The organism is Variovorax sp. FG153, from assembly GCF_057809595.1.
Genome location: NZ_JBMDKG010000029.1, coordinates 54899 through 108837, shown reverse-complemented (window position 1 = coordinate 108837; position 53939 = coordinate 54899). Strand labels below are relative to the sequence as shown.

Sequence of the window (53939 nt, the reverse complement as noted above, 5' to 3'; positions counted from 1 at the left end):
ATGAGGGTGTGCATCCCCTGACCTCGGCCGCCAGCCGCGCCGAAGTCGCCGGCCAAGCCGTCATCGCCGCCCGCAGCGCCGATCCCTATGCCGAAGGCGCCAATGCCGGCCCGGCCCAAGTGATCGTGTCGCAGACCAGCCGCGCCGCCGTCCGTGCCGAAGCGGTTGCCACGGCACACAGCGACAACCCCTACGCCGAAGGCGCTTCGTCGGGCGTGGCGCCGCTGGTCGCCAGCACCGTGGACCGCAACGCGGTTCGCGCACAAGCCCGCGCCGCTGCCCGCGGCGACTCGCTGCCGCTGTAATCGGCACCAAGAACTCGGTCGCATCGTGCGGGTCAGCCCCGCGATGAGGCTAGAGGTTCAGCCAACGAAGAAGCCGGCCCTTGCGAAAGCAGGGGCCGGCTTCTTTGTTGGCGCTGCGCCATCGCGCCGATCGACGGCGAAGAAGGTCCGACCGTCAGCCCGCCCGCTCCTCGACCCCATCCACCCGATCCACATAGAACGCCACGTGGTCCTTGATCCCCGCCACCGCGTCATACGGCGACTCGTAGGTCCACACCGCGTTGACCGAGCGCTCCCCGCCGGCCGGGATGCTGAAGTAGTTGCACTCGCCCTTGTACGGGCAGTAGGTCGTGTGCGTGCTGCGCTCGAGCAGCGACATGTCGACGTCGGCGCGCGGGATGTACTGCACGGCCGGGTACGAGGCCTCGCGCAGGGTGAGGGCGGCGCGGGTGTCGGCGATGGTGCGGCCGCCGAGCGTCACGACCACGCGCGCGGGGTTGGGCGCGACGGTGATCGGATGGTCGGGGCCGGGGATCTTGATGCTTCGGGGGCTGTTCATGGGGCGGGCTCCTGAGGATGGCCGTCCATCTTGCCGCCGGGCGGGTGGGGCCGCGCCGCCCGCGCGAATCCACCTGCCCGCGCCAAGGTCAAGGCGCGGGCCGCGAGCGCGCGCCGCTCAGGCTGCTGTTGCTGTCGCCGCGTTCGCGTAGCGCGCGGCCGGCACGCTGCGCGACAGGTTCGGGCCGAGCGCCTGCCGCGCGGCGTCGAAGCGCTTCCAGTCTTCCACGTCCGGCAGCGAGGGGATGGTGATCAGCTCGCCCGCGTCGAAGCCGGCCAGGGCGCTGTCGACCAGGTCCTCGGCCGACATCACGATCTCCTGCGGCAGGTGCTCCACCGGCACGCCCGCGATGCCCCAGAAGTCGGTGCGCGTGGCGCCCGGCAGCACGGCCTGCACCTTCACGCCCTTGGCGCCGAGCTCGTGGTGCAGCGACTGGCTCAGGTTGACCACATAGGCCTTGCTGCCGCTGTAGCTGCCGTTGAGCAGCTCGGGCGAGAGCGCGACGATCGAGGCGATGTTGATCAGCGCGCCGCCGCCGCGCGCGACGAAGCCCGGCGCCACGGCGCGCGTGAGGCGCGTGAGCGCGACCACGTTGAGCTGGATCATGGTGTCGATCTGGTCGGGGTCGGAATCGAGCAGGGTCGCGGTGGCGCCGAGGCCGGCGTTGTTGAGCAGCAGGGTGATGCGTTCGTCGCTGCGCAGCCGCTCCTCGACCCGGCGCAGGTCGGCGGTGGCCGTGAGGTCGGCCGCGAGCACCTCGACGCGGCGGCCGGTCTCCCTGACGAGCCGTTCGGCCAGGGCTTCGAGGCGCTCCTTGTTGCGCGCCACCAGCACGAGGTCGTAGCCGCGGCGCGCGAGGCGCTCGGCGTAGACGGCGCCGATGCCGGTGGAAGCGCCGGTGATCAGCGCGGTGCCCTTGCCGGGGGCGGAGATGGCGATGTCTTGCGAGCTCATGGGAAAGGTCCTTGGATGTCGAAGGGGATGAGGAAAGGTGGTTTGACAGCCAGGAGTTTGGGTCGGACACTTATGTCTCAAATGACATGTTTCCCTCATTTAAAGACATCATGACCCAGCGCATCGGACTCGTCGTCTTTCCCGGTTTCCAGATCCTCGACCTGGTGGCGCTCTCGGTTTTCGAGCTCGCGAACGCCGAGGCGGGGCGCACGGTCTACGAGCTCGAGGTGCTGTCGGAGCACGGCGGCCCGGTGGCCAGCACGGCCGGCGTCACGGTCGATTCGCGCGCCTTCGACCGGCGCCGCTTCGACACGCTGCTGGTCGCGGGCTCGACCACGGTGCCGCCGAGTTCGGGCGGCCTGCTCGATTTCCTGCGCCGCGCGCTGCCGCGCACGCGGCGCCTGGGCAGCATCTGCACTGGCGCCTTCGTGCTGGCCGAGGCCGGCCTGCTCGACGGTCGCCGCGCCACCACGCACTGGCACTTCGCGCGCGAACTGCAGCGCGGCTTTCCGGCGATCAAGGTGGAGGAGGACGGCATCTTCATCCAGGACGGCCCGGTCTGGACCTCGGCCGGCATGACCGCCTGCATCGACCTCGCGCTCGCGCTGGTCGAGGGCGACCTGGGCCTCGAGCTGTCGCGCTCGGTGGCGCGCAAGCTGGTCATCTACCACCGGCGCGCGGGCGGGCAGTCGCAGTTCTCGGCGCTGCTCGAGCTCGAACCGCGCACCGACCGCATCCAGCAGGCGCTCGACTATGCGAAGAAGAACCTGCACAAGAACCTCTCGGTCGACCAGCTCGCCGAGGTGGCGCACCTGAGCCCGCGCCAGTTCAGCCGCGCCTTCCTGGCCGAAACCGGCCAGTCGCCGGCGCGCGCGATCGAGAAGCTGCGCGTGGAGACCGCGCGCATCCTGATCGAGGAGGGCGGCCAGTCGGTCGACCGCATCGCGGCGCAGACCGGCTTCTCCGATCCCGAGCGCATGCGGCGCGCCTTCCACCGCGCCTTCGGCCAGCCGCCGCAGAGCCTGCGCCGCGCGGCGGCGCGCACGCACGTACCCGCGATGTAGATCGCGGCATCCGGATCGCCGCGGCGCGCGTACCTGTTGCCATGACCGCCGTTCGGATCGCCAATTTCGTCGTGTTCCAGCTCGCCTGGTTCGCGGCCGTGCTCGGCGCGGCGCATGGCCATCCGCTGTGGGGCACGGCCTGCGTCGCGGCGGCGATCGCCTGGCACCTGTGGGTGTCGGCCCGGCCCGCGCAGGAGGCCCGGCTGGTGGCCATCGCCTGCGCGCTGGGCGTGGTGATCGAGACCGGCCATGCGCTCGGCGGGCTGGTGCGCTACCCCTCGGGGCAGCCGGTCGCGCAGCTCGCGCCGTACTGGATGGTCGCGCTATGGGGCCTGTTCGCGATCGCGCTCAACGTCACCTTGCGCTGGCTGCGGCGGCGCTACCTGCTCGCGGCCGTGCTGGGCGCGGTCTGCGGGCCGGCGTCGTTCGTCGCGGGCGTGAAGCTCGGCGCGGCCCAGTTCGTCGACCGGGTACCGGCGCTCGCGGTGCTGGCCGTCGTCTGGGCCGTGGCGATGCCGCTGCTGGTGTGGCTCGCGCAGCGCTTCGACGGCGTAGGCGAGCCGACGCGTTAGAAGTCGCGCGCGAGCTCGTCGGCCCGCGCCCTGGCGCGCGCGAGGTTCGCGGCCACCGCCTCGGGCGGTGCCAGCGTCGGTGCCACGGCCAGCTCCACCACGTCGACGATGCCGAGGAACTCGAGCCAGGTGCGCATGTACGGCTTCTGGAAATCGCGCGCATGCGAGGGCAGGCCCACCGGGTAGTCGCTCGCGCTCGAATAGACCAGCGCCGCGCGCTTGCCATGCAGCAGGCCGGTGTAGCCCTCCTGCGCCGACCAGCGCCAGTTCTCGCCCGGCAGGGTCACGACGTCGATGTAGTGCTTCAGCCGGTAGGGCAGTCCGAAGTTCCACATCGGCAGGCTGAACACGTACTTGTCGGCCGCGTTGAACTCCTGCGCGAGGCGCACGGCGCGCTGCCAGTGCCGCCGCTGTTCGTCGGTGGCGGTTTGCGCGCGCAGCACCGCGAACTTGGCATCGATCATGGTGTCGTCGAAGGGCGGCAGGTCGAGCGCCCAGACGTCGAGGGTGCGGATCTCGGCCGCGGGGTCGCGCTCGCGCAGCCGCTGCAGGAAATGTTGCGCCGTGTCGATCGAGCGCGAGCGCCCGCCCGAGGGCGAGGCCTGGATGTGAAGGATCGTCGAAGCCATGCCGCTCAGCCCTCCAGCGTGCGCAGGCCGACGGTACCCGCCACCACCAGCGCGATGCAGGCCATGCGCGGACCCGACAGCGTCTCGCCGAAGGCGAGCACGCCCATCAGCACCACGCCGACCGAGCCGATGCCGGTCCACACCGCATAGGCCAGGCCCAACGGCAGATAGCGCAGCGACCTGGCGAGCAGGAAGATGCTCAGCAGCGCGCTCGCCACGCCGACGACCGAGGGCCAGAGCCGGGTCCAGTCCTCCGAGCGCTTGAGCGCCGCGGCCATCGCGATCTCGACCACGCCGGCCGCCAGCAGTAACAACCATCCCATGATCCGTTCCTCCGTTGTGTGCAGGGTTGATGTGGAGACGGATAATTCCGGCCCAGGCACCAAGCCACAAGTACGCACCTTCTGGTAACCATGGGAATCGCCATGCCCGCATCGAAGAAACCCGCCGCCGTGGCAGAGCCCGCGCCCGCCGACGTCTGGAGCGCCGGCTGTCCCTCGCGCCGCGTGCTCGAGCTCGTCGCCAACAAGTGGGCGCTGCTGATCATTCCGCTGCTGCGCGACGAGCCGCTGCGCAACAACGAACTGCTGCGCCGGGTCGGCGGCATCTCGCAGAAGATGCTCACGCAGACGCTGCGCGATCTCGAGATCAATGGCCTGGTGCTGCGCGAGGACCACCAGACCGTGCCGCCGCACGTCGAGTACCGGCTGAGCCCGCTGGGGCTGTCGCTGAGCCGCACGCTGATCGCGGTCGACCGCTGGGCCGAGGCCAATCACGCGGAGATCGACCGCGCGCGGCAGGCCGCGATCGCCGCGCTCTGAAGTCGCTGTTCAGTCGAGCGTGATGCCCACGCGCTTGATCACGCCGCCCCATTTCTCCGATTCGCTGCGCATCAGCCGCGCGAAGTCCTCGGGCGTGCCGGGCAGCACGTCGCCGCCCGCGCCGGCCAGGCGCTGCGCCACGTCGGGCGCGGCCAGCACCTTCTGCAGCGAGGCATTGAGCCGCTGCACCACAGGCTGCGGCGTGCCCTTGGGCGCGAGGATGCCGAACCAGCCGATGGCCTCGAAGCCCGGGTAGCCCGACTCGGCCACGGTCGGCAGTTCGGGCGCGATCGGCGAGCGCGTGGCGCTGGTGACCGCCAGCGCATGCAATCGGCCGGCCTTCACCAGCGGCATCGAGGTCACCATGGTGTCGAAGGCGAAGCTGACCTGGCCGCCCATGAGGTCGGTCAGCATCGGCCCCGCGCCCTGGTAGGGGATGTTCGAGACCTCGATGCCGGCCTGCGCCTTGAAGGCTTCCACCGCCAGGTGCGTGGTGCTCGCGCGCACGCCCGAGCCGTAGTTGATCTTGCCGGGCGCGGCCTTGGCGGCGGCCACCAGCTCCTTCATGTTCTTCGCCGCGAAGCGCGGATTGGCCACGACCATCAGCGGCGTGCGCGCGGCCGTGCCCACGGGCACCAGGTCGTTGAACACGTCGAAGCGCATGTCCTTGTAGAGGAAGTGGTTCACCACCACCGCGGTGCTGCCCATCAGCAGCGTGTAGCCGTCGGCCGTGCTCTTGGCCACGTAGTCGGCCGCGATGTTCTGCGAGGCGCCGGGCCGGTTCTCGACCAGCACCGGCTGGCGCAGGTCCTGCGCGAGCTTCTCGCCGACGATGCGCGCCGCGAGGTCGGCCGGCCCGCCGGGCGGGAAGCCCACCACGAGGTGGATCGGCTTCGAGGGATAGGCACCCTGCGCGATGGCGCACAGGGGCGCGGCCAGCGCGAGGCCGGCGGCGAGCAGCAGCGCGCGGCGCGGCGAGGAAGGGCGGTGGCGGAAAGTCATGGCATGTCTCCAGCAAGAGGGCGTGCGGATGCGCCCTCGGGTTCGTGTTCAGGGGAGGTGGCTCGGATGCGCGGTGCCCGGCGAAGGCCAGTGCGCGCGCAGGAAGGGCAGCAGCTCGGCGAGCACCGCCTCGGGCGCTTCTTCCATCATCAGGTGGCCGCAGTCGATCTCGCCGCCACCCACGGGCGTGCCTTCGGCGGTCGCGTCGCGCCAGATGTGGATCGGCGTGCGTTCGGCCGGGAAGCGCCCGCGCTCCCACAGCACATGCACCGGGCAGCGCACGCGCTCGCCGGCGGCACGGCCGTGTTCGTCGTGTTCGAGGTCGATCGACGCGGCGGCGCGGTAGTCCTCGATCATCGCGTGGCGCACGCTCTCGCGCGAGAAGGCGCGCAGGTACTCGGCATGGGCCTCGGGCGTCACGGCGTCGAAGCGCCGCACCATGTTGCGCAGCGTCCAGTCGAGGAAGAAGGCCGGGTCGGCCGCGAGCAGGCGCTCGGGCAGGTCGAAGGGCTGGGCCAGCATGAACCAGTGCCAGCTCTTGAGGCCGAAGTCCTTGTTCGCGCGCGCCCACATGTCGACGGTAGGAATCACGGTGATCGAGCCGAAGGCCGCGACGCGTTGCGGATGGTCGAGGCACAGCCGGTGCGCGACGCGCGCGCCGCGGTCGTGGCCGATCGCCGCGAAGCGCTCGAAGCCCAGCGCGCGCATCAGCGCCGCCTGGTCGGCCGCCACCGCGCGCTTGCTGTGCGCCGCGTGCAGCGGATCGCCGGGCGGGCCGAGGCTGTCGCCGTAGCCGCGCAGGTCGGCCGCCACCACCGTGTAGTGGCGCGCGAGCGCCGGCGCCACCCGGTGCCAGGCCGCATGCGTCTGCGGGTAGCCGTGGAGCAGCAGCAGGGGCGGGCCCGAGCCGCCGATCTCCGCGAAGATCCGCGCTTCGCCCACGTCGACGAGGCGCGCCTCGAAGCCGTCGATGAAGGCGCGCGTCATGCCGCCACCTCCAGCCGCTCGGGCGCGATCGCGAGGATCGCGGGTTCGAAGAAGTCGGTCATCAGCCCGAGCTGCCGCTCCATCATGTGGCGGCCTTCGTGCGCGATGCAGCCGCGCTCGCGCGCCACCTGCAGCAGCGGCGTGACGGCCGGCGCCATGATGACCTCGGCCACCCAGAGGCCGGCGCGCAGCGCGCTGGCGGGCACGGGCAGTGGATCGTCCGCGCGCATGCCGACCGGCGTGGCGTTCACCAGCAGTTCGGCCTCGCCGGGCTCGCGGCCGTTCCAGGTGCTGGCCTCGACGCCATGCAATTGCAACTGCCGTGCGAGTGCTTCGGCTTTCGCCGCGTCGATGTCGCACACGCGCACCGAGCGCGCGCCGGCATCGGCGAGTGCGAAGGCAATGGCCGAGGCCGCGCCGCCCGCGCCCGCGATGCAGGCCGCGCGTCCGCGCGGATCGAAGCCAGCGGCGCGCAGTCCCGCCACGAAGCCGCTGCCATCGAGCAGCTCGCCCTGCCAGCCGCCCTGCGCGGTGCGGCGCACCACGTTGGCGGCGTTGGCACGCTCGGCACCGGGCAGCAGGCCATCGCCGAGCAGGTCCGCCACGCGCTGCTTGTGCGGCACGGTGACGATGAAGCCCGCGAGGTTGTGCAGCGTGAGCAGCGCAGGCAGCAGGGCCGCCACGTCGTCGGCGCGCACATGCATCGGCACCAGCACGGCATTGAGGCCCGCCTGCTGCAGCCGGGCCGTGAGCGGCGCGGGCGCCTTCACCTGCGCGACCGGGTCGCCGAGGATGCCGAGCACCGCGGTGCGGCCGTCGAGCCGCAGCGCGGGTTGAAGAGAGACGTTCGTGTCAGTGAAGGGCATGTGCGTGTTCCTGCTGCGGTCGTGCGACGGCATCGAGCCAGCGCCTGGCCGTGGTGTACGCCAGTTCGGCGCGCCTTGCCATGCCGAGGTGATGGCGGCGCACGGCCGAGGGCGCCTCGATCGACAGCACGGCATCGGCCGCCACCGCATCGAGCACATCCGCCAGCGGCAGCGCGCCTTCGCTCGGCAGCAGGCGGTGCGCGCGTGCTTCCTCGCCGGGCGACAGGGCCGGATGGCGCCGCGCGGGTGCATCGCTGAACTGCGCCCAGCTGCGCGCGATTCCCGGCGTGCGCGCGATGCGATCGGCCGTCGCGCCGCTGCGAAAGAAGTGCAGCGTGTCGACCAGCACATGCACGTTCGATCGCCCGGTCTCGCGCACCAGCCGCAGCGCGGCATCGAGCGTGGGCACGGCCGTGTAGACCATGAACTCGAGCCCGAGCGAGAGGCCATGCGCACCCGCGATCTCGCCGAGCGCCGCGAGGTGGGCGGCGGCCCGCGCGTGATCGTCGTCGTCGCCATTCACCACCAGCCAGCGCGCCCCCAGCGACGCCGCCACCGCCAGCATCGGCTCGAAGCGCCGCGCCTCGAAGCCGGCCGACAGCCGCACCACCTCGACGTCGTGCACCTTCACGTCCAGCGCGCTCATCAGCGCGCGCGTCTCGGCCAGCATCGGCGAGCCTTCGTGCATCGGATGCGGCGCCTCGCCCGGCCGGGCCGGATGCAGGCGCAGGCCGACCGAGCGAAAGCCCGCCTCGCCGGCCGCGCGCACCAGCTCGGGCGGCGTGGCGTCGAGCAGGCTCAGGTGCGCGAGCGACAGCGTGCGGCCCACTACAGCGTCCCCTCGAGCACGGCGCCGTCGGCGATCAGCGTGCGGCGCAGTCGTGCGCGGTCCACGTCGCGCACATCGCCGCTCCAGCCGTCGTCGAGCGCGCACAGCGCCGCCGCGGTGCCGGCGGCCTGGCCCATCGCCATGCAGGTGCCCATCACGCGCACCGAGCTCTGCGCCTCGCGCGTGCTCGAGATGCAGCGCCCCGCCACAAGCAGCCGGCGCTGGCCGCGCGGCACCAGGCATTCGTAGGGGATGTCGTAGGAGCCGCCCTCGGCGATGGTCTCGTGCCGGTGGCCGTCGACCGCGAGGATGTCGAGCTCGTGGCCGCCCTTGGCGATGCCGTCGGCGCGCTTGCGGCCCTGCATGATGTCGGCCTCGTCGAGCACGTGCTCGCCGAGGATGCGCCGCGTCTCGCGCACGCCGATCTTCGGCGCCACCGCCGCCAGCGCCGCCTGCTCGAAGCCCGGCACGCGCCGGCGCAGGAAGGCCAGGCCCTGCGACACCTGCGCCATCAGCCGCGGCAGCGCCTCGCTCAGCGAGGCCGCGCGCGTGCCGTCCACGCCCGCGAGCTGGGTCGAGTTGATGCTGACCTCCTTGCGCGCGGTCGAGGTCGGCACGATCGCGAGCACCGAGGTCGGGTACATCTCGCCGGCATCGATCGCCTCCTTGAGCAGGCCCTGCGTGCCGCGCAGCAGCACCTTGGGCTGGCCCTGGGCGTACAGCGCCTCGGCGCACTGGCGCGCATCCATGCCCAGGCCCGGGTAGTCGCCGAGGCCGAAGTGCGCGGGGTTGTCGCGCACGAAGCGCAGCAGCGGCTCGGTCTCGACGCCGCACACGCGGTAGACCAGGCTCGGCGGCTGCAGCGCGCCGCTGCCGGGCGCGCCTTTCTCGCTCGGTGCGCCCGCGGCCACGGCCACATCGCCGTCGCCCGAGCAGTCGATCACCACGCGCGCCGCGTACCAGGCCTCGCCGCCCTTGTGCATCAGCCGCACGCGGGTTTCATCGCCATCGGTCTCGATGCCGCAGAAGAAGGCCTGCACGCGCAGGTGCACGCCGGCCTCGGCCACGGCCTGCATCACGGCGATCTTCATGAGCTCGGTGTCGAAGCACACCAGGTGCAGCGCGCGGTAATCGAACACCGGGCCGATGTAGCCGCCCAGCGGCTTGAGCCGGTCGAGCAGCTCTGTGACCACGCCGCCCACGATCCAGTCGCCACGCGTCGAGAGGCAGCCGAGCATCGAGATGCCGCTGATCAGCTCGCCGCCGATCATCGGCGCCGATTCGACCAGCAGGGTGCGCGCACCGCCGCGCGCGGCCGAGATCGCGGCCGCCACGCCGGCGCTGCCGCCGCCGATCACGATCACGTCGAAGCGGTTCTCGCCGGGGATGTCTTGTCTTTGCGTCATGCCTTCTTTCATTGCTTGGGAGCCGGCAGCGCCGGGAAGATCGTTTCCATGCCCATCGCGATCGCGAGCAGCGCGCGGTCGCTGTTCCACAGGCCGTCGATGGCCAGGCCGATCGGCAGGCCCTCGTCGGACAGCGCGATCGGCACCGTCACGCCCGGCAGCACGGCCGTGCTGGTGGGGCCGGTGTTCGCGATGTAGGCGGCCAGCGTGCTGGTGGTGCGGCCGTTGATCGTCACGCTCATCTCGGTGCCGCGGATCGGCAGCGCCGGCGCCAGCGTCACGGGGTAGAGCAGGGCGTCGAGCCGGTTGCTCTCGAACGCACCGCGCAGCAGCGCCTGCAGCTTCGGCCGCTCGACCTTGAGCGCGGTCTCGTAGGCCTCGCGCGTCGGCGCGCTGGCCGACACGATGCGGTTGCGAAAACCCGCCGCCACGTCGGGGCTCGCGATGTCGGCCACCAGCCGGTCGAGGCTCACGCCGGTCTTGTACTTCGCGAGAAAGGCGGCGATGCCCACGCGCGCTTCGTAGTCGGTGACCGGCGCGACCCTGGCCGCGACCTCGCGCAGCTGCGGGATCTCGATCTCGACGATCTGCGCGCCCGCGCCCTTGAGCTTGTCGAGCGCGGCATCGAAGGCGCGGCGCGTGGCCTCGTCGGCGTTGTCGTAGAAGGCCGCGCGCGCCACGCCCAGGCGCAGGCCCGCGGGCGGCCTGGGCTGCACCTGGCCGCGGCTGCCCGAGAGGACCTCGTCGAGCAGCGCCAGGTCGGCCACGCTGCGCGCCAGCGGGCCGATGGTGTCGCGCGCGGTCGAGACCGGCAGCACGCCTTCGCCCGAATAGCGCCCCGCGGTCGGCCGCAGCCCCACGATGCCGTTGAGCGCGGCCGGGATGCGCACCGAACCGCCGGTGTCGGTGCCGAGCGCGGCCGGCACGATGCGCGCGCCCACGGCCGCGCCCGAGCCGCCGCTCGAGCCGCCCGCGAAGCGGCTCGGGTCGTAGGCATTGCCCACCGCGCCATAGGCGAAGTTGTTGCCGGTGGCGCCGAAGGCCAGTTCGTGCAGGTTGAGCTTGCCGATCACGATCGCGCCCTCGGCGCGCAGCCGCGCCACGGCCGGCGCGTCCTGCGTCGCCACATAGCCCTGCAGCGCGCGCGTGCCGCCGGTGAAGGGCAGGCCCTTGACGAGGATGTTGTCCTTGATCGCGACCGGCACGCCATGCAGCCGTCCGAGCTTGCGGCCCTGCGCCACGGCGCGGTCGGCCTCGGCGCAGGCGCGGCGCGCGCCGATGCGGTCGATGGTGATGAAGGCATGCAGGTCCTGGTGCAGGTCGGCCGCGCGCAGCGAGCGCTCGACCAGTTCGCAGCTGGTGGTGGTGTGCGCGCGGATCGCGGTGGCGGCCTCGAGCAGCGTGGGCATGGGCGCGGGCTGCGCGTGCGCGACGCCGGCCAGCGCCAGGCATGCGATCGCGGCGGCGGGTTGGAGGATGAGCTTCATGGGAGCAAGAGGAGGTGGGATGAATCAGGCATGCGCATCGAGCAGCCGCGCGATCGTGTCGGCGTGGTCGACCATCGCGTCGTGGCCGCCCTGCACCTCGACGAAGGTCCAGGCCGGGTCGTTGCGCAGCCGTGCCTTGTGCGCGTCGAACACCGGCATGGCGGGCGCCGAGGCCGCGATGTAGAGCCGCTTGCGCGCGGCCGCGCCGGGCGCGGCGCGCAGCGAGATCGGCTGCAGGTAGGTGCCGTTCGGGTGGTCGGTCAGGCGCGCGTCGACCCAGGCGATGTCGGCCGGATTGCCGAGACCGAAGGCCTTGGCCGGCAGCTTGGGCCAGCGCGGATTGCCCGCGCGGTGCGCGGCCTGCAGCTCGGCCTTGCCGGTGGCGTCGAGGTAGTCGAGCATGCGTTCGCCGTCGTGCGGTGCGAAGGCATCGAGGTACACCACCGTATCGATGCGGCGCTCGGCGGCGAGCCGGTCGAGCGCGCCCGTGATCGGGTAGCCGCCATAGCTGTGGCCCACCAGCACCACCTGGCGCAGGTCCTGGCTGCGGATGAAGCCGGTCACGTCGGCGATGTGGGTCTCGAGGTCGATCGCGGTCGAGATCTCGCCGATGCGTTCGCCGACGCCCGCGAGCGTGAGCACGCGCACCTCGTGGCCCCGGGCGCGCAGCAGCGGGGTCAGCCGCTCCCACGACCAGGCGCCATGCCAGGCACCGTACACCAGCACGAAGGTCTTGCCCGAGGGGCGCGGTGCCGGCGCGGCGCTGCTGCAGCCGGGCAGGGCGGTCGCGGCCGCCGAGGCGACCGTGGCTGCCGCCGCGGCACCGAGCGCGCCGCCGCTTTCGAGGAATCGTCTGCGTTCCATTGGGTTGTCTCCAGGTTCGAAGGTCATGAAAAAAGGGATTCAGCGCAGCGGCGACCAGTCGGCCGGCCGCAGCACCAGGCCGGTGTGCGTGCGTTCGTGCTGCCGCGCGGCGCGGGCCCAGTCGGCCCAGCCGGGCACCGAGTCGGGCCGCGCCTGCAAGGCGGAGAGCGCGGCGAAGTCGTCGAAGGCCCACAGCACCAGCGCCTCGCTGCCGTTGCGCAGCGCGGTCTCGTAGGCGCCGAACAGGCGCGGCGCGCCCGGGCCCTCGATGCGCGCGGCGGCCTCGCCGAGCCGCGCGAGGTAGTCGGGTGCGCCGCCGGCCTCGAGGCCGATGGTCTGCTGCAGCACGACCGGCGCGCGCACGCCCCCGGCCAGCAGCCGCGCGCGGTCGATGCTGTAGTCGGCCGCCAGCAGCACGCGGTCGAAGCCGCCCGTGCGCTCGCCGTAGAAGCGCTCGAGCGGCTCGTGGAACAGGTCGGGCGTGGCGTCGAAGTGGCGCCCGAAGCCCTCCCAGCCGCCCTGCATCTCCCAGAAGGTCACGATCTCGGGCCAGCGGCCCGTGAGGAACACCGGCACCCAGGCCGCCATGCAGCCGTTGCTGGCCGAACCGCGCGCATTGCCCTCGGTGCGCACCAGGCGGCCCAGGGTCTCGAGATAGCGGGTGTGGGCGCCGGGCTGGCGCACGGGGTCGAGGATCTCGTGGAAATAGAGGCGCTGCATAAGACGGCGAGGTGTTTCGATGCTTGAACGCGAGGTGGTCTGGAATCGGTGTTTGTTCATGTATATGAACTGTTCCAGAATATAAACACGCAAACCGCGACTGTCAAACACCCGGCGCGTCGATCGGTGGGACGCGGGCCGCGCGCTTCCTAGAATCGGCGCACCTCACAGCACAGGCACCCATGGACGCAGCAGACAGCAAGCCCCCCGAATCGGCCGCCGTGAAGTCGGCGGACCGGGTGCTCGACATCCTCCAGCTCCTCGCGCGCCAGGGCGGGGCGCTGACCCATCACGAGATCGGCATCGCGCTCGGCATCCCCAAGAGCAGCCTCACCCACCTGCTGCGCAACCTGGTGGCGCGCGAGTTCCTCGGCTTCGACGGCGCGCAGAGCACCTATGCGCTGGGCCCGGCCGTGTTCGAGCTGGTGCGCGGCAGCGGCCTGCGCGAGCGGCTGATGGCGCAGGCCCGGCCCATCGTCGACTGGCTCGCGCGCACCGCGGGCGAGGCCACCTCGTTCTCGGTGCTGCGCGGCGACGAGGTCGAGCGCGCCTGCGTGGCAGAGTCGCGCGCGCCGCTGTCCTACCGCATGGCGGTGGGCGACAGCTTCCCGCTCTACTCGACCTCGGCCGGCAAGGCGATCCTCGCGGCCATGCCCGCGGCGCGGCGCCAGGCCTATCTCAAGAACGTGCGGCTGCAGGCCCAGACGCCCGCCACCGCCACCACGCTCGCGGTGCTCAAGCGCCAGCTCGAGGAGGTCGGCGAAAGCGGCATCGCCTATTCGCGCGGCGAGCACACGCCGGGCGTGGTGGGCATCGCCATCGCCATCGATTCGGGCGACCCGGCCGCGCCCGCGGCCTTCAACATCGTGGTGCCCGACGTGCGCTACACGCCGGCGTTCGATGCGCGCTGCGTCGAGCTGCTGGGGCAGGCGCGCGAGCGCTTCCACGCGGCGTCGCCGGCGCGTTGAGATGAAATACCAACAGCCGGACGCAGAGGACGCGAAGGTTTCGCAAAGGGCGCGAAAGAGAAATTCAAAATTTTTCTTGCCTTCCTTTCGCGTCCTTCGCGCAACCTTCGCGTCCTCTGCGTCCGGAAGTCCGCTCCCGTATTCGGCCTCATCCTTCCTTTCATGCGGAGCGTGCGACGTACAACGCGATCGTCCATCGACATGACCATGGCCCGTTTTCTCCACCGCATCGCCGCACTGCTGTGCGCCTGCACGCTGTCGCTGGGCGCCCAGGCCCAGGACTGGCCCACCAAACCCGTGCGCATCGTCGTGCCCGCGCCCGCGGGCAGCTCGCTCGACCTGATCGCGCGCACCCTGGCCGACCGCCTGCGCACCGCGTGGAAGCAGCCGGTGGTGGTCGAGACCAAGGCCGGCGCCGGCGGGCTCATCGGCATGGACGCGGTGGCGAAGGCGCCGCCCGACGGCCATGTGCTGGGCATCGGCTTCAACGGCCCGATCGCCTTCGGCCCCTACATGTACGCGCGCATGCCGTATGCGCCGGCGCGCGACCTGCTGCCGATCGTGTTGACCACCTCGCAGCCCAACGTGCTCGCGGTGCAGGCGAGCAATCCGGCCAACACGCTGCCCGAGTTCATCGCCTGGGTGAAGGGGCAGCGCGACCGCTTCAGCTATGCCTCGGTGGGCGCGGGCAGTTCCTCGCACCTCACGATGGAGCTGCTGCGCAGCGTCACGCACATCGAGGCGGTGCACGTGCCCTACGCGGGCTCGCCGCCGGCCGGGCTCTCGCTGGCCTCGGGCGACACGCAGGCCCTCTTCACCGTGGCGCCCGCGCTGCTGCCGCTGATCCAGGGCCAGCGCGTGAAGCTGATCGCGATCACCAGCGCGCAGCGCTTCGAGCTCATGAAGGAGCTGCCGACGGTCGCCGAATCGGGCTACCCGGGCTTCGAGTCGCTGGCCTGGAACGGCCTGTTCGCGCCCGCCGGCACGCCGGGCGAGGTGGTGCGCCGTATCAATGCCGACGTCAACGCCGTGCTGCGCGACCCCGCCGTGCGCGAGCTGCTCGCCAACCAGGGGCTGGCCGTGGGCGGCGGCTCGCCCGAGGAATTCAGGGCCTTCATCGACAGCGAAGGCCGCAAGTGGGGCGCGATCATCGCCAAGGTCGGCATCCGGCTCGACCAGTGAGCCCGGGCCTCATTTGCCTTTCCCACGAACTACAAACCAGAGGAGTACCCCATGGCCGAGTTTCCGCAAGACATCTACACCGAACCCGAGCCCGATCCGCACACGCTCGCCAACCTCGGCCCGCTGACCGGCCTGGCCGGCATCTGGATGGGCACCATGGGCCACGACCTGAGCCCGAAGGAGGACGGCCCCGAGGCCGAGGCCTTCATCGAGCATGCCGAGTTCCAGCCGATCGACGCGCAGACCAACGGCCCGCAGATCTTCTACGGCCTGCGCTACCACCTGCGCATCGTGAAGCCCGACGACGTCGAGACCTTCCACGACCAGGTCGGCTACTGGCTCTGGGAGCCCGCCACCGGCGCGCTGGTGCAGACCCTGTCGATCCCGCGCGGCCTCACGGCCATGGCCACCGGCCAGGCCACGCCCGACGCGCGCAGCTTCCGCCTCGAGGCCGTGCGCGGCGGCGACACCAACGGCATCGTTGCCAACCCCTTCCTCGAGCATGCGTTCAAGACCCTGCGCTACACCATCGACGTGACGATCCACGACGACGGCAGCTGGTCGTACGAGCAGACCACGCTGCTCGACGTGCGCGGCAAGCCCGAGCCTTTCGCGCACACCGACCGCAACACGCTGCGCAAGATCGGCGAGCCGACGCCGAACCCGACCGCGCAGGCGGCGTTGGCCGAGGCCGCGGGATCGGTGGCTTCGGCGGTCGCTGCTGCCGAAGCAGGGGACACGGTGATTCCGATTCCGCCCGCCGACGACAGCGTGAAGCCCGCGGTGCCGGGCGTGCCCGACGCGCTGGCTTAAGCCGTCGGCATCCGTTCGAAGGCCTGCAGCGCGGGATCGAGCGCATCCCACGCCAGCCCGCGCACGCGGTACGTGAGCACCTGCGGCGCGAAGCGTTCGGGCTCGTCGAGGCTGCCCGCATGCACCGCGATCAGCTCGGGCATGCCCGAGAAGCGCACGAACAGCGGCGTGCCGCAGACCGGACAGAAGGCATGGCTTTTCCGCTGGCCGCTGTCGGCCGCGATCGCCCATTCGCTGGCCGCGCCGGTGATCGCCATGTCGGCGCGCGCGGGAAAGGTCAGGTATGAGCCATGCCCGGTGCCGCTGCGCCGCCGGCAGTCGCTGCACTGGCAATGGTTCTGGAAGATCGGCGCATGCGGCGTGCTGTAGCGGATCGCGCCGCAGGCGCAACCGCCGGTGTAGGGCTGTGTCATGGCGTTGCTCCGGGTGCGCGGCCTCAGGCCGCCTTGGGTTTCGCGAAGACGTCGATGCCCTCACCGGTCTCGAGCAGCGACTTGAGGCTCGACAGCACGATCGGCCAGCCCTGCTGGATGCCCTTGGCCATGCCGCTGCCGGCCGTGAGTTCGTCGTGCGTGACGGTGAGCCGCACCATGTCCTCGTACGGCACGATGTCGAAGGTCACGCGGCTGTAGGCCTCGGGGTCGGCCGCCTGCGAGGCGCCGGCCCAGGTGATGACCAGCCGCGTCGGCGGCGCGATCTCGACCACCTGGCCCACCAGCTCGACCGGGCGCTCGTCGCTGGCGCGCACGTGCTGCCACGGCGAGCCGGGCTTCCAGTCGGAGACGTTCTCGTGGCCCCAGTAGCGCCGCGCGATCTCGGGCCGGGTGATGGCCTCGAACACCTTCGCGGGCGTCGAGCGGATGTAGGTCACGTAGACATAGCTGATCTTCTCTGGCTTCATCGTCACTCTCCTTCGAGTTCCTTCTTGAGGTCGTGCAGCAGCGTGAGCCGCTGATGTTCGAACTTGCGCACCCAACGCTCGTAGACCTCGTGCAGCGGCACCGGGTTGATGAAGTGCAGCTTCTCGCGGCCGCGCCAGACCGTGGTCACCAGGTTGGCCGCCTCGAGCAGCCCGAGGTGCTGCGTGACCGATTGCCGCGCCATGTCCAGGTGCTCGCAGAGTTCGCCGAGCGTCTGCCCGTTGTGGTCGTGCAGCAGATCGAGCAGCTTCCTGCGGGTCGGGTCGCCCAGTGCCTTGAAAACCTTGTCAGCGTCCATGCGTCGTTGTTCGTGCGTGAGCGGATGATATGCAGGCAAATACCTGCATGTCAAGCCGGCCCGTGCCGCGACCGCTGGCCGAGGGGGTGCTTCAGGAGAGCGCCGCTTCCACGTCCGCGTGGAACTTCGCCGAGCAGCACTCGGTCGCGCCCAGGTACAGCGAGGCCTGCGCGCCGCTCGCGAGCGTGGACTGCACCGACACGCCGAGCGCGAAGTCCTCGGCCAGCGCGCCCCAGTACGAGTCGAGGTTGCGGCGCCAGTGCCGCTGCGCCTTCTCGTTCGCGGGCAGCTCGGGGATCAGCATGGTCGCGATCACGCGCGAGCGCTCGGGGGCCTCGGGCAGCACGGTGAAGGCGTTCGCATGGTCGCCCTCGTGCAGGATGAAGGTGGCCGGAAAGAAGTAGTAGATGACGTTCGAATGCGGCCCGAGCTGCCACTGGTCCTCGGGCAACTCACTCAGCCGCTCGATGCCGCGCTTGGGCAGGAAGAGGCGCTGGTGCGCGCCCTCGTGGTCGGCGATCAGCAGGTTGTCGTGGAACATCTGCGCGATGCTGTCGCGGTGCGCGTACTGGAAGTGATAGGTCTCGAGGTTGGCCTCGAACGGGATCTTCCAGTTGGCGGCGTTCGCGAACTCGCGCTGGTCGAACGGCACCCAGCGGTCGTAGCCCCAGTGGCGCAGGTCGGCGCCGAAGCGGCCGAGCCAGCTTTCCATGTCGATGCGCGCATCGTCCTCGCCATCGGCCACGCGCGGAATCGCCCAGACGAAACCCAGCGCCTCGGCCACCGGCACGCGCGCGAGCTGGCAGTCGGCAGCCGGCGCATGCGGAAAATCGGCCTCGCCGGGCCGTCCGCGCAGGCTGCCGTCGAGCCCGTAGGTCCAGCTGTGGTACGGGCACACGAACACGCGCTGGTTCGACGCGCCGGCCGGCCGCAGCCGCGCGCCGCGATGGCGGCAGGCATTGACGAAGCCGCGCAGCTCGCCCTCGCGCGTGCGCACCAGCAACAGCGGCATGCCGGCCGCGTCGATGGCCAGCGTGTCGCCGGGCCGCGCGAGCGCGGCCGAGGGGCACAGCGCCAGCGGATGGCGGCGGAAGATGCGCTCGACCTCGCGCGCATGGCGCTCGGGGTCGAGGTAGCGCGACACCGGACTCAGCGAGGGTTCGCCGCGCTCGGTGCCGCCGCTGGCGATCAATGCCAGCGCGCGCCGGATCAGCGCCTTCTGTTCGTCATGCTGCATGCGCCTGTGCCATCGATGCGGCCTCCACGGGTGGGGGGCTTCATTGTGGCCAGCGGCGCACGACGCGGCTTGTCTCAACTGGTCGTGGATTCGCCGAAGCCGTCGAAGCGCGCGAAGTCCTCGACCGAGCGCCGCGGCATCGCCATCCGGTTGACCTCGGCCGACGGATCGCCCCAGCCCATCGACATGCCGCAGGCCGTGACCTCCTCGGGTGGCATGCCCAGCCGCTCGGCGATCAGCGCATGAAAGGGCGCGAACGACACCTGCGGGCAGGTGTCGATGCCGCGCGCCTGGGCCGCGATCATCACGTTCTGCACGAACAGGCCGAGGTCGAGCCAGCTGTGGCGCGCGAGCCGTGCGTCGATGCCGAAGATCAGCCCGACCGGCGCGCCGAAGAAGCCGTAGTTGCGCCGCGTCTGCCGCGCGCGGGCCGCGGCGTCCGCGCGGTCGATGCCCAGCGCGCCGTAGTAGCACGCCGCGAAGGCCGACTGGTGATCGCGGAAGGGACCGGGCAGCGGATCGGGAAAGTGCGAAGGCGCCTCGAAGTCGCCCGCCACGAAGGCCGCGTCGAGCGCATCGCCGAGCGCCTTCAGCGGCGCGCCGGCCAGCACGTGCACGCGCCAGGGCTGGGTGTTCGAATTGCTCGGCGCCGTGGCCGCCACCTGCAGGATCTCGCGCACCAGCGCCTGCGGCAGCGGCCGCGGCGCATAGGCGCGCACCGAGCGGCGCGCGCGCAGCACCGCGTCGACATGGCGTGCGCTGTCGGTGGGAGCGTCGTCCTGCCGCATCGCTCAGTCCCGTGGTGCCGGGTGGTAGGCGATGCGCCCCGCCGGCAGGAAGAACAGCGCGATCACCGCGCCGCCGCGCGCCTCGGGATAGTGATGGCTGCCCGGCGCGGGCGCGGTCCAGCCGGCTTCGCACCAGCCGTTGGGCCCGTTGAGCGCGGCGCCTTCGTTCAACGGCACCACCATGTTGAACTCGCCATAGGGATGGGCGTGGTACTGGCCGCGGTAGGCGTGGCCCGGGTTGCCCTGCGTGTTGCCGGTGCTGTCCATGTAGACGGCCGTGATGCTGAAGCCCAGCGTGCGCTCCGAGGGCTCGGCGATGCGGCTGCGGCGGTAGATGGGCCCGTCGAGCTCGACGTTGGCGGCCCAGCCGTCGCGCACGCCTTGCTTCACCAGCCGCGCGAGCGACTGGTAGAGCGCGCTGTCGGGGCCATGGGTGCGGTTGAGCCACTGCTCGACCTCGGTGCCCGTGGTCATGTCCTTGATCTCCTCGAGGAAGGGAAGGCTTCGCTCGATCAGTTCCTCGCGGTCGGTGTGCGTCGTGCTCATGTCTTTGCTCGTGGGGGTTGGAGGGTTCATTCGTCCGAGCGGAAGCCCGAGGCCCGCACCACGGGCCCCCAGGCTTCGCGCTCGCGCCGGATCTGGCGCGCGTAGTCGTCGGGTGCCTGCGTGTGGACCTCGAGGCCGACCTGGTCGAAGGCCGCGCGCAGGCCGGGGTCCTTGCTGGCCACGACCATCGCTTCGTGCAGCGCGCGCACGCCGGCCTCGGGCGTGCCGGGCGGCGCGAACACGCCGTAGTTCTCGGCGCCGCGGATCTGCGCGAAGCCCTGCTCGGCGAAGGTGGGCACGGCCGGCATGAAGCGCGAGCGCTGCTCGCCGCTCACGGCGAGGATGCGCAGCTTGCCCGATTGCAGATAGGGCAGGAAGTCGGCCACGAAGCCGAGGTAGGCCGGGATCTGGCCGCCCAGCAGGTCCTGCATCGCGGGCGCCGAGCCGCGGTAGCCCACGTGCTGCAGCTTCAGCCCGCCGGCCTCCGACAGCTGCCAGCCGAGGAAGTGCGCGACCGATCCAGCGGCCGGCGAGGCGTAGCTGGCACCCGTGGGCGTGGCGCGCACCCAGGCCAGGTAATCCTGCAGGCTCTTCACCGAGGCCGGCACCGCGCTGCTGACCGCCAGCGCGCAGGTCGCGATCACCAGCGGCGAGACCGGCACGAAGTCGGTGGCCGGGTCGTAGGCCAGCTTGCTGTAGACATGCGGGTAGATCGTGAGCGCCGAGGCCTGCGTGCACAGCAGCACGCTCGCATCGGGCTTCTCGCGCTTGAGCTGGCCGCTCGCGATGCGCCCGGCCGCGCCCGCGCGGTTGTCGACGATGTAGTGCCGGCCCTGCTTGCGCCAGGCCTCGGCGAGCTGCCGCGCCGTGGTGTCGAGCGTGCCGCCGGCCGGGTAGCCGACCAGCAGCTTGCCCGGGCTGCCCTGCGACTGCGCGAAGGCGCGCGGCAGCCAGCCGACCGCTGGAAGGGCGAGCGCGGCCTGCGTGAAGCGGCGGCGTGTGAGTGCGTTCATGGCGGGCCTCGTGGTGTGAAGTGGCCGAATGATCGGCCGGCCCCGAATTGAATGGAACTGGCGCTTTTGCAAGCGCAGAATGCACGGCATTCAACTCACGAAGAAGCGCGCCATGAGCATCGGACGCATGGACCTCAACCTGCTGAAGGTCTTCGACGCGGTCTTCGAGGATCGCAACCTGATGCTGGCCGGCCGCCGGCTCAATCTCAGCCAGTCGGCCGTGAGCCATGCGCTCACGCGGCTGCGCGAACTGGTGGGCGACGAGCTGTTCGTGCGCACCGGCAAGGGCATGCAGCCCACCGGCCGCGCGAGCGCGATGGCGCCCGCGCTGCGCGACGCGCTGCGCCGCATCGAGGCCACGCTCGGCGTCGAGCCTTTCGATCCCGCGCTGTCGTCGCGCCGCTTCACGATCGCGGCCAACGACCACATCACTGCGGTCATCGTCGCCGGCCTCACGCGCGCGCTGCAGCAGGCCGCGCCCGGTGTCGACCTGGTGATCCGCCCCTCGACCCGGCTCGACCTCGCCGAGCAGATCGACCTGGGCCGCATCGACCTCGCCATCGGCACCTTCTCGCAGGTGCCGGCGCGGCTCAATGCGCGCACGCTGCTGTCGCAGGGCGAGGTGATCCTGATGCGCAAGGGCCATCCGGCGGCCAGGCGCAAGCTCGCGGTGCGCGACCTCGCGAAGTACGCGCTGGTCACCACCTCGCTCGGCGGGCAGGAGGAGGGCGCCGTCGATGGCTTCATCCTCGAGCGTGGCCTCGCGCGCCAGTCCGAGATGTTCGACCGCTCCGCGCTCGCCGAGGCCCTGGCCGCGATCGGCCAGGCGCCGCGCCTGCGCGTGACCGTGCCGCATTCGCTGGCCATTCCCGCGCTGCTGCGCGAGAGCGACATGCTGTCGATCGTGCCGACCTCGCTCGGCGCCTACCTCGCGCGCGCCGGCGAACTGCTGCAGCGCCAGCCGCCGTACCGCGCCGCCACCGTGGTCACGCGCGCGGTCTGGCACGGGCGCAACGACCACGACGCGGCGCATGCCTGGCTGCGCGAGATGGTGGCCGCGGCGGCCAGGGCGGCCGGCGGCGAGGGCTGATCAGAAGTCGTCGAGCTTGAGCTTGCCCAGCCGCGCCACGATCAGGTCGTGCAGCGTCTGCGCTGCCACTGACAGGCTGCCCTCGCTGCGCTGCACCAGGTAGACCGTGCGCGTGAGCGCGGGCAGCGGCAGCGGCCGCGTCACCAGCGTCTCGCGCCGGAAGTGGAACAGCGTGAGCGCCGGCACCACGCTGATGCCGAGCCCGGCCTCGACCAGCCCCATCACCGTGGCCAGGTGCTCGACCTCGAACACCGCGTTGAGCCGCAGCGGATGCAGCGCCACGTCGAGCGCCTGCCGCACGCTGCTGTTGCGCGCCATCTGGATGAAGGGCCAGGGCGCGAGCTTCTTGGCCGTGAGCCGGGTCTCGCGCGCGAGCGGATGGTCGGTGCGGCACACCAGGTGGAAGCGGTCGGCGCACAGCCGCTGGCCGCGCAGGTCGCTGTAGGCCGCCTCGCCCGCGCCCGAGGCCGCGAGCGCGAAGTCGGCCTGGCCGCTGCGCACCAGCGCGATGCAGGCATCGGACAGCGCATCGTCGAGGTCGACGCGGATGCCGGGCCAGGCCTGCATGAACTCGGCGAACACGCTCGGCAGCCAGCCCGCGGCCAGCGAGGGCAGGGCGGCCACGCGCACCCGGCCCTTGCGGCGCTCCACGTGGTCGGCCAGGTCGGCCATGGCGCCGCCCATGTCGTCGAGCAGCCGGCGCGCCGAGCCCTCGAACAGCCGGCCCTCGGGCGTGAGCTGCACGCTGCGCGTGTCGCGGTCGAACAGCCGCGTGCCCACCGCGTCCTCGAGCGTTCGGATCAGCGCGCTGAAGGCCGGCTGCGACAGGTGGCTGGCCTGCGCCGCGCGCGTGAAGCTGCGCAGTTCGGCCAGCGCGAGGAAGGCGCGCAGCTGGCGGGTCGAGAGATCGGGTGTCTTGCGCGCGGCGGCGCTGCTGGTGCTCATCGCTTGTTTCCGGGCTCGGTCGTTGTTATTCGAAATACAGATCAATCGATCCGAACTTTCGATTTTACGGATCGGGGGCGGGTGCCTACAGTCGCCGGCCATGGATTCCCCCGCATCGCCGCCCCTCCTGATCGGATGCGCCGCCGGTTTCTCCGGCGACCGCACCGACGCCGCCGGACCGGTGGTCGACACCCTGATCGCGCGCCTGCGCCACGGCCCCGCCGGGCAGCGCGCCTTCCTGATCTTCGAGACGCTGGCCGAGCGCACGCTCGCGCTGGCCCAGCTGCGCCGCCGTGCCGACCCCGAGGCCGGCTACGAACCGCTGCTCGACGCCATGCTGCGCCCGGTGCTCGCGCGCTGCCTCGACAACGGCATCCGCATCGTCAGCAACTTCGGCGCCGCCAACCCGCGCGCCGCCGCGCGCCACATCGCGCGCATGGCCCGCGAGCTCGGCGCGCCGGTGCCGCGCATCGCGGTGGTGGAGGGCGACGACCTCTCGGGCCCGGCCCACCGCGCGCTGCTGCGCGAGGCGCTCGGCGTCGCGATGGACGGGCTGCGGGTGGTCAGCGCCAACGCCTACATCGGCGCCGAGCCGATCGCCGCCGCGCTCGACGCGGGTGCGCAGGTGGTGGTGTGCGGCCGCGTGGCCGATCCCTCGCTGACCGTCGGCCCCGTGCTGTCGCACTTCGGCTGGCGCGCCGACGACTGGCACCGGCTCGGCCGCGCGACCATGGCCGGGCACCTGCTCGAATGCGGCGCGCAGGTCTGCGGCGGCTATTTCGCCGACCCCGGCTACAAGGACGTGCCGGGCCTCGCGGCCGTGGGCTTTCCCATTGCCGAGATCGATGCCGACGGCCACTGCACCATCGGCAAGGCCGACGGCACCGGCGGCCTCGTGAGCGAGGCCACGGTGAAGGAACAGCTGCTCTACGAGGTGCACGACCCCGCCGCCTATCTCACGCCCGACGTGGTGGCCGACATCGCCGAGGCCGAGGTGCATGCGCTGCCCGGGCTCGACCGCGTGGCGCTCTCGGGCGTGCGCGGCCATGCGCGGCCCGCGCACTACAAGGTCAACGTCTGCCACGAGGGCGGCTGGCTCGCCGAGGGCGAGATCTCCTATGCCGGTCCGCGTGCCGAGGCACGGGCGCGGCTCGCGGCGCAGGTGCTGCGCGAACGGCTCGAGGGGCTCGCGCTGCGCGTGGACCTGATCGGCGCGCTGAGCATCTTCGGCGACGACGCCGGCCAGGCGCTCGCGGCCACGCCCGACAGCGGATTGCGCGACGTGCGGCTGCGTGTGGCCGCCACTCATGCCGAGCGCGCGCAGGCCGAGCGGCTGGCGCGCGAAGTCACGGCGCTCTACACCTGCGGACCCGCGGGCGGCGGCGGCGTGCGCACCGCGCTCACGCCGCGGCTCAACACCATCTCGTGCCTGCTGCCGCGCGAGGCGGTGCCGGTGCGCTTCGAGCTGCTCGACGAAGGAGAAAGCGCATGAGCACCGAACACCCGTACCTCGACGTCCCCCTCTACCGCGCCGCCCACGGCCGCACCGGCGACAAGGGCGATCGCTCGAACATCAGCGTCATCGCCTGGCATCCCGCGCTCTATCCCGTGCTCGCCGAGCAGCTCACGCCCGAGCGCGTGGCCGAGCAGTTTCGCCACCGCGCGCCTTCGCAAGTGCAGCGCTTCCTGCTGCCGAAGCTGAATGCCATGAACTTCGTGCTCGACGCCGTGCTCGACGGCGGCGTCAACGATGCGCTCAACCTCGACACCCACGGCAAGGCGCTCTCGTTCCTGCTGCTCGACATGCCCGTGCGCGTGCCGAGCGAGCTTGCGCACCACCTGGCCGGCCCCTGAGCGCCGAAGCAACCCTTCACCGAATTTCCAACCATCGACCCCGGAGACAACAAGACCATGAACCGACGTTCCCTCACCCTGCTCGGCGCCGCGCTGGCCCTGGCCCCGCTGCTGGGCCAGGCGCAGTCCTTCCCCGAGAAGCCGATCACCTTCGTCGTGCCCTTCGCGGCCGGCACCGCCACCGACCAGATCGCGCGCGCCCTCGGCAACGTCATCACGGCGGAGACCAAGCAGGCCGTCGTCATCGACAACCGTGCCGGCGCCAGCGGCTTCATCGCCTCGCAGTTCGTTGCCAAGGCGCCGGCCGACGGCTACACCGTGCTCATCACCACCAACACCACGCACGCGGCCAACGAGCATCTCTACAAGAAGCTGCCCTACGACCCGGTGAAGGACTTTGCGCCGCTCGCCGGCCTGGGCAAGGGCGGCCAGATCATGGTGGTGAACCCGGCCTCGAACGTGAAGAGCGTGGCCGACTTCATCGCGCTCGCGAAGAAGGAACCGGGCAAGCTGAGCTTCGGCAGCGGCAGTTCGTCGAGCCGCATGGCCGGCGAGCTGCTGCAGCAGATGGCCGACATCAAGCTGCTGCACGTGCCCTACAAGAGCAACACCCTGGCCGTGACCGACCTGCTCGGCGGCCAGATCGACATGATGATCACCGACACCGCCACCGGCCTGCCGCAGGTCAAGGGCGGCAAGCTGCGCGCGCTCGGCATGTCGAGCGCCAGCCGCTCGCCGCTCGCGCCCGACGTGCCCACCATCGCCGAGGCCGGCGTCAAGGGTTACGAGATGGGTTACTGGTTCGCCGCCTACGCGCCCGCGAAGACCCCGCCGGCCGTGGTCAAGCGCCTCAACGAACTGCTGGTGAAGGCCGCGAAGAGCGACAGCGCGAAGACCGCCTTCTACGAGCCGAGCGGCACCGAAGTCTTCACCACCTCGCCCGAGGAACTCGCGAAGTTCCAGGCCGGCGAATCGCAGAAGTGGGGCCGCATCGTGAAGGCGGCCGGCATCGAGGCGGAATAAGCCCGGGCCTCCGGGCCGGGTCGGGACCGATCCGCGCCCGCTTTCTACCGGAGGCATGCGGCCGCATGGAAGGCGGCCGCGGCTCCGCGCATTCATAGAACGACAAGGAGACAGACATGACTTGGATTCCCGTATCGCGACGCGGGCGGATCGCGCACGCCACCACGCGGCTGGCCGCCGCTGCCATCGGCGCCTGCGCGCTCGCCGCCTGTGGCGGTGGGGGCGGCGGTACTTCGCTGCCGCTGCTGCCGCCGTCCGCACCGGCACCGGCTCCCGCGCCGGCCACCCCGCCAGCACCCCCCCCGGCCGCCGCCGCGCCGCTGGCCTGCGAACTCGCGAGCTTCGCCACGCTCAAGCTCGACCGTGCCTCGGTCGATGCCGTGCAGGCCGTGCCCGCCGGCGACTTCACACCGCCGGGCTCGCGCACCGCGCTCACCGGCATGCCCGACTTCTGCCGCATCCAGGGCACCACGAACTCGGTGGCCGATTCCTCGGTGCACTTCGAGCTGTGGGTGCCGATGGCCGCCGGCTGGAACGGCAAGCTGGTCGTGACCGGCAACGGCGGCTATTCGCCGAGCCTCAACTACGGCGACATGCGCAACGCGCTGCTGCGCGGCTTCGCCACCATGGGCGGCGACACCGGCCACAGCGGCGAGGACATGCTGTTCGTCATCGGCCATCCGCAGAAGATCGTCGACTGGGGGACCAGCTCGGTGCACGACATCACCGTGGCCGGCAAGACCGTGCTCGCGGCGCTGCAGGCCAAGGCCGCCACGCGCAGCTACTACTACGGCTGCTCCACCGGCGGCCACCAGGGCTATGCCGAGGTGCAGCGCTACCCCGGCGATTTCGACGGCGTCATCGCCGGCGCGCCCGGCGGCAACCGCACCTCGCTCAACGCCGAGTTCCTCAACCGCTTCCTGGCCAACCACGCGCCCGGCGACAACAACACGCCGATCCTCACCAGCGCCAAGATCCGCCTCGTGACCCAGAAGGCCGTGGCCGCCTGCGATGCGATCGACGGCGTCACCGACGGCGTGATCGCCGATCCGCGCGAGTGCACCGGCGCCAGGTTCGACGTCGCGAGCCTGCTGTGCACCGCGGGCGACGGCCCCGACTGCCTGACCGCGCCGCAGGTGGCGGCCGTGCAGCGCATCTACGCGGGCGCCGTGAACCCGCGCACCAAGGCCACCATCTACCCGGGCCCGGCCGTCGGCTCCGAATCGGGCTGGGCCAGCTACTGGGGCACCACCGAGCCCACGCGCGCCGACTTCTGGCGCTACTGGGTGTTCGACAACCCCGGCTGGGACTGGTGGAGCTTCGACTTCGACCGCCACATGACCTATGCGCTGGCCAAGGTCGGCCCGGCGGTCGACCAGGTCAACCCCGACATCTCGGCCTTCAAGGCGCGCGGCGGCAAGCTCATCGCCTACCAGGGCTGGAGCGATCCGGTGGTGAGCCCGCACGACACCATCGCCTACTACGAGAAGGTCAACACGCTGCAGGGCTCGCGCGCCGAGACCGACGGCTTCTTCCGCCTCTTCATGGCGCCCGGCATGGGCCACTGCTCGGGCGGCACCGGTGCCACCAGCTTCGGCAACCAGGGCGGGCCCGTGCCCGACCCGAGCGCGCGCAACGATCTGCTGGCCGCGCTCGACGACTGGGTCGAGAAGGGCAAGGCGCCCGACGTCATCGTCGCCAGCCGCATCGCGGGGGGCGCCGTCACGCAGACGCGGCCGCTGTGCCCGCATCCGAAGCGCGCCGTCTACAAGGGCACGGGCAGCACCGACGCGGCCGAGAACTTCGCCTGCCAGTGAACCCGCGCGAGGCGCGCGGCCGCGCCGCCGCCTCGCGAACCCTGCCGCCGCGGAGATCGGCACCGCGCCAACCGGTCATCAACAACCACACCAGGAGACAGACATGAATCGATGGAGCCTCGCGGCTGCCAGCGCGGTCACGGCCGCGCTTTTCCTGACCGCCTGCGGCGGCAGCGGTGGAGGCGGCGGCGGCCTGCTGCTGCCCCCGCCCGCCAGCAACCCGCCCGCGCCACCGCCGCCCGCGGCCAGCGCGCCCAAGTACACGCTCTCGATCGCCAGGACCGAGGACGTGCCCGGCAGCTTCGGCAGCGCCGGCGCCTACGAGAAGATCACCGGCACCTTCACCGGCGAGGTCGACCCGAAGGACACGCACAACGCCATCATCCAGGACCTCGCGCTCGCGCCGACCAATGCCAACGGCAAGGTCGAATACAAGTCCGAGTTCGTGCTCTTCAAGCCCAAGGACATGAGCAAGGCCAGCGGCGTGCTGCGCTACGACGCGCCCAACCGCGGCAACATCGTCAACCTCGATCCCTACTTCGCATCGCGCGGCTACGTGTTCCTCACGGCCGCCTGGCAGGGCGACGTGCCCGCCGCCGCCGGCAAGGTCACGCTGACCGTGCCCGTGGCGAAGAACCCCGATGGCAGCACCATCACCGGCCCCTACCGCGCCGAACTGCTGCCCACCGTGGCCACCGGCGATTCGCTGCCGCTGCCCGGCGGCCCGTTCAATGCCGCGATGCAGGCCTATGCCACCGCCAGCCTCGACAACACGAAGCCGGGCTACGTGCTCACGCGCCGCGTCAACGAGGAAGACGCGCGCCAGCTCATCCCGGCCAGCGAATGGAAGTTCGCCAAGTGCGCCGCCGGCAACCCCTTTCCGGGCACGCCCGACGAGACCAGCGTGTGCCTCAAGGCCGGCTGGGACCCGGCCTATATGTACGAGCTGGTCTACGTCGCCAAGGACCCCAAGGTGATGGGCCTGGGCCTCGCGGCGCTGCGCGACATGATCGCCTTCTTCCACCACGAGGCCAGCGATGCCGCCGGCACCGCCAACCCCGTGGCCAGCGCCATTCGCAACACCATTGCATCGGGCGTGTCGCAGTGCGGCAACTTCATGAAGACCTTCGTGCACCTCGGCTTCAACGAGGACCGCGCGGGCCGCAAGGTGTTCGACGGCGTGTTCGCGCAGATCGCCGCGCGCCAGACCAACATCAACACCCGCTTCGCCATTCCGGGCGGCGGCGGTGGCGTGCGCAGCGACCACACCGCCTTCGGCCAGGCCGGCACGCGCGGCCTGTCGAAGGACTACGTCGACGACGTGGCCCAGCGCCGCGGCGGCATCCTGTCGCGTTGCGAAGCCAGCGGCACCTGCCCCAAGCTCTTCATCGGCTTCAGCGGCACCGAGTTCTACGTGCTGCAGGGCTCGCCGCTCCTGACCGACGCCTGGGGCACCACCGACCTCGCGCAGCCCGCCAATGCGCGCGTGTACTACTACGCCAGCAGCCATCACCTGCTGGGCCTGCCCTCGATGCCCGGCAGCGCGGCCGGTGCGCTCTACGCCACCAACGGCAATGCCGGCGTGATCCCGGTGGTGCGCGCGCTCTACCAGAACCTCGAGGACTGGGTCGTGAAGGGCACCAACCCGCCCGACAGCCAGGTGCCCAGGCTCGCCGACAGCACCCTGGTGCGGCCGCAGCAGGTGAAGTTCCCGGCCATTCCGGGCGTGGGCTACACCGGCCTGGTCAACACCTTCTCGCTGCTCGACTGGGGCCCGAGCTACCGTCCGCAGGACGAGAGCGGCATCCCCACCCAGGTGCCGCCGGCCTACCTGGGCCGCGACTACGCCATCCTCGTGCCGCAGGTCGATGCCGACGGCAACGACATCGCCGGCATCCGCAGCCTCGACGTGGCCGTGCCCCTGGGCACCAACACCGGCTGGAACTACACCAGCAAGCCCGCCACCATCGACCAGGCCGGCCTGTTCGGCGCGTACTTCCCGTTCGCCAAGACCACCGCTGCGCGCACCGGCAGCGGCGATCCGCGCCTGTCGCTGCAGGAGCGCTACACCAACCAGGCGGGCTACGTGTCGGCCGTGACCGCCGCCGCCAACGACCTCGTGGCCCGTCGCTTCATGCTGCGCGTGGATGCCGACGCCGCGATCGCCGCCGCGGCCGCCACGCCGGTGCTGCCCTAAGCCTCGGCAATCGCCTGGGCTTCGGCCGGTACCTGGTGCACCCCGAAGCCCGAGCGGCCCGGCGCAATGTCGGGCCGCAAGGTGAGGGCCGGGATCTCGTAGTCGCCATGGTTCTGGCGGCGAAACGGGATCGGCGCCGTGCTGAACAGCGTGTCCATCCTCGCCCCCAGTTCCTGCTCGATGCGTGCGTAGGCCGCCGCATCGACCTTGCCCGTGCGGTGCACCACGTAGGGCGGCAGCACCTCGAAGCCCGGGTAGTAGAGGATCCCGTGGTGGATCGGGAACAGCAGGTCGTCCATCGGCCCGTTGATGCCGCGCGGCGCGTAATGCGAGGCCCAGCCGCCCGTCGTGGTGACCACCATCGCGCGCCTGCCCGCCATCGAGCCTTCGCCGAAGCGGTCGCCCCAGTGGCTGTCGGAATGCTCGCCCACCCCGTAGGCGAAGCCATAGGCATAGATGCGCTCGATCCAGCCCTTGAGGATCGCCGGCATCGAGTACCACCAGAGCGGAAACTGCAGGATCACCGCGTCGGCCCACAGCAGCTTCTGCTGCTCGGCCTCGATGTCGGCCGCCTGCGTGCCGGTTTCGAAGGCGCGCAGCGAATCGAGCGCGGGGTCGAAGGGGGCGGCCGCGTCGCGCGCCGGAAAGTCCGCCGCTTCGAGCGTGGGCTTCCAGCGCATCGCATAGAGATCGGAAGTGCGCACCGAATGGCCCTGCGCCTCGAGCCGGTCGCGCATGAAGCGATGCAGCGAGCCGTTGAGCGAGGCGGGTTCGGGATGCGCGAGCACGAGGAGTACGTTCATGGATTTACCTGAGGTCGTGAGGAAAGAAGAGGAGCGATGACCGCAGCTTAGGCAGCGAGGCGATATATTGGAAATGAATAGTTCGAATTCCAGGAATTGCCATGAACAATTGGAGTCGCCTCGACCTCAACCTGCTGCTCACCCTCGACACCCTGCTGGCCGAGCGCAACGTCACGCGTGCCGCCGAGCGCCTGAACCTGTCGCAGCCTTCGGTGAGCGTGCAGCTCGCCAAACTGCGCGAGGTGTTCAACGACCCGCTGCTCGTGCCTGCCCAGCGCGGCATGCGGCCCACCGCGCGCGCCGATGAGTTGCGCGAGCCGCTGCGCGAGGCCCTCGAATCGCTGGGCCGCGCCGTCGCGCCCAGCAAGCCCTTCGACCCCGCCGAGGCCACCACCACCTGGCGCGTGGCCGCCGCCGACTATGCCGAGTCGGCCATCCTGCTGCCCGCGCTCGCCGCCATCCGCGCCGCCGCGCCCCACACCCGGCTGGCCGTGGTCGAGGCCGTGCCGCTGCGCATGGCGCGGCAGTTGGAGCAGGGCGAGGTCGACCTGTTCTTTCACACCAGCGTGGGCGCGCCGCCGGGCCTGCACCGACGCGTGCTGTTCCACGAGCGTTATGTGCTCGCCGGCCGCGCCGGCCATCCGCGGCTGAAGCGCCGGCCCACGCTCGCGCAGTTCTGCGCGCTCGAGCACGTGGTGGTGTCGCTCGGCGGCGGCGGCTTCAGCGGGCCCACCGATGAAGCGCTGGCCGAGAAGGGTCTCACGCGGCGCGTGGTGCTGTCGGTGCCGCACTTCCTCTTCATGATCTCGGTGCTGCAGACCACCGACATGGTCGCGATGCTGCCCGAGCGGCTGGCGCGCGGGGCGACGGGGCTACGCGTGGTGGAGGCGCCGCTGGAGGTGCCGGGGTATGAGATGGCGATGCTTTGGCATGAGAGGAAGCATCGGGATGCGGGGCATCGGTGGGTGAGGGAGAGGGTGGTGGAGGGGGTGGTGAAGGGGTAGTGAAGGGGGGGGCCGCTTTAAGCTGGGAACTGCCGGTCGAGCATCTAGCGGCGAAGGATTGCTTGGACCGAGAGCGGACGCCCGGTGCCGCGTGTTGATGCGCAAGCGAGTGAGCGGCAGAATGAGCAGCACCGCCATTGAGCGGAGTTATCAGGTTTTGGTCAAAGCAGTCTACATACTCGTCCAGGGCCTAGTGGTCGAGAAAGTAGGTCACTGCGTGAACCTGTACTACGCCCTTGGGCTGCACTGTAGGCGCTTGCAGCATGCCGGACCGCAGGCGGGCAACGGAGCGGTTGCAGTCCTGCTGTACGAAACGGCCAGTCGCGTAGCCCAAGCTGTTCAAGGCATTCGGCGTGAGGACCGACGCCACTGGGTAACCGGTCGGTTCGAGATCTCCCTGCTTGGCAATCGCGCTCTTGCGTCTCAGCTAGCGGAGCCCTCCGGCGGTAAGCCGACATAGCTCCTTAGTGCGCGCAGCGTATTGACCAGACCTTCTACGTCGTTCCAGGTCGCGGTCTTCTGCGCGAACTCACGCAGCTGCGCCTTGCCGGCCAGGTTCCATGGCAGATGGAGCGTCTGGATGGCCGGATCGAGAGGACGCGCGAGTACGTTCTGCGAGCCGCTCAAGAAGCGACGGGACAGCGCGTCGGAGAGCAGATCCTCGATCGTGCAATTCGCGCCTGCGAATGCCTGGTTCTGCTGCGCCGTCAGCTTGCCCAACTCCGCAGGCACCAACGGCATCAGCGGCATGGCCCGCCGCAGCAGGAAAACCGATACATACTCTTTAACGAGCCGATTGACATAAAGCAGGGAATTCATCGCCGATCGACCGATGTCGTCGTCATCGAACAAGGCGATCAAACGATACTTGACCCGGCCATTCGTATCGGTATCTAAGCGATTGAGGTTGAAAAGGGTCGGGAAGCTGTCCTGGATGCCATAGGCCCCACCCTCGTCCTCCAGACCCGAAGCGAATACGGACAGGTTGTTGTCCAACAGACGCATGCCAGTCTTTTCGAAGTGCAACCTTGACGCCAGTTCGAAGTAAGCGACATCGGTGGTCCCTTCCACCATCACGTTGCCGGAGGACAGCTTCCAGCCCATCTTTTCGGCATACCATTTGCCGACGTTCTTTGGTTCAGCAGACTGTGCCATGGCGCCACTCACCGATGCGACTGGTCAACGGGCTTGAGGAATGGTCCCATCGCAGCGAACGTCACTTGGCACTTGAACTGCTCGTTAGGGGCCATGCGGGCTTTGCCGAATTCTTGCGGGTTGAATGGCGAGCCGGTATTGCCGAGTTCGCGCACCCGAGCCATCGACCGAGCACCGGTCGCGCTATCGACCACCCGCGCGCTGCAGATCGCCCGCCCTGACCTGTCGGGCGACGGCAGCCACCGCAGCCGCTGCGGAACCGACACGACAACCTGCGATTCCTTGACCCGGGGCCGAAGCCACCTGAACTCTTCCTCGGCCTGCTTGTTCTGGCCTGCGATGAAGAGCAGCACGGCCCGTTCCAGCACCTGCTGCAGGGAAAGTTGATAGCCCTTCGTCGTAGCCAGTTCATCGAGCAGGCGCAGCTGCGATTGAAAGTCCGCCGGCTCTGCGATCACGACGAGGTCATACAGAAGCCGAACGAGCAGCCAGTTGCGCTCGGGTGAGTCCATGAGGATCGCGATCGCCCCGCGTGCGGCGCCTACGCCGATGGCGTCGAGCGCCAGCGTTGCTTCAGCACCGGTTTGCACCGGCAGACCGGACCAGGCCTTCGCGATAAAACCATAGGGACTCCCCGATCGGCACAGGCTCTCGATGACGTCGCTCGCCTTCTCATCCCTGAGTACCTTCAGCGCTTGAGCAGCGAGTGAGCCGAGCTTCATCTTTCGGTTGTTCGCCGAGTCCAGTCGCGACGCCTGGAACACGAAGGTGAGCGCCTTCGCCGCCGACTCAACCTTCTCCGACGCGTCGTTCGCCGTCATGCCCTGACGCAGCTGATTCTTCGCCGCGGTCTCTAAGACGTAGGAGTTGTTGGGATTGTCCTTGAGAGCGCGCGCTGTGATCGAATCCGACTTGGCCAGCAACCGAGCGAGTTCCGTCGGGTCACCGCCATTACGCTCCAGATCCGCCAAATCCTGATACACCAAGGCGAGCGTGTTCAGGAGGTTCAACGTGGGCTCATCGTCTTGGCTTGGCTCGATCTTGTCCAGAGCAAATTCCAGTTCCCTCACGGCCTGGCCCAGTAGATGCTGCTTTTGCTGCTTGCTTTGGTCGAACAACTCGCCTTGCGTCACCCGGCGCCGGGAGATCGCGAGGTGATGGTTGAACGTGCGGCTGTTCAATCGAACGGCCTGAGGCACCGACTCCAGGATGGCGAGCACCTTGCGCCAGTACTTGAAGAACTCGGCATTGCCCGATTGCTCATCGAGCTTCAAGACAGATGTGGCCAAGCTGATGGCAAATGGCCGCGCAAACGGCTCGCCCATGCTGCTGCGTCTGGCGATCTCGCCCATGAGCTCCAGCCGCAGTGCCACCGAATCTTCGCAGACGGCGATCCCCAGCTTCTCGCACAGCAAACGGTCATTCCATACGCCGACGACAAGATACCTCGCAAGAATGTCGTGGACGATGGCCCACACGCGCCCATACGGATGCGCCTCACCGGACACCAGGCCGATGCCGGGAGACGTCTCTCTGGCGCGGCCCAACGCCATCGACCATGGCAGTTTGGGTGCTGTCAAAAGTGCAAGCAGTCGCTCAGGCGTCCCTCTCCGTTCGACGGAGAACGCGCAGATCTCCAGCAGCGCACGCTGGGTCTCTGCTCCCCCGTCAAGTGCCTTGAACTGGCGAACCGTCCACGCTTGGATCGACTCACCCAACGGCAAGAACCCCGCCAGCCAGAATTCAAGCGCCACCCAAAAGCTTGCAATGCCGACGTTGAAGTCCGGCTGGTGCTCCTGCCAGAAGGCCAGCCATTCCTGCACGCTCTTTTGTCGACCATGACGACGCAGAAAGACGTTGAGGTGCACGCCAAGCGTGGTCACCTGCGAAGCGTCGAGCGCGTGACTGACCGCCAGCAGCTCACGGTGAGGAATGGATTGCGGCAGGTCGATGGGTGCGGTTGCCAGCGCCACATTCAGGATCGCCACCTTGCGGCCGCTGCGCGCCAGTTCTGCGCAGAATCGCTGGAGATCCTCGGACGAGCCTTGAAGGTGCTGCACGTCTAGGACGATGACCCAGACGGGCTCGCCGACGTCGGCAAGCCCGTCTTGCGCGGCCTGTTGCATGGCCTCTTGCACAGCCCGAAACATGAAGCCCGTGAGTTCGAGGGCCGACGGCCTGGGCGCCTCCTGTCGCACCAGCAGCGCAGGAAACCCAGCGCGCGCGGCAGCGAAAGCCATCATGCGTGCCTGTGTGGTGCCGCCCGCACCGGCCTCAGAAACGATGGAGAGCACCTGCACGCTGCCCGGGGGATCGGAGAGTTGCTCCTCCAAGGCCTTGCGCAGTTCACCCGCAGGCCGCGGGTCGGGCATCCAAGGCAGCCCCGCCGCGTACGGCCGCCAAGACGTACTGGCACGGGTGAAGAACGACTGGAGCTCGGGCTCGTCCAGATCGTCTGGACTCACCGGCAACATGTCGCGCACGCCGATGAAGTCACAGAAGTCGGAGATGGGCTGTTCTGCCAGCTCCGCCTTCGACAAATCGACCTGGACCTGAGAACCGCCGGGCAGTCGCATCAGGGTGGTGACGCCGGAAGACGTGGCAAGACCGTCCAGCCTCTCGACGAGCTGCAAGGCGAATTCCGCCGAAGGCAGCGCCACCCACTGAACGACCTGAAGGGCTTCGATCTCCCCGAAATCGGCCTTGATTCGGTCGCCGAGGCTGGTGTCCTTGGTGGCGATCGTCAGCAGCGAGCGGAACTCGGCATCCCACAGTGAGGCGAGTTCCTCGAGCGCGACGCTCGGCTGATCGCCCACGACTATCACGCGACGTGGCTCCATGTCGCGCAGACGGGCAGTCATGTTCAAGCGCCTGCGCTCAGCGCTGCGCCGCGGCAATGCCGCGGATTCGAGGCCGCCACGATCGGACCGGCCGTTCAAGAAAAAAACCGGCTTGGCGCGGCGCTGCAGTTGCAAGGCAAGGGGGTCGCTCGCGATCAAGTGCGTGAACGCGCCGTTGGCATCCGAGGATCCCAGCGTGTTACCGCTGCTCTCGATCAATGCTGCGAACTTTGGAGAAGTGCTCTCGACAAACACACCCCGCCACGGAGCGTCCACCAACTTGAGAAGTGACTCGATGTCAGTGTCCGCCAGAACTTCCGACACTAGCCAGAGCACGCACTGCCGCGCGACGACATCACTCAGCAGTTCGTTGGATACCTCTTTTTCACGAATCAGGTGCATAGTGTCTCTCTTGCATGTTGGTCTTGTTACGCTCGGGGCGCTTGAATCACTGGTGTGCTCTCGCAATGGTCGTGGGCGTCGATGCCGTGTACCTTTTTCAGAGATTACGGAGTCTGAAAGCTCATTACGCTCTTCTGCTGAGTCACCGTAGCGGCTGTACCTCCGTCGCCCTGGGGCAAGGCCTCAGAGCATAGCGCCATGAAGCCCTCCGAGATTCTCCTCCCAATGGGGTCTATCAAAAGACATGTCTTCAGAAGGAGCTAGTCCCCTGAATGACCGGACACGGTCTATTGCCCGACCCTTATGCAGAAATGAATGGCGGCAGCACTGAAGACTGCTGGCCGTCCTAAGCTGCTGACGTCGAGACTGACTACTTCCTCGGCTGACAGCAGACGCTGCAAAGCCTTAAAGCCGCTCAGCGGTGTGCCGACTGTTGATGCAACTCGCTCGCTTCACGCGCCAGCTCATAGGCCAACCAGATCACGTTGTTCAGATGCGTACCCCCCGCATCCTCACACCATCGGGTTCCGCCCCCATGGCTACACCAAAGCAGCGAGGTCAGTTGCTCCAGCTTGTTCTCCAGAAGATCCTCGGGCCTCGGGCCTGTGCAGGTGGGCACTGCCGCGTTGCGAGATACCGGCGTGCGACGCCGGGCCATAATCCGTCTAGCCATTTGTTGTGCTCCTTCTAACGGTTGTGCACGTCATGTGGTTAGACGGCCAGGGTGTGTCAGCACCTTGGCCGTCGCCTTTTGTGCCCCACGTTCGCCGCGATGCCCGATGCATCGACGGCCCGCCGCGAGGCCAAGCGGTTGATTCATTCATCCGTCCGTTCAGGGTGTCGTGTGTGCTGCCTTCCTTGCCCGCATTGCGGGTCGTTGGGGAAGAGGGGCATCTACTGTAGAGACTTACAGCGCGGAAAAGGTGGCCGAATGCAAACTCGGCGCGAAGTTGCTAAAGCGGCGTTGCCGTTGACTGTCGGAGGGTGTGTGGTTGCCGCCGGCATAGTGCAGCTCGAGGCGCTTGCCGCTCGGGCGTTGCTCCCCACTCGAGCGACGCCCATGAGGCGCTCAAGGGTCCCGACAATGACGATTTTTCCGATGCGGCAAGCGCGTTCTTGCCCCCCTGCTAGGAGCGAAGCGAAGGCAGTTTTAATGCCTCAACGTTATGTCCCTGCAGGATGAATTTTTCTCCGGCCCCGGTGGCGTGTTGGCCGGCCGAAAGCTTTTGAACGTCCATTCGTATGACAAAACCGGTTCGGTCTGAGAAGTTGACTTCATCGTCAACCTGTAAGAGATTGCCACGGGTCGACATCATTGCGACGTCGCGGGCTCTTGCTTTTCGACGGTCCACGTTCACTCGCCCGTGGCCTGCCAGAAATGTTTCGAGCCTGTTCATATCCTGCACGCCAGACTCGGGCCCCTCCAGCAATACACATGCTGTCGGCCGAAGCGTTTGAATCCACGACAGCATTCCATCGGTCGTTTTTGTGGCGCAATTCAAATACGCACTGGCGGTTGACCACTTTCTTTCGCTCCAGTCCGATTGCAAGATCGAGCCCCGAAATTTCCTGGGAAATCTCCTTTGCAGGGCCTCTCCAATGGATAGGTCACTTAGTTCTTCGGCAGGATAATGAAACGCGCCTGCCCAGCCGGTGTTTTCGTTATATCCGCCGATAAACGCGCATGTGTACAGATCGGACGTTCTCACTGTCACGCGGGCTTCGCCTCGCTCGTGCATCTCTTGAAGCCAAGATGGAGCTATGCCGCTCTTATCTTCAAACCAAGATTGAGCCATGACGCCCTGACCCATTTCTATATAGAAGGACGCCATAGGATTCATTCCGGTTGATTGAGAGCGTTGCAGCCTGACCTGCGGTTGCGAGCTATTCTCAGAATTGCATTCAGCAAAGGCAACTACCGAAATCTGTGGCCCGGCGCGCTTGTATCCGGAAAAGGAGGTGTCACCGCGGTTAGAACGCGGCAGTGCCGTCAGCTTGGTCAACCACACGGCCACGACGAGATCCACCAGCGCCCGTTATCGCCGAGCAGTGCGTAGCTGTTCGCATCGTCGTTCTCACGGAAGTGGAGTCTGCCAAGCGTGTGGACGGTGTGCTCAGGTTCGGCCTCGGAGGGCGCTGCAGTCAGCAGGTGGCGGTACTCGGGAGGCAGGCCTCAAGCGATCGTGGTGTCGACGACATTGTGATCCTCGATGTTTTGCCCGAGGAACTCGTGCTGCGTGATGTAGTGGGCCGAGACGATTCGGCCCGCAAGGTCTCTAGCCGTGAGGTGATCGACGACGGTGCAAAGGCGGGCCCTGCGACCGAGACGTGCGGGGTGGGGCCTGCGGATCGAGGCGATGGCTGCGACGTTGACGCGGGGGTAGATGAAGGTGTCGACGTTGTCGGGGCGTGGGATTGGCGCGGCGGTGATCGGGGGCGTACGCGTCTATCATTCGCGAACGACCGCTATCGGCGGTGGATTCAACCGGACATTGAATGATGGCCTTTCCAGATACGCATCCACGCATTGAGGCGGCCATCGGTCATCCGATACCAGCAGAGCACTCCGTGCACGGTTTGGCCGAACTTCCAGCGCAAATACTGGGTGACGCAGTGTTGGTCTATGAGCAATGCGGGTCACTACACGCGTTTGCCTATCTTTATCACGTCACTGATGCCGAATTCGGCCAAGTCAAAGAATTTTGCGCAGCGCAAGGCTGGTCTACCGACGTCGACGACTGACTCTTGACCAGGGCCCGCCAAGGGCCCAAAGCTGATCTAGCTGCGAGAACCGCGACCAGCCTGGAATTCACGCCGGCCCCGATCACGGGGGAGCCGGCTGTACCTGATGCCACAGGCTTGTGCGTCATTGCTGGCATCGTTCCTGAGCGGATACATCGGGCAAGCGACAGGATCTCAGGGTAAGGCGGTCATCTAACCTCCGGGTGGGGTATGCCGGGCCGCACCAGGTTCGTCATAGGCAACCAGTCGCGGCGGGGCCTCCAATGCGGGGGTGGCTGCACAGGCTGCCGGTGTACCGGATAACGGCAAGGCGCAAAGGCCCGCGATCGGGCCGGGCGCGTCGCCGTTGTCGGGTTCGGCACTTGCGTGACAGCAATCTCGGGGTATTTCCTCCATCGGGCGCGCTGCACGTGGCTAGAGTGCACTTCTCTGGAGGAGATCAAATGAAAGTTCTGGCCATCGCCGCGGGTGCGGCTGCAGTCCTGTGGTGCGGCGCATCGGCTGCTGATCCGATCGGCGCGTGCAAAGCCGCGTACATCGCGGAAGCGAAGGTCACCGCGGGCGGGAAGTACGTCGGCCCCAACAACGACACAACCGAGAGAGATGCACAACGGCAGTGCGAGTACGAGCGCTCGACAGATCCGAAGAAGTTCGCCGGCCGCTACGGTAGTGACACGCCTGCGTCGCCTGAGAAGACGAACTCCGACGGCAAGAAAGTGGGCGGCGGAGGAGGGGGCGGCGGCGGCAACAAGGGCGGTGGCACTGGCGGTGGCGGCTGCACTGGCGGCAAGTCCGTGGGCAGCAAGATGACTGCAAGTTCCTGTACCTGAGGCGTGAGGCGGCCATCGACGACGTCGGTGACGCCAACGTTGTCGGCGCGGGCAGCCAGCGTTGTCGTCGGCCTTCAGGGTGCTGGTACACCCTGGCCGTCGCCTTTCGTGCCCCACGTTCGCCGCGATGCCCTGTGCATCGCCAGCCCGCCGCGAGGCGAAGCGGTTGTGCCCTTCATCGATCCATTTCGGCCTTGGTATCTGCCTCCTTCCTTGCCCATATAGCGGGCCGTTGAGGGTGAGGGACATGCACTATACGGATTCACGGGGAAGAGAAGGTGGCCACGCGCGAAACCTGTGCGAAGTCACCGAAGTGGCCTGAAGGTCAGAGAGTTCGTCGCCGCCTCGCAACAAGCCGTTGACGAGCGCGTGCGCCGACCGATGCGCCGATGACAATCGGCCCGCGAGCAGACACCTGCCACGTGTGCTCGCCAAACCGGAATCTCTCCAGAACTCCAGGTATCCCCAAAGATGCGATCAGCTTTCTACGTCCTGATTTCCGCACTCGCTTCGACGGCCGCGATCGCGCAGCAACCGCCCGCCGATCTGCCGCCGCAGCAGGTTTCCCCATCGTTTCAAGATGCCAAGTCTCGCCCTACGGGTGTGCAAGCCCGTAGCGTGGTCGAACGGACCTATGCCTACTTCGCGGCGAAAGACTCGGGGCGCTTCGCGGACGCGTATTCAAACTTCTCCCCGAGTCAAAAGCAGACGGTGCCTTTCAACGGGTGGAAGACCCAGCTCGAGAGCTTCTATCGCACGGCCGGAAGCGTGCAGGGGAGAACGATCCAGAAGATCACCTGGTACAAGGATCCGCCGAACACCGCGCCTGGGGTCTATGCGGCGGTCGATTTCACCGGCCAGTTTCCCAATCTGAGCCTCTACTGCGGCTTCGTGGCATGGCGCCAGCAGGACGACGGGGCGCTCGAAATCGTTCGCGAGGAAGCGAATTCCATCGAGAAGTCGGTCGCGGAGAAGATGACGCCCGAGATGATGCAGCGCGCTCGAAGTCAGTTTCGATGTTAGGCATGCTGTTGCCTTGTCAGTCGTTCAAGATGATGTTTCTCGGTGCGGCCTAGATTGAAGCAAGGTGGTCCGAAGCAGCAGCAAGATGTGCACCGGCTGGAAGTGAACGACCCGTACGGTCATGAGATTCTGCAAGAGCAGCTGTTCGCTTTGTTGGTACGGCAGAAGAAACCCGCGACGTTACAACGCGAAAAAATACTCCGACTCGGTCCTTGCCAGCCTCTATTGGAGAACGTATGAGCAACCATTTTCAGCCGTCCGTCATGAGCGAAGTCGAAGCTGACTGGCTGCTTTCATTGCCCGTGAGCCGGCGCGTGTTGTTCTTGTCAGCACTGGGTCATGCACTCACTATCGCTGCCCGTGACACGTATGTTCCCCAAACCGAAGAGTTATCGAAGCCGCGACAACTCAGGCGCATCAATGAACTGCAGCATCGGATTCTCGCGTGCCAGTACGAACTGCTCACTGGACGAGAGAGCGAAAGCTTCCAGCGATCCATCGCGCAACTCGTTCTTGATCAACCCGAACGAGATTTCCGCGACCTCGTCGGGTGGGCATGGCGCGATGCGAAGAATCGCGACGCAGCCGGGGCATGATTGCTGGATTGGGCCCCGTGGGGCGCTACCCGGTCACGAGCGGCCAACTGCCTCAACCCGGGGGAATTCGACCGGCAGACCCAGGAGGGCAAAGCGAAGGCAAGACTGCAAGCCCCCAAGGTATACGAACAGCTGAAGATCGCCCCATCGCAGCCACGGCAGAATTCGACTCAAGGCGACCATCGAACCTCGGGGTCGGATTTCACTCCGCTCGTCACCTGAAGGCATGACAATCGGATTGCCACCGCTATGGGTCAAGCATCCCGATCTCCCTTGGGGGAGTTTGGGATGGCGCATGGGCTGGGGTGAGGTCTATTGGGAGGGTTGGAGAAGCTTCTTTCTGGCATTGGGCGAAGAGGACCGTCGGCGCTATAGAGAGGTTTGGCCAGAACCCGAACCCTGGCAGGGTCTGTATGCATTCATCGAGACCGGCGAGCCTCCGCTCTGGGTCGTCGAGCACAAGAGGAAACTGGCCGGCCCCTATCCTTTGCCGAGCACGGACGAGGCCCACATCTCCGAGTACTACCGAGTTGTCTGGCTGATCAGGCAGCACTTGATCGAGCTGAGCGGTCAAGAAGTGCATGCGCGAGTTTCTGAGTCCGTTCTCAAGCAGGCGGGTGGCGAAGACCATCTGGCTTTCTATGCCGAGCCGAATGGTTCATGGTGGCGTTTCTCCACGCTGAAGGCGGGAGGGTGGCTGCTGCAGAGACTTGCTGCTCCCCACGAGTCCCACGCTCCGGCGGAGCAGTGAGGTTCGATCGGTGCAGGTCCAGCTGTGCTTTGGCAGGAGTGAAGCTGCCGCGTTGGTGACGGCGACATGGCGTGCAGTGGGTCTTGCGATCGGCTTGCCCCGGCGCTCTCTGCCTCAGCCGGTGATTCGAACCCGCACCCGTACCACGTTGGACGAAAGCGCGCCTCGTTCGACATGCACCCGGTAGTCCGCATTCCTCTGGGGTAGGCGAAGTACCGCCATCAGGTCTAGGTCGAAGCGCACCTGTACCGTCATTCCGGAAACCTCGTGCGGCTGCCGGGACGGGCGCTGCATGGGATTGGGTATCTCGTTGTCCTGCGGTGTCGGCGCGGGAACGGGGCCGGCGTAGCGCTGGCCGGTGGTGCTGTTGACCGCAACAAGCCTCATCTCGGGCGGGGTGGGCACGACGATGGGCATGACTGCCAGCCCGCACACCCACACAACGGCGGTCTGGCCAGGCTTCGACCGGACCAGGGGAGGTGCCTCGATGACGATGCCTTGCCACCCCGGATCGCGAGGGGCGGCCGGCGCGCACGCCGATGTCTGGGACAACGGCATGCCCATGATGCCCAGGCATGTGGCTGCCAGAAGCCATCGGAGTCTCTCGTGCGATGTCACAGCGCGTCACTGTGCGCACGGCGACCGTCGTGCGCCAGTATCGAAAGTCACGCCGGCTTTTTGCCGCCTCGCTGCTGCCTGAGTCTCAACGTGAGCATTGGCTGTAGGTCGCCGTTTTCAGCTTCGAGCCCAAGCGATGAGCTTCCATACCGCGATTGCCGCCGACACGACGAGGAGGGCGAGGGAGACCAGTGATGTCGTGATCAGCGCGCTGCCATAGCCGGAAACGGGATCGTTGCACTGAAAGCCACCGAAGCCGAAGGCGCAGTAGCGCTCGTATATCGAGCTGGATGTGGCGAGAGCGACGGCCAGGATCACCGTTACCGCAATGCTTATCGTGGGGAATCGCTTTGCATTCATCGGTGTGTGGCGTCAGTGCTTTCTTGTACCTGGCGCGAGGAATGATCGCCGCATCGGAACCATCGGACAAGGCCAACCGTGGCGGAACTCGTGAGTCGCACAGAGGAATGACTTTAGGCACTGGGAGGCTCATAAAAAAGAAGCTAGCTTCGTTGGTGCCCGAGAGATGAGTGGGCTGCCTGCAGGTCTGCGGGGTGGCTACCGCCCATGTCCGATCTGGCGAGAACATCGAGCCCGCCTTGCGCATCGTCAAGAACAGTGAGGATGAGGAGCTGGACGCCGACCCCATGCCGCCGGCCCCTTCCGGCGACGGGCTTGTCCTGTCGATGGATTCGGTACGGTTGCAGACGCTGCCGCACGGCAACATGTCTTCGGCGATCAAGAGCATCGTTCTTTTTCTGGGGCTCATGCTGCTGGGGATCGCGGCGTGGTTCTGCTCGATGCTCGCCGACGCATTTCGGCAAGACACGGCCGACACGGCCTTCGTGCTCATCATGTCAGTATCGATCGCGGTGTTTGCGCTGATTGCCGTTGCCGCGCTGGTGCAGGCAGTGACCGCGCCCTATGCGTTTCCTACGCTCTTCAATCGGGCGACCGGCAAGGTCGTTCAGCTCAGGGGCAGAGAGCGCATCGAGGCGCCGTGGGCGCAACTGGTTCCCCAGGTGGACTCAATCACGGTCGGCGGCGCGCTGCGCTACCGTCTTTGCCTGAAGGGGCCAACGGAAGTCGGTGCCGCGCAGATGATCCTCGTGAGCAACGCAAACAACAGTCCCGCCGATTGCCTTGCGCACTACGAGTTTCTGCGCAGGTACATGGCCGGCGACTGGCAGTTGCTGCCGAAGGTCGAATGCCTGGAAAGCACCAGAAGGCCGCTGCTGCAGGAGTTCGGCAACAACCTGTGGACGCAGATGACGAACTATCGGCCATGGGATGAAAGATCCGTGCTGGGAAAGGTGCTGTCTTCGGGCGCGTTGCTGCTGATCTCGCTGCTCTGGTGGCCGATGCTGCTGCTGACGCTGATCGGCTCTCGTCTTGGAAGGCTGCCTCGCCTATCGGCGGCCGACCTGGGTATCTGTTCGGAGCCGCTACAAGACGTGGCGCAAGAACCTCTCCCGGTGAGCATCCACCTGCCGCCTGCATTGGGGAGCACGGAACGGGCGGTCTATGTCGCGATCGCAGCGATCTCCACGGCGGCGTGGTGCTGGCTTGGTGCGGGTGTACTGGAGAGAATCGCGGACATGGCCCGCGCGCTGTAAGGTACTCGACCCACTGTCCACGCCGAACATGAAAACTCGCAAGCTCCTCGAGACCGACCTGCCAGCGTTGCTCGATCTCTACCAGCACCTTCACGAGACGGACGATCCACGGCCCGCCCCGGTTGTCGTCGAAGCAGTCTGGCAAGAGATCCTGGCAAGTCGTCACTTCCACTACTTCGGTGGATTCGAGGGCGCCGAGTTGGTCTCCAGCTGCAATCTGACCTTGATTCCCAACCTCACGCGAGGCTGCAGGCCCTACGGCGTGATCGAGAACGTGGTGACGCATGCGGCGTACCGCGGCAGAGGTTACGCAAAGGCGTTGTTGGCTAAAGCGCTCGACACGGCCTGGTCCGCGGGCTGCTACAAGGTGATGCTGATGACCGGTCGCAAGGATGAGGCAACGTTGAAGTTCTACGAGTCGGCCGGCTTCGATCGGCACGGAAAGCAGGCCTTCATTGCGAAGCCTCCTGTGGGAGCGGCCTAGTCTTCTCGCGGAAAGTGCTGGTGACCGTCGCACGGGTCTGCGACTCCACCTAGGTCAGATTCAACCCGCCGTCCGACAGCAGCACCTCGCCAGTGAGGTAGTCCGAGGCAACCAGCATCGCAACGGCGTGCGCAATGTCATCCGGGCTGGCGGCCCGGCGCATGGGTGCACGTTCGCGCCACAGCTCCTGTGCGGCGGTCCAGTCGGCGGTGAGCGGCGTGTCGACCAGACCTGGCGCGACGGCGTTGACGCGAATGTCCGGCCCCAGCGACAGTGCGAGCAGGCGGGTCATGTGATTGAGTGCGGCCTTGCTGACCGCATAGGGAATGGATGCGCCCTTGGGGCGAACGCCTGCGTGCGAGCTGATGTTGACGACGCAGCCTGCGCGACGGCGCAGGGCGGCCTCGCGCAAGGCCGATTCGGCCAACGCCACCAGATGGAACGGCGCCACGACATTGACCTCATGGAGTGCGTGCCACACGGCGGAAGTGGCGGCGGCGAGGTCTGCATGCGGAATGACTTTGCTGATGCCGGCGTTGTTGACCAGCACGTCGAGTTGGCCCCACGCGGCGATGGCTTCGCCGACGAGCCGCACCCTGTCTGCTTCCGAGGAAAGGTCGGCTTGTACATAGATGGCCTGCTTCATCTCGGCAGCCATTGCGCGACCTGTCTCCGCGGAACTTCGAGAGTGAAGGACCACGGCGTAGCCCGCGTGATTCAGCTTGCGCGCGATGGCGGCACCGATGCCGGAAGTGGACCCTGTGACCAACGCGACACGGAGCGTGGGATCGGTTGTTGGATTGACGTTCATCTGGAAGCCTCAGTCTGGTTGCGATCGAATGCACCGCTGCCGCCGCTCGGAACGAGCGATGAATACGGCGATGCCCAATGAAAGCAGCGACGTGGTCGACATTGCCGCGAGCAGGGCGGTGCGTGGATGGGCTTCGTCGACGAACAGTCCGGCCGCAAAGGCGATGGCACCGGCGCCGATGGCCGTCATGGCCGAAGCCAGGCCCAGGGCGGTGCCGGCGAAGCCCGTGTGGATCGACAGCACCCGGCCGTTGGCCGCGGGCATCGTCAATCCGTTGCCGAGTCCAACGCACACGCAGGGGCCGAAGAACGCGAGCGGATGAGCAATCCCTAGCACCGCGAGCGCAACGGCCACCAGCAGGCCTGCGCAGGTCAACAGCCGCCCGGCAACGATGAACTGGATCGGCTGCCACCGTTGCCCGCAGCGCGCGAGCGTGAAGCTGCCGACGATGAAACCCGCGGGAACCAGCCCCATGTAGGCGCCGACCATCGCCGCGGAGGTGCCATAGGCCTGCATGGCCACGGCGGGTGCGCCGCCGATGAAGACATAGAGGGTGCCGATGGAAGAGGCCATGCAGAGTCCGTAGGCCCAAAGCTGCGCGGAGCGAAGCAACTGGCCATAGCCGCCGAGCTGCTTCGACATCGCCGTGGAGCGATGGTGGTGGGTCTCCGGCAGATAGCGCAATGCCAGGCCGAGCGCCGCGATGCCCATGAACGCGAAAGCAGCGAAGTTCGCGCGCCAGCCGAGCCAGCTGTCGATCACGCCACCTGCGGAAGGGCCGAGCATCGGGGCGATCGCCCAGGCGGATGAGACATAGCCGATCTGGCTGACCATCCGTTCGCCCGCCGTGTCGCGAATCGCGGCCAGCGACATGGCGTATCCGGCAATGGCGCTGCCCTGCAGCAGCCTGCAGGCCAGGAACGCCTCGATGCTGCGCGCGAAGAAGCATCCGATGGAACCGATCACGAAGACGAGCAACGCGACCAGCAGCACGGGCCGGCGCCCGAACCTGTCGGACAGTGCGCCGGCGATCAGATGCGTCAACGCGGTGACGACGGCGTAGCCGGCCACGGCGACATTGACCGTCGCGAACTCGGCGTCGAACTCCTTCGCGATGCTCGGCAAGGAAGGAACGAACATGTTCAGCGGAAGAACGCCGAGCGCCGACAGGGCGATCAGCAGCCAGAGGGGTGAGGCGTTTCGACGATGAGGGGGCACGGGGCAACTCCTTTGCGCGCATTCCTCTTGCGGGGATGCGGTGACCTGACAACAAGAGCCATCCGTCGAGGATGGGTACGTGGTGGCTCTCGTCGGGTCAACAGGAGCTGGGGGTCATCGGGCCTTTGGGGCGGGATGAGGGTGCGTGCGATTGCTACGCGGCGAGTTTGTGGGCTCGGCGGGATGGACTCTACACGATGCCGAGGCATCCATCAGGTTCAAAGCTCTGCATCGAGGTCAGGAAACCAACCACGGCGCCCGAGTCCTTCGACCTGCAACTCGAGGCTGGGCATCTTCGACTTCTTCGGTTTCTGCAAGAAAGCTCGGCTCACCAGAGGCAGTTGGAGGGCGAGCTCCAGTCCATGGTGGCCGAATTTCGTCGGGCAAGAGTTCGACCGTCTCGATTTTTACTCGGTGCACTGGATTTTTGCATGCGCTCGCCCAGATGGCCTGAGGTCTTGCTCGCGACGCAGCGCGAGCACCGTAAGTTATTTGCACCGAGGTAAGTCAATTTTTGCATGACGCCTGATGGATGCTTACCCGTCCGATTGGAGTGAAAGGTACTCTCGCGCGTATTACCCCGATCTGAAATAGGAAGGCAGTGCGATATCAACCCAGGGCTGAGGATATCTATTTAGCGTGAGGATTGGCACTCGGCCGGTTGTCGGCCTGGAGGCACATCACCCAACTTGCAATGCCACGCAAAATTGCCTTGCGTATCTATAGTAGGCTCCAGGAAGATCGTGCGCGTGATCGACGGACCCCTTCCCATCAGGACCAACTTCAGAATCCCCGTCTCGGAGTTGACCCGGATGCTTTCCACAGGCTCGGGCAAGGGAGCATTGAATCCAGCAACCGTCAAGTTGAGGGGGTACTCTTTGTGCTCTTGGAAGTAGGATTCGATTGTTCGAGATGCCGCCTTTCCGTGCGCTATTGCAACGCTCGCATCGGAGCGAGCTTTCGAATTAGAGATTCCCTCGGAATTGAATTCAGAAATCAAGGGGCCGGCAAGTCGGAAGAGGGCCGATATCGCAAAGAACCCGCACACCCATCTGATCCAGGTTCTTGAGTGCCGGGGGGCTGCCGTTTGGTCGTTCACATGTTCTCCTTTCGCCAGAATTTTCAATCAGAAGAGAGGGTCATCTCTGTTCGCGAATGCTCTTCTGCTTCATCTCCAACCCGAGCTTCCCATAGCAAAGATCCGCGCTCGACGGCGGATTGGACTCGGAGCCGCCTAGGGCTACAACGAGTGGTGATCTGCTGCGGCTGGATGTCTCTGAAAGAGTAGCTGAGCGGGCATGCGTAGCACTTGGTCGCATGGCTGCTTTTGCCATCGACGGTCGGCAGTTGTTCGAGCGTTTCTTTAGCCGTGAATATCATTGCTCGCCCGCCTCGGCCCGTTTCGTAGCGGCACTTTCTTTTGTCTCCAAGCGAAAGCTCACGCCGCACTTGAGGCATTTCTTTGGGTTGAGGGCAACGTATTGAGAGGCTTCTACTTGGTACGTTATGAGCGACACACGCGTTGCCATTGGAGTCGCGCCGCAACGGGGGCACTTGTACCTGAACATCCTGACAAGCGCGTACAGCACAAGCGTGAAGGATGGAATCGCAAGGAGTTCCGGTGGCGGTTTCAGCTTGAACACATTCAACACAATCGCGGCAACGATGCTAAAGAGAAGAATCAATCCGAACGCGACAAGAATGTGCCGCCGCCGATTCCGGAAGTCTTGATATTCATCCGGCGACAGCGGACCCAGAGTGCTCAGGTCCTTGCGCGGGTGATAGCGGCGACGAATCATGACGTGACTTGTTCAGCGAGAAGGCGATGCAGGTATACCAGCTTTGCGGTGAGCCCGGTCCCGCAATTGCGACGCCTTGCCGCAGCGAACGATGACCGGCGTTGCGGCGTCTACACAACGCTTCCGTTGCTGCGTCGCGATGCTGGTGTTAGCCTCCGTATCCCCAAAATTGACCCAATGCACCGCGGCTCGATGATCGACCGCATGAAAACCGTGAAGCAGTTCCCGACCACCCAACACGCACCGAAGACCCGCGAAGCCGCGGCTGTCTCGCTGCGCGCCGAATTCGCAGAACTGCTTTCCTAGAGCCTTTCATACCTGGAGGCTCGGCCTCCGTGTTCCACAAGACCCGGTAGGCCTCGAGCCACCGGGTTTTTTGTTTTTCGCCTGCCCCTTTTGGAGATTTGGACATGAGCCTCGAACGAGAACGTCTTCCTTCCGCCGCATTCGCTGCCGGTGCGGCGTCGTGCGTCGAATCCGTGGAGTGGTTCGTGTAGAGCTTCCAGGCCCTCGTGTGCCTGGAGGTCCATCCTTCAGGCCGAAATGAAAGCCTGTCGGGTGGTCCACCCCGGCAGGCTTTTTTTTCGCCCGCATCGCGGGCATCGCGAGTTTGGTGCGCGCGCACCGACAACCCGCCGAGCGTTTCGCCTGGCCAGCGGATCGCATCGGCTTTTCAACGCTGAAACTGGAGAAAAATGATGAACAACAAGGTTCATGTGAATGTCGGAACCATCGGTCACGTCGACCATGGCAAGACGACCCTGACGGCTGCGCTCACCTTCGTGCAGGCCGCTCGCATCGGCGGCCGTGCGCTGTCCTATGGGCAGATCGACAACGCGAAGGAAGAGCGCGAGCGCGGCATCACGATCAATACCTCGCACGTCGAGTACGAGTCGGACAGCCGCCACTACGCGCACATCGACTGCCCCGGGCATGCCGACTACATCAAGAACATGATCACCGGCGCCTCGCAGATGGACGGCGCGATCCTGCTGGTGGACGGCACCGAAGGCGCCGCGCGGCAGACCATCGAGCATGTGCTGCTGGCGCGCCAGGTGAACGTCGGCCACATGGTGGTGTTCGTGAACAAGATGGACCTGGTGGCTGCGAGCGACCGCGCGGAAATCGAGCAACTGATCGAGATGGAGATCGGCGCGCTGCTGGCAGCGCACGGCTACGACGATGCCCGCTTCGTCTTCGGCAGCGCGCTGAAGGCGCTGGCCGCCGCCGAACGCGGCGACCTCGAGGGTGCCGACGTGCAATGCATCGTCGAGCTCGTGAACGCGCTGGACTCGCGCATTCCGGATCCGGTGCGCGACTACGCCGCGCCGTTCATGATGCCCGTCGAAGGCGTGCACACCATCACGGGCCGCGGCACCGTGATCAGCGGCCGTGTCGAACGCGGCGTGATCCGCGTGGGCGACAGCCTGGAGATCGTCGGGCTCAGCTCGGCGGGCGACGAGAAGGTGGTCGTCACCGGCGTGCAGTCCTTCCACAAGGACGTCGCCGAGGGGCGTGCCGGCATGAACGTCGGGCTGCTGCTGCGCGGGGTCAAGCGCGACGATGTCGTGCGAGGCCAGGTGGTCGTGAAGCCCGGTGCGCTGAAGCCGTACCGGACGGGGCGTGCGCAGGTCTTCGTGCTGAGCAAGGACGAAGGCGGTCGTCATACGCCGTTCGGTTCGGGCTACCAGCCGCAGTTCTTCTTCGGCACGACCGACGTGACGGGTGTGATCCGCGTCGACACCGAAACCGGCCTGGTCGAGCCGGGCGCGCAGGCGCAGATCGGTTTCGAGCTGAACAAGCCCGTGGCGATCGAGAACGGCATGCGGTTCGCGATGCGCGAAGGCGGCAAGACCGTCGGCGCGGGGATCGTGACCGAGGTGCTGGGCTGAAAGGCTGAGGCCTGTTTTCCCCTGTCGTCCGCTTGGCGGGCGGCAGGGGTTTTTTATTTGTGCGCGCGTTGCGCCGCGCCTACCCGAGCTGCTCCGCCAGCCCGACGATGATGCCCTCGGGCCCGCGAATGTAGGCAAGCCGGTACGACTCCCCGTACTGCATCTGTCCGATGATTTCCGCACCGTGGGCCTTCATGCGCGCGACGACATCGTCGAGGCCTTCGACGGCGAACATCACGCGGCGAAGACCCAGGGCGTTCACGGGCGTTTCGACGGGCCCGAACCGCACGGCCTCCGGCGTGTGGAACTTGTCGAGCTCGATGCCTTGCCCATCGGGCGTGCGCAGCATCGCGATGGTGGATTTCACGTTGCCGAGCCCGACGAGCTTGCCGACGTCGGGCCCCTCCACCGTGGTCTGGCCTTCGAGAGCGAGGCCCAGTTCGATGAAGAACGCCTTCACGGCTTCGAGATCGTCGACGACGATCAGGACGTTGTCCATTCGCTTGATGGTCATGGCTGGGGTTCCTTTGGTCAGGGGCGCTCTTGTCCGGCGCGGTTCAGTTCGCTCAGGTAGGAGCCGGGCTTCTGCTCGATCTCGCTTTCGGGCCCCAGCACCGCGATGACGGTTCCCTTGATGTAGACCCGAAGCTCCGCCGGCACGGCGAAGAACTTCACCAGGTCCGGCCGGTCGATGGCCAGCTGATAGAGCGAGGTCTTCGTGAAGCGCGACGGATCTTGAGAACCTTCCTTGTCGTCGAGATCGGTGAACCACCAGCCCGAGTCGTTCGCGTCGTCAGGCTCCGCGCGCGTGAGCAGGATGCGCGACGCCGACTTGTAATCCACGTGCACCACGACGCTGTTCTGCAAGGAAGGAAATTCCGGCGCGACCTCCGCGACCAGGCTCTCGACGACGTCTTTCTGGTTGCGCAGTTGCATCAGGGTGCTGTCCACTGAATCGATGAAGCGCACAGGGATCTGCTGCATGTCCGGCTCCGTGATCCGCAGCAAGCCGTCGTCGGTGTCCTCGATCATCGTGTACATCCAGCCGACCTGGAGGCTCTGGCCGCCGCTGAACTTCTCTCCCTCGGCCACGCGGCTCTCGAGGAAGTGGAGGAACCAGGCGATGTCCGCATCGGGAATGGCCTTGTTGCTCACGCGAATGCGGAACTCGGGGTGGCCGAAGCGTTGGCAGCCTTGGGTCGTGTGAAGGGCCTCGGCCTGGGATTCAGTGGGCTTGTTCTTGCCGAGCGATGAGAAGAGGGAGCGCAGGGACATGGGGAAGGGCTCGAAGCGAGTGGTGCCGTCGCGAGCGCGGCAGGCCACCGAATGAATCTCATGGTTCCCCGAGCCATGGCGGCCTCGGGACGCGCTCTGCATGCTAGCCGACTCCGTGGCGCGTTCGACCTTTCGAATCTTCTTATTACCAATGACGTCGTCGCTTTTCAGGAGCGCCGAGCGCTAGACTGCGGCTCCCTTTTGCAGGAGACGACAGCATGTCCAGATTGCTCGTGCGCAGCTTCGGCGTTTCGCTCGACGGTTTCGCCGCTGGCCTCGACCAGAGCTTGCAGAACCCGCTCGGCGTTCGCGGTCCCGAACTCATGGACTGGTTCTTTCCCACGCAGGTCTGGCAGCAGATGCAGAAGGGGAGCGAGGCCAAGGGCGAAACCGGTGTCGACAACGAGATCGCCGAGCAGGGCTTCGCTTCGATGGGCGCCTGGATTCTCGGGCGCAATATGTTCGGTCCGGTGCGCGGCCCCTGGCCCGACGAGAACTGGAAAGGTTGGTGGGGCGACGAGCCGCCGTACCACGTGCCGGTCTTCGTGCTGACCCACCATGCGCGCGCGCCGCTGACGATGAAGGGCGGCACCACCTTCCACTTCGTGACCGGTGGCATCCACGAGGCACTGGCACTGGCGCGCGATGCCGCGGGCGGGCGTGACGTGCGCGTGGGTGGTGGCGTGGCGACGGTGCGCGAGTACTTGAAGGCCGGGCTGCTCGACGAACTGCACCTGGCCGTGCGGCCGGTGCTGCTGGGCAAGGGCGAGGCGCTGTTCGATGGACTGGACTTGCCCGCGCTGGGCTATCGCTGCGAGCGGCAGGTGGCGGGGGAGCGGGCTACGCACATGTTTTTGCGGCGCAAGGCGGCTTGAGGCGGTCGAGCAATGTCTGTTCGCCAGTCAATATGAACGTTCCCAGGGGCGGTCAGGACTGCACCCCGTGGTACGTCGAGACCTCCACTCGCACCTCGAAGCCCAGTTGCCGCGCAAGCTCCGCCGAGTGCTGGTTATCGGACCAGCAGTCCCAGTTCGGAGTCAGGCCATGCTGCACGCAGTGATCGATGAAGGCGCGCGCCACCAGCGTGCCGAGGCCTTGGCCGCGATGGCCGTCGGCAGTCAGGATGTCGATGTCGTGGTGGCCATTCCAGGCGAAAGCGGTGTAGCACATGCTGACGATGGCATCCTGATGCAGCACGCAGAAGCCTAGGCCGTGTTGTTCGAAATCCGCGGCGGATCTCCAGTAGCTGCGACTGTAGGGATTGGCAACGTCGCGTATTTGCTGCATCAGGACTTCATCGATGCGGCGAAGCTCGTAGCCTGCCGGCATCGGGCTCTCCCGACGCTCGATCCCTGCAAATTTTGCGCGATCGAAGTCGAAGTCGAGGCGGCGTCGCTTTCTCACCGAGTTCCCGAAGGTGCTGTCCAGCGCCGCTTCCCATGCCTGCGGAAAGGCATAGAGGATGAAGTAGTCGGAGCCATGAAATTCGAGCAGCCACTGGCACACGCGCTCGACAAAGACGGGATCGTCGGCAGTCCCGGCGAGCGTGCAGGCGCCGTTGTTGTAGACGAGCGCGGCCGTCGGTCGTAGCAGATCGTTCGCGAAGATCCTTCCATGGCCGATGCCAGCGATGACGGAGTTCGGGATGCTCGGGCCGTAGGGAAGACTGGCGAAGAGGGGGGCGACGCGGTGGAATTCCGAGGGCTTCAGTTCAAACAGGGTTGCGATCATGACGTCGGCAGTCTAGGGGGTTGCAAGCCACGCATCGAGCCCGCCCAAACGCGTCGCGCAACATCCGACAATCCCCCGAACTTTCCTTCACCCATTCACGCCCGGAACCATGCGCATCCTGCTCAAGCTGTCTCGTCCTCTTGTGCTTGTCGCGTTGCTGTTGAATGCCTCGGCATTCGTACCGTTGCCCGCGCTCGCACAAACCCCGCAAGCCGCGGCACCCACCGCCCCTAAGCCCGGCACCCCCGTACCCACAGGCTCGCCGCTGCAAGCCGGCCCGGTCCACGCGCAGTTCGCGATCTACTACGCGCCGCGACCCAAGGCCGATCCCATGGCCACGCTGCGCAGCCGGCTCGCCAAGCTCGGCGATGCGCCCAGGCTGCTGGCATCAATGCCGAAGCCTTCCGAGGTCTCCGTCCCCGTGCTGTTCGCGAACTGGAACACCACGACCGTGCAGCAAACCTATCGCGCGCCCGAGATGGAGATGCTGCAGCGCTTCGGCCATGGCATCACGCGTGAGCAGGCCGAGGCGCTGCAGGGCAGCAGCCAGGCGCTGATCGTCGATTTCGCGCATCCCTCGAAGCTGGCGCTGCCGGCCATGCGCAAGGCGCTCG

Annotated in this window: 57 protein-coding genes and 1 pseudogene (1 of these 58 cut by a window edge); 25 read left to right on the top strand and 33 right to left on the bottom strand. The window is 67.5% G+C overall.

The features are described 5' to 3' along the window. On the top strand, positions 1 to 305 hold a 305-nt coding region (locus ACODT0_RS27055; RefSeq protein WP_489042765.1), incomplete at its 5' end, for a helicase SNF2. Positions 306 to 459: 154 nt separating this feature from the next. Here ACODT0_RS27055 and ACODT0_RS27050 read toward each other — a convergent pair. Beyond that, positions 460 to 843: a DUF427 domain-containing protein gene (locus tag ACODT0_RS27050; RefSeq protein WP_208513494.1), complete on the bottom strand. Its 384-nt coding sequence runs from the start codon at positions 841 to 843 to the stop codon at positions 460 to 462. Positions 844 to 960: 117 nt separating this feature from the next. Beyond that, entirely contained in the window at positions 961 to 1797 is an 837-nt protein-coding gene (locus ACODT0_RS27045) for an SDR family NAD(P)-dependent oxidoreductase (RefSeq protein ID WP_422097371.1), read from the bottom strand. A gap of 110 nt (positions 1798 to 1907) precedes the next feature. Between ACODT0_RS27045 and ACODT0_RS27040 the strand changes: the two genes are divergently transcribed. Then, positions 1908 to 2861: a GlxA family transcriptional regulator gene (locus ACODT0_RS27040; RefSeq protein ID WP_057596311.1), complete on the top strand. Its 954-nt coding sequence runs from the start codon at positions 1908 to 1910 to the stop codon at positions 2859 to 2861. Between the two features lie 41 nt (positions 2862 to 2902). Continuing rightward, positions 2903 to 3433: a DUF2878 domain-containing protein gene (locus tag ACODT0_RS27035; RefSeq protein WP_057596313.1), complete on the top strand. Its 531-nt coding sequence runs from the start codon at positions 2903 to 2905 to the stop codon at positions 3431 to 3433. Here ACODT0_RS27035 and ACODT0_RS27030 read toward each other — a convergent pair. Together ACODT0_RS27030 and ACODT0_RS27025 are read right to left on the bottom strand one after the other, a co-directional pair. Beyond that, positions 3430 to 4062, bottom strand: a complete 633-nt coding sequence (locus ACODT0_RS27030; protein WP_489042764.1) for an FMN-dependent NADH-azoreductase — start codon at positions 4060 to 4062, stop codon at positions 3430 to 3432. The genes ACODT0_RS27035 and ACODT0_RS27030 overlap by 4 nt on opposite strands. A gap of 5 nt (positions 4063 to 4067) precedes the next feature. Beyond that, positions 4068 to 4385, bottom strand: a complete 318-nt coding sequence (locus ACODT0_RS27025; RefSeq protein WP_413763869.1) for a DMT family transporter — start codon at positions 4383 to 4385, stop codon at positions 4068 to 4070. Between the two features lie 102 nt (positions 4386 to 4487). Here ACODT0_RS27025 and ACODT0_RS27020 point away from each other — a divergent pair, with 102 nt between their 5' ends. Next, complete coding sequence (locus tag ACODT0_RS27020) at positions 4488 to 4883, top strand: winged helix-turn-helix transcriptional regulator (protein ID WP_203205431.1); 396 nt, start codon at positions 4488 to 4490, stop codon at positions 4881 to 4883. 9 nt (positions 4884 to 4892) lie between these two features. On the opposite strand, the gene ACODT0_RS27015 is transcribed toward ACODT0_RS27020, so the two are convergent. The 8 genes from ACODT0_RS27015 to ACODT0_RS26980 are packed head-to-tail and all read right to left on the bottom strand — an operon-like array spanning position 4893 to position 13044. Next, a complete protein-coding gene (locus tag ACODT0_RS27015; RefSeq protein WP_261211018.1) occupies positions 4893 to 5885 on the bottom strand; it encodes a tripartite tricarboxylate transporter substrate binding protein in 993 nt (330 codons plus the stop codon). Between the two features lie 48 nt (positions 5886 to 5933). Continuing rightward, the gene (locus ACODT0_RS27010) at positions 5934 to 6872 is read right to left on the bottom strand and encodes an alpha/beta fold hydrolase (RefSeq protein WP_489042763.1); all 939 of its coding nucleotides are present in this window, start codon (positions 6870 to 6872) and stop codon (positions 5934 to 5936) included. Further along, the gene (locus ACODT0_RS27005) at positions 6869 to 7738 is read right to left on the bottom strand and encodes a shikimate dehydrogenase family protein (RefSeq protein ID WP_489042762.1); all 870 of its coding nucleotides are present in this window, start codon (positions 7736 to 7738) and stop codon (positions 6869 to 6871) included. Before ACODT0_RS27005 ends, ACODT0_RS27010 begins: the two co-directional genes overlap by 4 nt. Further along, positions 7725 to 8567: a sugar phosphate isomerase/epimerase family protein gene (locus ACODT0_RS27000; RefSeq protein ID WP_261211015.1), complete on the bottom strand. Its 843-nt coding sequence runs from the start codon at positions 8565 to 8567 to the stop codon at positions 7725 to 7727. The genes ACODT0_RS27005 and ACODT0_RS27000 overlap by 14 nt, the downstream gene beginning before the upstream one ends. After that, a complete protein-coding gene (locus tag ACODT0_RS26995) occupies positions 8567 to 9973 on the bottom strand; it encodes an FAD-dependent oxidoreductase (RefSeq protein WP_489042761.1) in 1407 nt (468 codons plus the stop codon). Before ACODT0_RS26995 ends, ACODT0_RS27000 begins: the two co-directional genes overlap by 1 nt. Positions 9974 to 9981: 8 nt before the next feature. Next, positions 9982 to 11460, bottom strand: coding sequence for an amidase family protein (locus ACODT0_RS26990; RefSeq protein ID WP_489042760.1), 1479 nt, complete (start codon positions 11458 to 11460; stop codon positions 9982 to 9984). A gap of 24 nt (positions 11461 to 11484) precedes the next feature. Next, positions 11485 to 12324 (bottom strand): alpha/beta hydrolase, encoded by an 840-nt coding sequence (locus tag ACODT0_RS26985; protein WP_489042759.1) that lies wholly within the window; start codon positions 12322 to 12324, stop codon positions 11485 to 11487. Between the two features lie 39 nt (positions 12325 to 12363). Continuing rightward, positions 12364 to 13044 (bottom strand): NIPSNAP family protein, encoded by a 681-nt coding sequence (locus tag ACODT0_RS26980; protein WP_261211011.1) that lies wholly within the window; start codon positions 13042 to 13044, stop codon positions 12364 to 12366. A gap of 182 nt (positions 13045 to 13226) precedes the next feature. Here ACODT0_RS26980 and ACODT0_RS26975 point away from each other — a divergent pair, with 182 nt between their 5' ends. The 3 genes and pseudogenes from ACODT0_RS26975 to ACODT0_RS26965 form a co-directional block, all read left to right on the top strand. After that, positions 13227 to 14012, top strand: a complete 786-nt coding sequence (locus tag ACODT0_RS26975; protein WP_489042758.1) for an IclR family transcriptional regulator — start codon at positions 13227 to 13229, stop codon at positions 14010 to 14012. A 207-nt stretch (positions 14013 to 14219) separates the two neighbouring features. Next, entirely contained in the window at positions 14220 to 15194 is a 975-nt protein-coding gene (locus tag ACODT0_RS26970) for a Bug family tripartite tricarboxylate transporter substrate binding protein (RefSeq protein WP_489042757.1), read from the top strand. Between the two features lie 51 nt (positions 15195 to 15245). Beyond that, a pseudogene (locus tag ACODT0_RS26965) lies at positions 15246 to 15878 on the top strand (FABP family protein); the annotation flags it as partial. Positions 15879 to 16003: 125 nt separating this feature from the next. Here ACODT0_RS26965 and ACODT0_RS26960 read toward each other — a convergent pair. The 7 genes from ACODT0_RS26960 to ACODT0_RS26930 all read right to left on the bottom strand — a co-directional run bounded on the left by ACODT0_RS26960 (position 16004) and on the right by ACODT0_RS26930 (position 20809). Further along, the gene (locus ACODT0_RS26960; RefSeq protein WP_489042756.1) at positions 16004 to 16420 is read right to left on the bottom strand and encodes a GFA family protein; all 417 of its coding nucleotides are present in this window, start codon (positions 16418 to 16420) and stop codon (positions 16004 to 16006) included. A 23-nt stretch (positions 16421 to 16443) separates the two neighbouring features. After that, positions 16444 to 16908, bottom strand: coding sequence for an SRPBCC family protein (locus ACODT0_RS26955; RefSeq protein WP_296729296.1), 465 nt, complete (start codon positions 16906 to 16908; stop codon positions 16444 to 16446). 2 nt (positions 16909 to 16910) lie between these two features. Then, positions 16911 to 17225, bottom strand: a complete 315-nt coding sequence (locus ACODT0_RS26950; protein ID WP_093342757.1) for an ArsR/SmtB family transcription factor — start codon at positions 17223 to 17225, stop codon at positions 16911 to 16913. A 91-nt stretch (positions 17226 to 17316) separates the two neighbouring features. Continuing rightward, entirely contained in the window at positions 17317 to 18462 is a 1146-nt protein-coding gene (locus ACODT0_RS26945) for an aromatic ring-hydroxylating oxygenase subunit alpha (RefSeq protein WP_489042755.1), read from the bottom strand. Positions 18463 to 18536: 74 nt separating this feature from the next. After that, positions 18537 to 19250 (bottom strand): nitroreductase, encoded by a 714-nt coding sequence (locus tag ACODT0_RS26940; protein ID WP_489042754.1) that lies wholly within the window; start codon positions 19248 to 19250, stop codon positions 18537 to 18539. A 3-nt stretch (positions 19251 to 19253) separates the two neighbouring features. Beyond that, positions 19254 to 19796, bottom strand: a complete 543-nt coding sequence (locus ACODT0_RS26935; protein ID WP_057596333.1) for a 4-hydroxylaminobenzoate lyase — start codon at positions 19794 to 19796, stop codon at positions 19254 to 19256. Positions 19797 to 19822: 26 nt separating this feature from the next. Then, on the bottom strand, positions 19823 to 20809 hold the full coding sequence (locus ACODT0_RS26930) for a tripartite tricarboxylate transporter substrate-binding protein (RefSeq protein WP_489042753.1): 987 nt from the start codon (positions 20807 to 20809) through the stop codon (positions 19823 to 19825). A 112-nt stretch (positions 20810 to 20921) separates the two neighbouring features. Between ACODT0_RS26930 and ACODT0_RS26925 the strand changes: the two genes are divergently transcribed. Further along, entirely contained in the window at positions 20922 to 21899 is a 978-nt protein-coding gene (locus tag ACODT0_RS26925; protein ID WP_489042752.1) for a LysR family transcriptional regulator, read from the top strand. Here the strand turns inward: ACODT0_RS26925 and ACODT0_RS26920 are convergent, their stop codons facing one another. Continuing rightward, positions 21900 to 22844, bottom strand: coding sequence for a LysR family transcriptional regulator (locus ACODT0_RS26920; RefSeq protein WP_057596335.1), 945 nt, complete (start codon positions 22842 to 22844; stop codon positions 21900 to 21902). It lies immediately after the preceding gene. 100 nt (positions 22845 to 22944) lie between these two features. Between ACODT0_RS26920 and ACODT0_RS26915 the strand changes: the two genes are divergently transcribed. The 5 genes from ACODT0_RS26915 (at position 22945) to ACODT0_RS26895 (ending at position 29735) form a co-directional block, all read left to right on the top strand. Further along, a complete protein-coding gene (locus tag ACODT0_RS26915; protein WP_489042751.1) occupies positions 22945 to 24336 on the top strand; it encodes an acyclic terpene utilization AtuA family protein in 1392 nt (463 codons plus the stop codon). After that, the gene (locus ACODT0_RS26910; protein ID WP_489042750.1) at positions 24333 to 24698 is read left to right on the top strand and encodes an AtuA-related protein; all 366 of its coding nucleotides are present in this window, start codon (positions 24333 to 24335) and stop codon (positions 24696 to 24698) included. Before ACODT0_RS26915 ends, ACODT0_RS26910 begins: the two co-directional genes overlap by 4 nt. A 57-nt stretch (positions 24699 to 24755) precedes the next feature. Continuing rightward, positions 24756 to 25721, top strand: a complete 966-nt coding sequence (locus ACODT0_RS26905; protein WP_057596338.1) for a Bug family tripartite tricarboxylate transporter substrate binding protein — start codon at positions 24756 to 24758, stop codon at positions 25719 to 25721. A 116-nt stretch (positions 25722 to 25837) separates the two neighbouring features. Then, positions 25838 to 27538 (top strand): tannase/feruloyl esterase family alpha/beta hydrolase, encoded by a 1701-nt coding sequence (locus tag ACODT0_RS26900; RefSeq protein WP_489042749.1) that lies wholly within the window; start codon positions 25838 to 25840, stop codon positions 27536 to 27538. Positions 27539 to 27641: 103 nt separating this feature from the next. Further along, on the top strand, positions 27642 to 29735 hold the full coding sequence (locus tag ACODT0_RS26895; RefSeq protein WP_489042748.1) for an alpha/beta hydrolase domain-containing protein: 2094 nt from the start codon (positions 27642 to 27644) through the stop codon (positions 29733 to 29735). Here the strand turns inward: ACODT0_RS26895 and ACODT0_RS26890 are convergent. Beyond that, entirely contained in the window at positions 29732 to 30538 is an 807-nt protein-coding gene (locus tag ACODT0_RS26890; RefSeq protein ID WP_489042747.1) for an NAD(P)H-dependent oxidoreductase, read from the bottom strand. The genes ACODT0_RS26895 and ACODT0_RS26890 overlap by 4 nt on opposite strands. A 101-nt stretch (positions 30539 to 30639) precedes the next feature. Here ACODT0_RS26890 and ACODT0_RS26885 point away from each other — a divergent pair, with 101 nt between their 5' ends. Beyond that, a complete protein-coding gene (locus tag ACODT0_RS26885; protein ID WP_489042746.1) occupies positions 30640 to 31542 on the top strand; it encodes a LysR family transcriptional regulator in 903 nt (300 codons plus the stop codon). Positions 31543 to 31965: 423 nt separating this feature from the next. On the opposite strand, the gene ACODT0_RS26880 is transcribed toward ACODT0_RS26885, so the two are convergent. From ACODT0_RS26880 to ACODT0_RS26870, 3 genes are all read right to left on the bottom strand, one after another. Beyond that, positions 31966 to 32697, bottom strand: coding sequence for a hypothetical protein (locus tag ACODT0_RS26880; RefSeq protein WP_489042745.1), 732 nt, complete (start codon positions 32695 to 32697; stop codon positions 31966 to 31968). An 8-nt stretch (positions 32698 to 32705) separates the two neighbouring features. Then, positions 32706 to 35939 (bottom strand): hypothetical protein, encoded by a 3234-nt coding sequence (locus ACODT0_RS26875; protein WP_489042744.1) that lies wholly within the window; start codon positions 35937 to 35939, stop codon positions 32706 to 32708. A 1127-nt stretch (positions 35940 to 37066) separates the two neighbouring features. Continuing rightward, a complete protein-coding gene (locus tag ACODT0_RS26870; RefSeq protein ID WP_489042743.1) occupies positions 37067 to 37966 on the bottom strand; it encodes a hypothetical protein in 900 nt (299 codons plus the stop codon). Positions 37967 to 38435: 469 nt separating this feature from the next. Here ACODT0_RS26870 and ACODT0_RS26865 point away from each other — a divergent pair, with 469 nt between their 5' ends. The 5 genes from ACODT0_RS26865 to ACODT0_RS26845 all read left to right on the top strand — a co-directional run bounded on the left by ACODT0_RS26865 (position 38436) and on the right by ACODT0_RS26845 (position 41881). Beyond that, a complete protein-coding gene (locus tag ACODT0_RS26865; protein WP_489042742.1) occupies positions 38436 to 38681 on the top strand; it encodes a hypothetical protein in 246 nt (81 codons plus the stop codon). Positions 38682 to 39124: 443 nt separating this feature from the next. Next, complete coding sequence (locus tag ACODT0_RS26860; RefSeq protein ID WP_489042741.1) at positions 39125 to 39511, top strand: hypothetical protein; 387 nt, start codon at positions 39125 to 39127, stop codon at positions 39509 to 39511. A gap of 471 nt (positions 39512 to 39982) precedes the next feature. Then, positions 39983 to 40534 carry a DUF4019 domain-containing protein gene (locus ACODT0_RS26855; protein ID WP_489042740.1) on the top strand — a complete coding sequence of 184 codons (552 nt, stop codon included), beginning with the start codon at positions 39983 to 39985 and terminating at the stop codon, positions 40532 to 40534. 236 nt (positions 40535 to 40770) lie between these two features. Continuing rightward, positions 40771 to 41130 (top strand): hypothetical protein, encoded by a 360-nt coding sequence (locus ACODT0_RS26850; protein WP_489042739.1) that lies wholly within the window; start codon positions 40771 to 40773, stop codon positions 41128 to 41130. A gap of 226 nt (positions 41131 to 41356) precedes the next feature. Next, complete coding sequence (locus tag ACODT0_RS26845; protein WP_489042738.1) at positions 41357 to 41881, top strand: hypothetical protein; 525 nt, start codon at positions 41357 to 41359, stop codon at positions 41879 to 41881. A 114-nt stretch (positions 41882 to 41995) separates the two neighbouring features. Here ACODT0_RS26845 and ACODT0_RS26840 read toward each other — a convergent pair whose 3' ends face one another. Both ACODT0_RS26840 and ACODT0_RS26835 read right to left on the bottom strand, forming a co-directional pair. Further along, on the bottom strand, positions 41996 to 42298 hold the full coding sequence (locus ACODT0_RS26840; protein ID WP_489042737.1) for a hypothetical protein: 303 nt from the start codon (positions 42296 to 42298) through the stop codon (positions 41996 to 41998). 318 nt (positions 42299 to 42616) lie between these two features. After that, the gene (locus tag ACODT0_RS26835) at positions 42617 to 42859 is read right to left on the bottom strand and encodes a hypothetical protein (RefSeq protein ID WP_489042736.1); all 243 of its coding nucleotides are present in this window, start codon (positions 42857 to 42859) and stop codon (positions 42617 to 42619) included. A gap of 239 nt (positions 42860 to 43098) precedes the next feature. Between ACODT0_RS26835 and ACODT0_RS26830 the strand changes: the two genes are divergently transcribed. Together ACODT0_RS26830 and ACODT0_RS26825 are read left to right on the top strand one after the other, a co-directional pair. Further along, positions 43099 to 44115 (top strand): hypothetical protein, encoded by a 1017-nt coding sequence (locus ACODT0_RS26830; RefSeq protein WP_489042735.1) that lies wholly within the window; start codon positions 43099 to 43101, stop codon positions 44113 to 44115. Positions 44116 to 44143: 28 nt separating this feature from the next. Then, positions 44144 to 44599: a GNAT family N-acetyltransferase gene (locus ACODT0_RS26825; protein ID WP_489042734.1), complete on the top strand. Its 456-nt coding sequence runs from the start codon at positions 44144 to 44146 to the stop codon at positions 44597 to 44599. Between the two features lie 49 nt (positions 44600 to 44648). Here the strand turns inward: ACODT0_RS26825 and ACODT0_RS26820 are convergent, their stop codons facing one another. From ACODT0_RS26820 to ACODT0_RS26805, 4 genes are all read right to left on the bottom strand, one after another. Continuing rightward, the gene (locus ACODT0_RS26820) at positions 44649 to 45410 is read right to left on the bottom strand and encodes an SDR family NAD(P)-dependent oxidoreductase (RefSeq protein ID WP_489042733.1); all 762 of its coding nucleotides are present in this window, start codon (positions 45408 to 45410) and stop codon (positions 44649 to 44651) included. A 9-nt stretch (positions 45411 to 45419) separates the two neighbouring features. Continuing rightward, on the bottom strand, positions 45420 to 46628 hold the full coding sequence (locus tag ACODT0_RS26815) for a Bcr/CflA family efflux MFS transporter (RefSeq protein ID WP_489042732.1): 1209 nt from the start codon (positions 46626 to 46628) through the stop codon (positions 45420 to 45422). 634 nt (positions 46629 to 47262) lie between these two features. Continuing rightward, the gene (locus tag ACODT0_RS26810) at positions 47263 to 47676 is read right to left on the bottom strand and encodes a pilin (protein WP_489042766.1); all 414 of its coding nucleotides are present in this window, start codon (positions 47674 to 47676) and stop codon (positions 47263 to 47265) included. A gap of 328 nt (positions 47677 to 48004) precedes the next feature. Continuing rightward, positions 48005 to 48427: a hypothetical protein gene (locus ACODT0_RS26805; protein ID WP_489042731.1), complete on the bottom strand. Its 423-nt coding sequence runs from the start codon at positions 48425 to 48427 to the stop codon at positions 48005 to 48007. Positions 48428 to 48604: 177 nt separating this feature from the next. On the opposite strand from ACODT0_RS26805, the gene ACODT0_RS26800 reads away from it, so the two are divergent. After that, positions 48605 to 48733: a hypothetical protein gene (locus ACODT0_RS26800; protein WP_296734805.1), complete on the top strand. Its 129-nt coding sequence runs from the start codon at positions 48605 to 48607 to the stop codon at positions 48731 to 48733. A gap of 389 nt (positions 48734 to 49122) precedes the next feature. Further along, the gene (tuf, locus tag ACODT0_RS26795; protein ID WP_489042730.1) at positions 49123 to 50319 is read left to right on the top strand and encodes an elongation factor Tu; all 1197 of its coding nucleotides are present in this window, start codon (positions 49123 to 49125) and stop codon (positions 50317 to 50319) included. A 79-nt stretch (positions 50320 to 50398) separates the two neighbouring features. On the opposite strand, the gene ACODT0_RS26790 is transcribed toward tuf, so the two are convergent. Both ACODT0_RS26790 and ACODT0_RS26785 read right to left on the bottom strand, forming a co-directional pair. Then, the gene (locus ACODT0_RS26790; RefSeq protein WP_489042729.1) at positions 50399 to 50833 is read right to left on the bottom strand and encodes a VOC family protein; all 435 of its coding nucleotides are present in this window, start codon (positions 50831 to 50833) and stop codon (positions 50399 to 50401) included. A 17-nt stretch (positions 50834 to 50850) separates the two neighbouring features. Then, complete coding sequence (locus ACODT0_RS26785; RefSeq protein WP_489042728.1) at positions 50851 to 51594, bottom strand: immunity protein Imm33 domain-containing protein; 744 nt, start codon at positions 51592 to 51594, stop codon at positions 50851 to 50853. 218 nt (positions 51595 to 51812) lie between these two features. On the opposite strand from ACODT0_RS26785, the gene ACODT0_RS26780 reads away from it, so the two are divergent. After that, the gene (locus tag ACODT0_RS26780; RefSeq protein WP_489042727.1) at positions 51813 to 52469 is read left to right on the top strand and encodes a dihydrofolate reductase family protein; all 657 of its coding nucleotides are present in this window, start codon (positions 51813 to 51815) and stop codon (positions 52467 to 52469) included. A 52-nt stretch (positions 52470 to 52521) separates the two neighbouring features. On the opposite strand, the gene ACODT0_RS26775 is transcribed toward ACODT0_RS26780, so the two are convergent. Next, positions 52522 to 53325: a GNAT family N-acetyltransferase gene (locus ACODT0_RS26775; RefSeq protein WP_296734799.1), complete on the bottom strand. Its 804-nt coding sequence runs from the start codon at positions 53323 to 53325 to the stop codon at positions 52522 to 52524. Positions 53326 to 53656: 331 nt separating this feature from the next. Here ACODT0_RS26775 and ACODT0_RS26770 point away from each other — a divergent pair, with 331 nt between their 5' ends. Beyond that, on the top strand, positions 53657 to 53939 hold the 5' portion of the coding sequence (locus ACODT0_RS26770; protein ID WP_296734797.1) for a DUF2314 domain-containing protein. Its footprint extends 923 nt past the window's final position; only the first 283 of its 1206 coding nucleotides appear in the window; it begins with the start codon at positions 53657 to 53659; its stop codon lies beyond the right edge, outside the window.

What these genes read in the sequence shown, in the direction of transcription:
- ACODT0_RS27005 (WP_489042762.1), bottom strand. Translation starts at nt 7,738, where the DNA reads ATGCCCTTCACTGACACGAACGTCTCTCTTCAACCCGCGCTGCGGCTC.
- ACODT0_RS26860 (WP_489042741.1), top strand. Translation starts at nt 39,125, where the DNA reads ATGAAAGTTCTGGCCATCGCCGCGGGTGCGGCTGCAGTCCTGTGGTGC.
- ACODT0_RS26820 (WP_489042733.1), bottom strand. Translation starts at nt 45,410, where the DNA reads ATGAACGTCAATCCAACAACCGATCCCACGCTCCGTGTCGCGTTGGTC.
- ACODT0_RS26925 (WP_489042752.1), top strand. Translation starts at nt 20,922, where the DNA reads ATGAGCATCGGACGCATGGACCTCAACCTGCTGAAGGTCTTCGACGCG.
- ACODT0_RS26920 (WP_057596335.1), bottom strand. Translation starts at nt 22,844, where the DNA reads ATGAGCACCAGCAGCGCCGCCGCGCGCAAGACACCCGATCTCTCGACC.
- ACODT0_RS26885 (WP_489042746.1), top strand. Translation starts at nt 30,640, where the DNA reads ATGAACAATTGGAGTCGCCTCGACCTCAACCTGCTGCTCACCCTCGAC.
- ACODT0_RS26840 (WP_489042737.1), bottom strand. Translation starts at nt 42,298, where the DNA reads ATGCCCATCGTCGTGCCCACCCCGCCCGAGATGAGGCTTGTTGCGGTC.
- ACODT0_RS27015 (WP_261211018.1), bottom strand. Translation starts at nt 5,885, where the DNA reads ATGACTTTCCGCCACCGCCCTTCCTCGCCGCGCCGCGCGCTGCTGCTC.
- ACODT0_RS26800 (WP_296734805.1), top strand. Translation starts at nt 48,605, where the DNA reads ATGCACCGCGGCTCGATGATCGACCGCATGAAAACCGTGAAGCAGTTC.
- ACODT0_RS26975 (WP_489042758.1), top strand. Translation starts at nt 13,227, where the DNA reads ATGGACGCAGCAGACAGCAAGCCCCCCGAATCGGCCGCCGTGAAGTCG.
- ACODT0_RS27025 (WP_413763869.1), bottom strand. Translation starts at nt 4,385, where the DNA reads ATGGGATGGTTGTTACTGCTGGCGGCCGGCGTGGTCGAGATCGCGATG.
- ACODT0_RS27045 (WP_422097371.1), bottom strand. Translation starts at nt 1,797, where the DNA reads ATGAGCTCGCAAGACATCGCCATCTCCGCCCCCGGCAAGGGCACCGCG.
- ACODT0_RS26990 (WP_489042760.1), bottom strand. Translation starts at nt 11,460, where the DNA reads ATGAAGCTCATCCTCCAACCCGCCGCCGCGATCGCATGCCTGGCGCTG.
- ACODT0_RS26835 (WP_489042736.1), bottom strand. Translation starts at nt 42,859, where the DNA reads ATGAATGCAAAGCGATTCCCCACGATAAGCATTGCGGTAACGGTGATC.
- ACODT0_RS26890 (WP_489042747.1), bottom strand. Translation starts at nt 30,538, where the DNA reads ATGAACGTACTCCTCGTGCTCGCGCATCCCGAACCCGCCTCGCTCAAC.
- ACODT0_RS26895 (WP_489042748.1), top strand. Translation starts at nt 27,642, where the DNA reads ATGAATCGATGGAGCCTCGCGGCTGCCAGCGCGGTCACGGCCGCGCTT.
- ACODT0_RS26880 (WP_489042745.1), bottom strand. Translation starts at nt 32,697, where the DNA reads ATGGCACAGTCTGCTGAACCAAAGAACGTCGGCAAATGGTATGCCGAA.
- ACODT0_RS26855 (WP_489042740.1), top strand. Translation starts at nt 39,983, where the DNA reads ATGCGATCAGCTTTCTACGTCCTGATTTCCGCACTCGCTTCGACGGCC.
- ACODT0_RS26780 (WP_489042727.1), top strand. Translation starts at nt 51,813, where the DNA reads ATGTCCAGATTGCTCGTGCGCAGCTTCGGCGTTTCGCTCGACGGTTTC.
- ACODT0_RS26805 (WP_489042731.1), bottom strand. Translation starts at nt 48,427, where the DNA reads ATGATTCGTCGCCGCTATCACCCGCGCAAGGACCTGAGCACTCTGGGT.
- ACODT0_RS26960 (WP_489042756.1), bottom strand. Translation starts at nt 16,420, where the DNA reads ATGACACAGCCCTACACCGGCGGTTGCGCCTGCGGCGCGATCCGCTAC.
- ACODT0_RS26875 (WP_489042744.1), bottom strand. Translation starts at nt 35,939, where the DNA reads ATGCACCTGATTCGTGAAAAAGAGGTATCCAACGAACTGCTGAGTGAT.
- tuf (WP_489042730.1), top strand. Translation starts at nt 49,123, where the DNA reads ATGATGAACAACAAGGTTCATGTGAATGTCGGAACCATCGGTCACGTC.
- ACODT0_RS26985 (WP_489042759.1), bottom strand. Translation starts at nt 12,324, where the DNA reads ATGGAACGCAGACGATTCCTCGAAAGCGGCGGCGCGCTCGGTGCCGCG.
- ACODT0_RS26930 (WP_489042753.1), bottom strand. Translation starts at nt 20,809, where the DNA reads ATGAACGCACTCACACGCCGCCGCTTCACGCAGGCCGCGCTCGCCCTT.
- ACODT0_RS26785 (WP_489042728.1), bottom strand. Translation starts at nt 51,594, where the DNA reads ATGTCCCTGCGCTCCCTCTTCTCATCGCTCGGCAAGAACAAGCCCACT.
- ACODT0_RS27050 (WP_208513494.1), bottom strand. Translation starts at nt 843, where the DNA reads ATGAACAGCCCCCGAAGCATCAAGATCCCCGGCCCCGACCATCCGATC.
- ACODT0_RS26900 (WP_489042749.1), top strand. Translation starts at nt 25,838, where the DNA reads ATGACTTGGATTCCCGTATCGCGACGCGGGCGGATCGCGCACGCCACC.
- ACODT0_RS26950 (WP_093342757.1), bottom strand. Translation starts at nt 17,225, where the DNA reads ATGGACGCTGACAAGGTTTTCAAGGCACTGGGCGACCCGACCCGCAGG.
- ACODT0_RS26945 (WP_489042755.1), bottom strand. Translation starts at nt 18,462, where the DNA reads ATGCAGCATGACGAACAGAAGGCGCTGATCCGGCGCGCGCTGGCATTG.
- ACODT0_RS26850 (WP_489042739.1), top strand. Translation starts at nt 40,771, where the DNA reads ATGAGCAACCATTTTCAGCCGTCCGTCATGAGCGAAGTCGAAGCTGAC.
- ACODT0_RS26790 (WP_489042729.1), bottom strand. Translation starts at nt 50,833, where the DNA reads ATGACCATCAAGCGAATGGACAACGTCCTGATCGTCGTCGACGATCTC.
- ACODT0_RS26940 (WP_489042754.1), bottom strand. Translation starts at nt 19,250, where the DNA reads ATGCGGCAGGACGACGCTCCCACCGACAGCGCACGCCATGTCGACGCG.
- ACODT0_RS26955 (WP_296729296.1), bottom strand. Translation starts at nt 16,908, where the DNA reads ATGAAGCCAGAGAAGATCAGCTATGTCTACGTGACCTACATCCGCTCG.
- ACODT0_RS26980 (WP_261211011.1), bottom strand. Translation starts at nt 13,044, where the DNA reads ATGCAGCGCCTCTATTTCCACGAGATCCTCGACCCCGTGCGCCAGCCC.
- ACODT0_RS26905 (WP_057596338.1), top strand. Translation starts at nt 24,756, where the DNA reads ATGAACCGACGTTCCCTCACCCTGCTCGGCGCCGCGCTGGCCCTGGCC.
- ACODT0_RS26935 (WP_057596333.1), bottom strand. Translation starts at nt 19,796, where the DNA reads ATGAGCACGACGCACACCGACCGCGAGGAACTGATCGAGCGAAGCCTT.
- ACODT0_RS27020 (WP_203205431.1), top strand. Translation starts at nt 4,488, where the DNA reads ATGCCCGCATCGAAGAAACCCGCCGCCGTGGCAGAGCCCGCGCCCGCC.
- ACODT0_RS27035 (WP_057596313.1), top strand. Translation starts at nt 2,903, where the DNA reads ATGACCGCCGTTCGGATCGCCAATTTCGTCGTGTTCCAGCTCGCCTGG.
- ACODT0_RS26915 (WP_489042751.1), top strand. Translation starts at nt 22,945, where the DNA reads ATGGATTCCCCCGCATCGCCGCCCCTCCTGATCGGATGCGCCGCCGGT.
- ACODT0_RS26995 (WP_489042761.1), bottom strand. Translation starts at nt 9,973, where the DNA reads ATGACGCAAAGACAAGACATCCCCGGCGAGAACCGCTTCGACGTGATC.
- ACODT0_RS27040 (WP_057596311.1), top strand. Translation starts at nt 1,908, where the DNA reads ATGACCCAGCGCATCGGACTCGTCGTCTTTCCCGGTTTCCAGATCCTC.
- ACODT0_RS27030 (WP_489042764.1), bottom strand. Translation starts at nt 4,062, where the DNA reads ATGGCTTCGACGATCCTTCACATCCAGGCCTCGCCCTCGGGCGGGCGC.
- ACODT0_RS27010 (WP_489042763.1), bottom strand. Translation starts at nt 6,872, where the DNA reads ATGACGCGCGCCTTCATCGACGGCTTCGAGGCGCGCCTCGTCGACGTG.
- ACODT0_RS26910 (WP_489042750.1), top strand. Translation starts at nt 24,333, where the DNA reads ATGAGCACCGAACACCCGTACCTCGACGTCCCCCTCTACCGCGCCGCC.
- ACODT0_RS26775 (WP_296734799.1), bottom strand. Translation starts at nt 53,325, where the DNA reads ATGATCGCAACCCTGTTTGAACTGAAGCCCTCGGAATTCCACCGCGTC.
- ACODT0_RS26865 (WP_489042742.1), top strand. Translation starts at nt 38,436, where the DNA reads ATGATGGCCTTTCCAGATACGCATCCACGCATTGAGGCGGCCATCGGT.
- ACODT0_RS26970 (WP_489042757.1), top strand. Translation starts at nt 14,220, where the DNA reads ATGGCCCGTTTTCTCCACCGCATCGCCGCACTGCTGTGCGCCTGCACG.
- ACODT0_RS26825 (WP_489042734.1), top strand. Translation starts at nt 44,144, where the DNA reads ATGAAAACTCGCAAGCTCCTCGAGACCGACCTGCCAGCGTTGCTCGAT.
- ACODT0_RS26845 (WP_489042738.1), top strand. Translation starts at nt 41,357, where the DNA reads ATGACAATCGGATTGCCACCGCTATGGGTCAAGCATCCCGATCTCCCT.